General features: G+C 73.3%; 49 protein-coding genes and 1 pseudogene. 29 read left to right on the top strand and 21 right to left on the bottom strand.

All coding sequences use genetic code 11. The features are described 5' to 3' along the window. Positions 1–118: 118 nt before the first annotated feature. From ACGFZP_RS38235 to ACGFZP_RS38190, 10 genes are all read right to left on the bottom strand, one after another. Positions 119–1,972: a 1-deoxy-D-xylulose-5-phosphate synthase gene (locus tag ACGFZP_RS38235; RefSeq protein WP_392941715.1), complete on the bottom strand. Its 1,854-nt coding sequence runs from the start codon at positions 1,970–1,972 to the stop codon at positions 119–121. Then, entirely contained in the window at positions 1,972–2,991 is a 1,020-nt protein-coding gene (locus tag ACGFZP_RS38230) for a 4-hydroxy-3-methylbut-2-enyl diphosphate reductase (RefSeq protein ID WP_392941712.1), read from the bottom strand. The genes ACGFZP_RS38235 and ACGFZP_RS38230 overlap by 1 nt, the downstream gene beginning before the upstream one ends. A 64-nt stretch (positions 2,992–3,055) precedes the next feature. Then, a complete protein-coding gene (locus ACGFZP_RS38225) occupies positions 3,056–3,310 on the bottom strand; it encodes a DUF6059 family protein (protein ID WP_392941710.1) in 255 nt (84 codons plus the stop codon). Between the two features lie 35 nt (positions 3,311–3,345). Then, positions 3,346–4,917, bottom strand: coding sequence for a tryptophan halogenase family protein (locus ACGFZP_RS38220; protein ID WP_392941707.1), 1,572 nt, complete (start codon positions 4,915–4,917; stop codon positions 3,346–3,348). Between the two features lie 38 nt (positions 4,918–4,955). Further along, positions 4,956–5,672: a tryptophan 2,3-dioxygenase family protein gene (locus ACGFZP_RS38215; RefSeq protein ID WP_392941705.1), complete on the bottom strand. Its 717-nt coding sequence runs from the start codon at positions 5,670–5,672 to the stop codon at positions 4,956–4,958. A gap of 44 nt (positions 5,673–5,716) precedes the next feature. Then, positions 5,717–6,568, bottom strand: a complete 852-nt coding sequence (locus tag ACGFZP_RS38210) for an alpha/beta fold hydrolase (protein WP_392941702.1) — start codon at positions 6,566–6,568, stop codon at positions 5,717–5,719. Between the two features lie 126 nt (positions 6,569–6,694). Next, on the bottom strand, positions 6,695–7,903 hold the full coding sequence (locus ACGFZP_RS38205; RefSeq protein ID WP_392941700.1) for a cytochrome P450: 1,209 nt from the start codon (positions 7,901–7,903) through the stop codon (positions 6,695–6,697). Between the two features lie 120 nt (positions 7,904–8,023). Then, positions 8,024–8,584, bottom strand: coding sequence for a flavin reductase family protein (locus ACGFZP_RS38200; protein ID WP_392941698.1), 561 nt, complete (start codon positions 8,582–8,584; stop codon positions 8,024–8,026). A gap of 85 nt (positions 8,585–8,669) precedes the next feature. Next, positions 8,670–8,945 (bottom strand): acyl carrier protein, encoded by a 276-nt coding sequence (locus tag ACGFZP_RS38195; RefSeq protein ID WP_392941695.1) that lies wholly within the window; start codon positions 8,943–8,945, stop codon positions 8,670–8,672. Positions 8,946–8,949: 4 nt separating this feature from the next. Further along, positions 8,950–10,488 (bottom strand): class I adenylate-forming enzyme family protein, encoded by a 1,539-nt coding sequence (locus ACGFZP_RS38190; RefSeq protein WP_392941692.1) that lies wholly within the window; start codon positions 10,486–10,488, stop codon positions 8,950–8,952. A 754-nt stretch (positions 10,489–11,242) separates the two neighbouring features. On the opposite strand from ACGFZP_RS38190, the gene ACGFZP_RS38185 reads away from it, so the two are divergent. The 8 genes from ACGFZP_RS38185 to ACGFZP_RS38150 all read left to right on the top strand — a co-directional run bounded on the left by ACGFZP_RS38185 (position 11,243) and on the right by ACGFZP_RS38150 (position 19,530). Continuing rightward, complete coding sequence (locus ACGFZP_RS38185; RefSeq protein WP_392941689.1) at positions 11,243–12,310, top strand: cytochrome P450; 1,068 nt, start codon at positions 11,243–11,245, stop codon at positions 12,308–12,310. A 67-nt stretch (positions 12,311–12,377) separates the two neighbouring features. Then, on the top strand, positions 12,378–13,226 hold the full coding sequence (locus ACGFZP_RS38180) for a fumarylacetoacetate hydrolase family protein (protein WP_392941687.1): 849 nt from the start codon (positions 12,378–12,380) through the stop codon (positions 13,224–13,226). Then, positions 13,223–14,248, top strand: coding sequence for a polyprenyl synthetase family protein (locus tag ACGFZP_RS38175; protein WP_392941684.1), 1,026 nt, complete (start codon positions 13,223–13,225; stop codon positions 14,246–14,248). The genes ACGFZP_RS38180 and ACGFZP_RS38175 overlap by 4 nt, the downstream gene beginning before the upstream one ends. 1 nt (position 14,249) lies before the next feature. Beyond that, positions 14,250–15,236, top strand: coding sequence for a UbiA family prenyltransferase (locus ACGFZP_RS38170; protein WP_392941681.1), 987 nt, complete (start codon positions 14,250–14,252; stop codon positions 15,234–15,236). Between the two features lie 43 nt (positions 15,237–15,279). Beyond that, the gene (locus tag ACGFZP_RS38165; RefSeq protein ID WP_392941678.1) at positions 15,280–16,992 is read left to right on the top strand and encodes a prenyltransferase/squalene oxidase repeat-containing protein; all 1,713 of its coding nucleotides are present in this window, start codon (positions 15,280–15,282) and stop codon (positions 16,990–16,992) included. Then, positions 16,989–18,290 (top strand): FAD-dependent oxidoreductase, encoded by a 1,302-nt coding sequence (locus tag ACGFZP_RS38160; RefSeq protein WP_392941676.1) that lies wholly within the window; start codon positions 16,989–16,991, stop codon positions 18,288–18,290. Before ACGFZP_RS38165 ends, ACGFZP_RS38160 begins: the two co-directional genes overlap by 4 nt. 89 nt (positions 18,291–18,379) lie before the next feature. Then, complete coding sequence (locus ACGFZP_RS38155; RefSeq protein WP_392941673.1) at positions 18,380–19,246, top strand: TauD/TfdA dioxygenase family protein; 867 nt, start codon at positions 18,380–18,382, stop codon at positions 19,244–19,246. A 71-nt stretch (positions 19,247–19,317) separates the two neighbouring features. After that, complete coding sequence (locus ACGFZP_RS38150; protein WP_387952578.1) at positions 19,318–19,530, top strand: LuxR C-terminal-related transcriptional regulator; 213 nt, start codon at positions 19,318–19,320, stop codon at positions 19,528–19,530. 157 nt (positions 19,531–19,687) lie between these two features. On the opposite strand, the gene ACGFZP_RS38145 is transcribed toward ACGFZP_RS38150, so the two are convergent. Both ACGFZP_RS38145 and ACGFZP_RS38140 read right to left on the bottom strand, forming a co-directional pair. Then, positions 19,688–20,947 (bottom strand): cation:proton antiporter, encoded by a 1,260-nt coding sequence (locus ACGFZP_RS38145; protein ID WP_392941670.1) that lies wholly within the window; start codon positions 20,945–20,947, stop codon positions 19,688–19,690. Between the two features lie 510 nt (positions 20,948–21,457). Beyond that, positions 21,458–22,045 carry a TetR/AcrR family transcriptional regulator gene (locus ACGFZP_RS38140; protein ID WP_392941667.1) on the bottom strand — a complete coding sequence of 196 codons (588 nt, stop codon included), beginning with the start codon at positions 22,043–22,045 and terminating at the stop codon, positions 21,458–21,460. A 176-nt stretch (positions 22,046–22,221) separates the two neighbouring features. Here ACGFZP_RS38140 and ACGFZP_RS38135 point away from each other — a divergent pair, with 176 nt between their 5' ends. The 5 genes from ACGFZP_RS38135 to ACGFZP_RS38115 all read left to right on the top strand — a co-directional run bounded on the left by ACGFZP_RS38135 (position 22,222) and on the right by ACGFZP_RS38115 (position 27,430). Continuing rightward, a complete protein-coding gene (locus tag ACGFZP_RS38135) occupies positions 22,222–23,373 on the top strand; it encodes a cytochrome P450 (protein ID WP_392941665.1) in 1,152 nt (383 codons plus the stop codon). Positions 23,374–23,494: 121 nt separating this feature from the next. Then, positions 23,495–24,388, top strand: a complete 894-nt coding sequence (locus ACGFZP_RS38130) for an SAM-dependent methyltransferase (RefSeq protein ID WP_392941662.1) — start codon at positions 23,495–23,497, stop codon at positions 24,386–24,388. Positions 24,389–24,510: 122 nt separating this feature from the next. Then, positions 24,511–25,317, top strand: a complete 807-nt coding sequence (locus ACGFZP_RS38125; protein ID WP_392941659.1) for a class I SAM-dependent methyltransferase — start codon at positions 24,511–24,513, stop codon at positions 25,315–25,317. Positions 25,318–25,466: 149 nt separating this feature from the next. Further along, positions 25,467–26,456 carry an NAD-dependent epimerase/dehydratase family protein gene (locus tag ACGFZP_RS38120; protein WP_392941657.1) on the top strand — a complete coding sequence of 330 codons (990 nt, stop codon included), beginning with the start codon at positions 25,467–25,469 and terminating at the stop codon, positions 26,454–26,456. 122 nt (positions 26,457–26,578) lie between these two features. Then, complete coding sequence (locus ACGFZP_RS38115) at positions 26,579–27,430, top strand: SAM-dependent methyltransferase (protein WP_392941654.1); 852 nt, start codon at positions 26,579–26,581, stop codon at positions 27,428–27,430. A gap of 87 nt (positions 27,431–27,517) precedes the next feature. Here the strand turns inward: ACGFZP_RS38115 and ACGFZP_RS38110 are convergent, their stop codons facing one another. The 4 genes from ACGFZP_RS38110 to ACGFZP_RS38095 form a co-directional block, all read right to left on the bottom strand. Further along, the gene (locus ACGFZP_RS38110) at positions 27,518–28,657 is read right to left on the bottom strand and encodes an alpha/beta hydrolase family protein (RefSeq protein WP_392941652.1); all 1,140 of its coding nucleotides are present in this window, start codon (positions 28,655–28,657) and stop codon (positions 27,518–27,520) included. Between the two features lie 40 nt (positions 28,658–28,697). Then, on the bottom strand, positions 28,698–29,582 hold the full coding sequence (locus ACGFZP_RS38105) for an alpha/beta hydrolase family protein (protein ID WP_392941650.1): 885 nt from the start codon (positions 29,580–29,582) through the stop codon (positions 28,698–28,700). Next, entirely contained in the window at positions 29,582–30,898 is a 1,317-nt protein-coding gene (gene kynU, locus ACGFZP_RS38100; RefSeq protein WP_392941648.1) for a kynureninase, read from the bottom strand. The genes ACGFZP_RS38105 and kynU overlap by 1 nt, the downstream gene beginning before the upstream one ends. 174 nt (positions 30,899–31,072) lie before the next feature. Next, positions 31,073–31,684, bottom strand: a complete 612-nt coding sequence (locus ACGFZP_RS38095; protein ID WP_392941645.1) for a TIGR03086 family metal-binding protein — start codon at positions 31,682–31,684, stop codon at positions 31,073–31,075. 426 nt (positions 31,685–32,110) lie between these two features. Between ACGFZP_RS38095 and ACGFZP_RS38090 the strand changes: the two genes are divergently transcribed. After that, positions 32,111–33,019, top strand: coding sequence for a hypothetical protein (locus tag ACGFZP_RS38090; protein WP_392941643.1), 909 nt, complete (start codon positions 32,111–32,113; stop codon positions 33,017–33,019). Positions 33,020–33,105: 86 nt separating this feature from the next. Here ACGFZP_RS38090 and ACGFZP_RS38085 read toward each other — a convergent pair whose 3' ends face one another. Next, positions 33,106–34,848 carry a serine/threonine-protein kinase gene (locus tag ACGFZP_RS38085; protein WP_392941641.1) on the bottom strand — a complete coding sequence of 581 codons (1,743 nt, stop codon included), beginning with the start codon at positions 34,846–34,848 and terminating at the stop codon, positions 33,106–33,108. 182 nt (positions 34,849–35,030) lie between these two features. Between ACGFZP_RS38085 and ACGFZP_RS38080 the strand changes: the two genes are divergently transcribed. From ACGFZP_RS38080 to ACGFZP_RS38070, 3 genes are all read left to right on the top strand, one after another. Next, positions 35,031–35,609 carry a TetR/AcrR family transcriptional regulator gene (locus ACGFZP_RS38080; protein ID WP_392941638.1) on the top strand — a complete coding sequence of 193 codons (579 nt, stop codon included), beginning with the start codon at positions 35,031–35,033 and terminating at the stop codon, positions 35,607–35,609. Positions 35,610–35,959: 350 nt separating this feature from the next. Further along, entirely contained in the window at positions 35,960–37,132 is a 1,173-nt protein-coding gene (locus ACGFZP_RS38075) for an agmatine/peptidylarginine deiminase (protein ID WP_392941636.1), read from the top strand. A gap of 169 nt (positions 37,133–37,301) precedes the next feature. Beyond that, positions 37,302–38,483 (top strand): agmatine/peptidylarginine deiminase, encoded by a 1,182-nt coding sequence (locus ACGFZP_RS38070; protein ID WP_392941717.1) that lies wholly within the window; start codon positions 37,302–37,304, stop codon positions 38,481–38,483. 217 nt (positions 38,484–38,700) lie between these two features. Here ACGFZP_RS38070 and tatA read toward each other — a convergent pair whose 3' ends face one another. Continuing rightward, entirely contained in the window at positions 38,701–38,961 is a 261-nt protein-coding gene (tatA, locus tag ACGFZP_RS38065) for a Sec-independent protein translocase subunit TatA (protein WP_392941634.1), read from the bottom strand. Positions 38,962–39,035: 74 nt separating this feature from the next. Next, positions 39,036–39,644, bottom strand: coding sequence for a TetR/AcrR family transcriptional regulator (locus ACGFZP_RS38060; RefSeq protein WP_392941632.1), 609 nt, complete (start codon positions 39,642–39,644; stop codon positions 39,036–39,038). A 265-nt stretch (positions 39,645–39,909) separates the two neighbouring features. Between ACGFZP_RS38060 and ACGFZP_RS38055 the strand changes: the two genes are divergently transcribed. The 8 genes from ACGFZP_RS38055 to ACGFZP_RS38020 all read left to right on the top strand — a co-directional run bounded on the left by ACGFZP_RS38055 (position 39,910) and on the right by ACGFZP_RS38020 (position 48,967). After that, a complete protein-coding gene (locus ACGFZP_RS38055; RefSeq protein WP_392941630.1) occupies positions 39,910–41,085 on the top strand; it encodes an agmatine deiminase family protein in 1,176 nt (391 codons plus the stop codon). Positions 41,086–41,170: 85 nt separating this feature from the next. After that, positions 41,171–42,181 carry an agmatine/peptidylarginine deiminase gene (locus ACGFZP_RS38050; protein WP_392941627.1) on the top strand — a complete coding sequence of 337 codons (1,011 nt, stop codon included), beginning with the start codon at positions 41,171–41,173 and terminating at the stop codon, positions 42,179–42,181. Positions 42,182–42,282: 101 nt separating this feature from the next. Then, positions 42,283–43,956 carry an ABC transporter substrate-binding protein gene (locus ACGFZP_RS38045; RefSeq protein ID WP_392941625.1) on the top strand — a complete coding sequence of 558 codons (1,674 nt, stop codon included), beginning with the start codon at positions 42,283–42,285 and terminating at the stop codon, positions 43,954–43,956. Further along, on the top strand, positions 43,953–44,912 hold the full coding sequence (locus tag ACGFZP_RS38040) for an ABC transporter permease (RefSeq protein WP_392941622.1): 960 nt from the start codon (positions 43,953–43,955) through the stop codon (positions 44,910–44,912). The genes ACGFZP_RS38045 and ACGFZP_RS38040 overlap by 4 nt, the downstream gene beginning before the upstream one ends. Further along, entirely contained in the window at positions 44,909–45,763 is an 855-nt protein-coding gene (locus tag ACGFZP_RS38035; RefSeq protein WP_392941620.1) for an ABC transporter permease, read from the top strand. The genes ACGFZP_RS38040 and ACGFZP_RS38035 overlap by 4 nt, the downstream gene beginning before the upstream one ends. After that, the gene (locus tag ACGFZP_RS38030; RefSeq protein WP_392941618.1) at positions 45,760–46,764 is read left to right on the top strand and encodes an ABC transporter ATP-binding protein; all 1,005 of its coding nucleotides are present in this window, start codon (positions 45,760–45,762) and stop codon (positions 46,762–46,764) included. Before ACGFZP_RS38035 ends, ACGFZP_RS38030 begins: the two co-directional genes overlap by 4 nt. Before the next feature lie 43 nt (positions 46,765–46,807). After that, the gene (locus tag ACGFZP_RS38025) at positions 46,808–47,605 is read left to right on the top strand and encodes an ABC transporter ATP-binding protein (RefSeq protein ID WP_392941615.1); all 798 of its coding nucleotides are present in this window, start codon (positions 46,808–46,810) and stop codon (positions 47,603–47,605) included. A 168-nt stretch (positions 47,606–47,773) separates the two neighbouring features. Beyond that, positions 47,774–48,967, top strand: coding sequence for an agmatine deiminase family protein (locus ACGFZP_RS38020; RefSeq protein ID WP_392941613.1), 1,194 nt, complete (start codon positions 47,774–47,776; stop codon positions 48,965–48,967). A gap of 39 nt (positions 48,968–49,006) precedes the next feature. Here the strand turns inward: ACGFZP_RS38020 and ACGFZP_RS38015 are convergent, their stop codons facing one another. Further along, on the bottom strand, positions 49,007–49,258 hold the full coding sequence (locus ACGFZP_RS38015) for a hypothetical protein (protein WP_392941610.1): 252 nt from the start codon (positions 49,256–49,258) through the stop codon (positions 49,007–49,009). A 505-nt stretch (positions 49,259–49,763) separates the two neighbouring features. Here ACGFZP_RS38015 and ACGFZP_RS38010 point away from each other — a divergent pair. Next, positions 49,764–50,021 (top strand): hypothetical protein, encoded by a 258-nt coding sequence (locus ACGFZP_RS38010; RefSeq protein ID WP_392941608.1) that lies wholly within the window; start codon positions 49,764–49,766, stop codon positions 50,019–50,021. A 74-nt stretch (positions 50,022–50,095) separates the two neighbouring features. After that, positions 50,096–50,275: pseudogene (locus tag ACGFZP_RS38005) on the top strand (nitroreductase/quinone reductase family protein); the annotation flags it as partial. A gap of 93 nt (positions 50,276–50,368) precedes the next feature. On the opposite strand, the gene ACGFZP_RS38000 reads toward ACGFZP_RS38005, so the two are convergent. Beyond that, on the bottom strand, positions 50,369–51,106 hold the full coding sequence (locus ACGFZP_RS38000) for a TetR/AcrR family transcriptional regulator (protein ID WP_392941606.1): 738 nt from the start codon (positions 51,104–51,106) through the stop codon (positions 50,369–50,371). Positions 51,107–51,278: 172 nt separating this feature from the next. Here ACGFZP_RS38000 and ACGFZP_RS37995 point away from each other — a divergent pair, with 172 nt between their 5' ends. Further along, positions 51,279–52,508, top strand: a complete 1,230-nt coding sequence (locus ACGFZP_RS37995; protein WP_392941604.1) for an agmatine/peptidylarginine deiminase — start codon at positions 51,279–51,281, stop codon at positions 52,506–52,508. A 163-nt stretch (positions 52,509–52,671) separates the two neighbouring features. Continuing rightward, entirely contained in the window at positions 52,672–54,066 is a 1,395-nt protein-coding gene (locus ACGFZP_RS37990; protein ID WP_392941601.1) for a hypothetical protein, read from the top strand. Positions 54,067–54,187 lie beyond the last annotated feature (121 nt).

Genomic DNA, 54,187 nt, shown 5'->3' with positions numbered 1-54,187 from the left:
CGCGTCGCCGCCGACCGGCACGTTGCCGACCATGATCTGCCGGGAGAAACGGCGCTTGGCGAGCGGCTTGAGCGGCAGGGACGGAATACCGAGCGCTACCGGCATGAGACCTTGCTCCTCACTTCGTTGTCGTCGACTGGTCGGGGGCGGTTCCCGGCCGTGCGCGGCCGGTGTGGAGCAGCTCGCCCAGGGTGTGGGCGATGCCCTGCCCCGAGAGCCCGCAGCGCGCCAGGATGTCGTCCCGAGCGCCGTGCTCCAGGAAGTCCTGCGGCAGCCCGAGGGTGCGGACGGGTGCCGCCGCTCCGGCATCGCCCATCGCCTGGGCGATGGCCTGTCCGGCGCCACCGGTGCGGCCGCCGTCCTCCACCGTGGCGACCAGCGTGTGGCGCAGACCGAGCTCGACCACGGCGGGCGGGACGGGTTTGACCCAGCGGGGGTCCACGACGGTGACCCCGACGCCGTGCCGGGCCAGCCGGTCGGCCGCGTCCAGGCACGCCCCGGCCATCGCGCCCACCGAGACGAGGAGGACGTCCGCTGTCGCGCCGCGGCGCAGGACGTCCACGCCGCCGACGGTCTCGACGGCCGGGACGTCCGGGCCGGTGCGGCCCTTGGGGAAGCGCAGGGCGGTGGGCCCGTCGTGCACGGCGACCGCCTCGCGCAGGGCCCGCCGCAGGGCGGCGGCGTCCCGCGGCGCGGCCACCCGCAGCCCGGGCACCAGCTGGAGCAGCGACAGGTCCCACATCCCGTGGTGGGAGGGGCCGTCGTCGCCGGTCACGCCCGCGCGGTCGAGGACGAAGGTCACCGGCGCCCGGTGCAGGGCGGTGTCGAGCAGGAGTTGGTCGAAGGCCCGGTTGAGGAAGGTCGCGTACACCGCGACCACCGGGTGCAGGCCGCCGAAGGCGAGGCCCGCCGCCGCCGTCGCCGCATGCTGCTCGGCGATGCCGACGTCGATGGTGCGGTCCGGGTATCGGCGGGCGAACTCGTTCAGTCCGGTCGGTTCGAGCATGGCCGCCGTGACGGCCACGAGGTCCGTCCGGGTCGCGCCGAGTTCGGCCAGTTCGCCGCCGAAGACCGACGTCCACGAGGGTGAGTCGTCCCCGTCCGGGCCGGGCTTCGCCCTGGCGCGGACGACGTGGAAGCGGTCCGCCTCGTCCTGCTCGGCCGGGGCGTGGCCACGGCCCTTCTCGGTGACGCAGTGGACCACGACGGGCCGGCCGAGGGCGGCCGCGCGGCGCAGTGCCGCTTCGGTCGCCGCGATGTCGTGCCCGTCGACCGGCCCCAGGTAGGCCAGCCCGAGCTGCTCGAACAGGGCCTGCGGGGCCTCGGGGCCGCGCAGGGCAGCGAGGTGGCCGGCCAGCGCACCGGCGGTGGGGGCGTAGGACCGGGCGTTGTCGTTGAGCACCACGATCACCGGCCGGTCCGGCGCCGCCGCGATGTTGTTGAGGGCCTCCCAGGCCATCCCGCCGGTCATCGCGCCGTCGCCGATCACCGCCACGACGCGGTCCGCGGCGCCGCTCAGGCGGTGCGCCCGGGCCAGCCCGTCCGCCCAGGAGAGCACGGTCGAGGCGTGCGAGTTCTCGATGACGTCGTGCGCGGACTCCTGCCGCGACGGATAGCCGGAGAGGCCGCCCGCCTGCCGGAGGGTGGCGAAGCCGCCGGCGCGGCCGGTGAGGATCTTGTGCACGTAGGCCTGGTGCCCGGTGTCCCAGAGGATCCGGTCGTTGGGGGAGTCGAAGACCCGGTGCAGCGCGATCGACAGCTCGACGACCCCCAGATTGGGCCCGAGGTGCCCACCGGTCCGGGTGACCGCCTCCACCATGAACGTCCGGATGTCCGCCGCCAGTCGGCAGGCCTGGTCGGGGGAGAGGGCCCGGACGCCGGCCGGTCCTCCGAGGTCCTCCAGGGGCGGTACGGCGTGCTCCTCGGCCGCCGGCCGCGAGCCGGCCGGGTGGGCGTGTGCGACGGTCGGCATCAGTGCACCTCGTCTGCCAGGGGAGTGCGCGGCACCCGGCCGGTGACCGGATCCGCCAGGCGCGCCGGGATGGAGAAGACGACATCCTCCACGGCGCCCTGCTGGACCTCGACCCCGCCGTAGCCGAGCTCGGCCAACCGGTCGACCAGCTCGCGGACCAGGATCTCCGGGGCGCTGGCCCCCGAGCTGATCCCGACGGTCGACACGCCCTCCAGCCACCGCTCGTCCAGGTGGGTGAGGTCCGGCACCAGGTGCGCGGCGCAGCCCCGTTCCCGGGCCACCTCCACCATCCGCAGCGAGTTGCTGGAGTTGTGGGACCCGACGACCAGGACCAGGTCCTGCCCGGCGGCCAGCTCCTTGACCGCGGTCTGCCGGTTCTGGCTGGCGTAGCAGATGTCGTCGTCGTGCGGGCCGACCAGGTCGGTGAACCGGTCGCGCAGCGCCTCGACCACACGGGCGGTCTCGTCGAACGACAGGGTGGTCTGGGTGAGGTAGGCCACCGGCGTGTCGTCGGCCAGGTCGAGCCGCTGCACGTCCTCGGCCGTCTCGACCACCAGGGTGCGTTCGGGGGCCTCGCCGAGGACCCCTTCGACCTCCTCGTGGCCCGCGTGGCCGACCAGCAGGATGATCCGGCCGTCGCGGACGAACCGGAGCGCCTCCTGGTGCACCTTGGCGACCAGCGGGCAGGTGGCGTCGATGACCTCCAGGCTGCGCCGCGCGGCGCCGGTCCGCACCGCGGGCGAGACCCCGTGCGCGGAGAACACGCAGATGGCACCCTCGGGCACCTCGTCCTCGCTGTCGACGAAGACCGCGCCCCGCTTCTCCAGTTCGGAGACGATGTGGTGGTTGTGGACGATCTCCTTGCGGACGTAGACCGGTGCACCGTGCAGGTCCAGGGCCCGCTCCACGATGCCGATGGCGCGGCGCACCCCGGCGCAGAAGCCTCGCGGCTGGGCCAGCACGACCCGTCCTTCGGTCTCGGCTCCGGCCGAGGCCGCCGAGCGTAATTGACGTACCATCAGAGTCCTTTTCACGCAGGGGACATGTTTGCCGTCGGGCAACCGGTGCCGGGGGAGCGGGTGGTCAGGGCAGCCGGTCGGCGCGGCCGGGCTCCGGGATTCCGGGGGCGCCGGAGGCGAGCTGGCTCCACAGCGCCATCTCGGCGGGCGAGAGCGGCAGATGGGGGATGAGGCGCTCCGGGTGGCCGGGCCCGGGGAGGGGCCGGGGGCGGGGGCCGCGCCCCGGCGGGTACGGCTCCCCCGCCGTCAGCCACTCGTACGGCGGGTTGAGGCCCCAGAACGCGCCGAAGGTCACCAGCCCCGGTTGCAGCCACCTCATGAATCTGATCGGCCAGCGGCCTTCGTGACGGTCCATCAGGATGCGAACCGCCCGGGGGTGGCGGCGTGCTGGTGCGCCAGGTAGGCGTACTGGCTCGGCATCCGGTCGGTCAGGGACTCCGCCTGCCGGCGCACCAGCTGGAACTCCCTGACCGCCGCGGTCTCGTCGAGCTTGGAGAGCACCGGCAGCGACCGGGTCGGCAGCCCGCCGAGTCCGAGGAGCATGGCGGAGTACGAGTAGGGCTCGAAGCCGTGGAAGTAGGGGTAGACCGAGTCCTGGTCGGGCAGCCGGGTGCGCCACTGCTCGATGCGCTCGGCGAGGCCGTCGGGCAGCGGTCGGCTCTTGGCGTCCCGCCAGTACTGGTTGTCGTTGCGGGCGGCGGCGTAGTAGTGGAGGACGAGGAACTCGCGGACGCCGTCCATCACCCGGCCGACCTGCCGGTTGTAGGCGTCGCGGAGCCGTTCGTCGTCCCGGCCGCCGGGGAGGTGCCGGACCAGCTGCTCGATGCCGTTCTGGATGAAGAAGATGCCGGTCGACTCCAGTGGCTCGACGAACCCGCTGGAGAGGCCGATCGCCACGCAGTTCCTCGCCCAGGACTGGGCGCTGCGCCCGATCCTCATCCGGATGTGGTTGGCGGTGAGGTCCTCCGCCGCCGGGCCGACGAACTCCCGCAGGGTGCGTTCGGCCTCCTCCGGCGAGCAGTAGTCGCTGGCGTAGACGTACCCGGTGCCCAGACGGTCGAGCAGCGGGATCGTCCAGATCCATCCGGCGTCCTGGGCGGTGGCCGTGGTGCACGGGCGCATGCCCCGGGCCGCCACGTCGACCGGTACCCGCAGGGCCACCGCGCTGTCGTTCGGAAGGGTGTCCTGGTACGAGACGAACGGCACGCCCAGCGCCTGGTTCAGCAGCAGGCCGCGGAACCCGGTGCAGTCGACGAACAGGTCGCCGGCCAGCTCGCCGTTCTCCTTGGTGAGGACGTCGCGGATGTTGCCGTCCTCGTCGAGGCGTACGTCGAGCACGTCGTCGCGGACGTGCCGGACCCCGCGCTTCGCACCGAACTCGGCCAGGAACCGGGCCAGCAGGGTGGCGTCGAAGTGGTAGGCGTACGGGAACTGGGTGGCCTGTCCGGGCGGTGCCGCGCGGCGGGGATCGGCCTGGCCCGCCGCGAAGTCCTGCTCGAACATCGTTCCGTCGAGGTGGCGGGGGGAGCTCTTGGCGTCGCACAGCGCGGCCAGCACGGAGGCGTCGTGGTCGAAGCGGTCGCTCGGGCGCAGGTGCAGCCACCAGTCGGCGAGCGAGTAGCCCTCCACGACCCGCGGCCGCTCGAACGGGTGGTAGAAGTAGTGCCCCTTGGCCCGCCAGTCCTCGAAGCGGATGGCGAGCTTGTAGGAGGCGTGGCACTGCGGCATCCACTCGTGCTCGGCCAGCCCCAGGAACTGGAAGAAGTGCCGGACGGTGCTGAAGGTGGCCTCGCCCACGCCGATCGTCGAGACGTTCTTCGACTCGACGAGCGTCACCTCGATCCGGTCGCCGAGCGCCGCCTTGAGGTACGTGGCGGTCATCCACCCCGCGGTACCGCCACCGACGATTACCACACTGGAGATCATTGGTCCTCACCCTGGTTTTCTGTGGACGATGGGAAGGTTCAGCCCGTGCTGCCCGCGAACTCGGCGGCGTGCACCTGCCCCCGGTGGCTGCGCAGTTCGGGGAACGGAAGGACGATCCGGCGGATCAGGTAGTCGATGCCGCTGGTGCCGCCGGTGCCCTGCTCACCGCCGACCATCCTCGACATCAGGCCGAGGTGCGCGACCTTCCAGCGCCACAGCCCGTCGCCGACGTCGAGCAGCGCCTCGGCGACCCGGTGTAGTCCGCCGGCCTCGGGCCCCAGTCGGCACACCTGCGCCACCGAGAGGCCGGAGCGTGCCGCGGCGGCCGTGAACGCCTCGTACAGCGCCCCCGCCCGCCGGTCGGTGCCGACCAGCCGGGCGAGCCCGGCGAACTGCTCGGACTGGGCCCCGCTCGCGGTGCCGAGGAAGGGCCGGAACTCGACGAAGTGCCGCAGCGGCAGGCGTTCCAGCACCAGGACCTGCTCGTGCAGCACCCGGAGCAGGTCGCCGGCCCGCCGCAGCAGCTCCGCGCCCAGTTCGAGGTCCGCTGCACCGGACCCGGACGCGAGCGTGTCGACCACCGCGTCGAGGTCGGCGATCAGCTGCTTGAGCCACAGCTCGCAGGACTGGTGCGCCACGATGAAGAAGTGCTCGGCCAGTACCACCGCGCGGTCGGCCGTGCCCGAGGTCCGTGGCTGCTGGAGCGAGAGCAGGGTGTTCACCTGCAGGTAGTCCGCATAGGTCAGATCGGTCATGAGTCACTCCAGGTGCGGTACTCGGTCGATGACACTGCGTCGGCTCAGGCGGTGCCGGTGAGTACCTGGCGCAGCAGGCGGACGAAGGGCTCGGGCTCGCCCTGGAAGCCCGTGTGGTCCCCGGGGAAGTCGACGAGCGCGGTGCCGAGCTCCCCGGCGAGGGCGGCCGCGGCACGGTGGGACAGCTGCCCCTTGGAGTCGGTGCCGCCCGCCACCACGACGGGGGCGGCCGCGGCCCGCAGCGCGGCCAGGTCGGGGCGGTAGCAGGCGGTGGGGCGCAGGATGTGCAGGAAGAACCGGTCGAGGATGGCCCGGACGTCGTCCGGCGGGGTGAACGACTCCAGGTCGGTCACCTCGTGCCGCCCGCCGCCGGGGGGCCGGGAGAAGCGCTCGACCCCGGTCAGGGCGGCGTACTTCTTCAGCGCCTCGTTGCGGCCCGTGCCGGCGTAGGTGTCGCACACCTCCTCCAGCGCGGCGCGCAACTGCTCGCCGTCCGGGAGCAGTTCGACCAGCGGTGCTTCGTGGGCGACCACCGCCCGGACCCGCCGGGGGTACCGGGTGAGCAGCGCGAGCGCGATGGAGGCCCCGCCGCTGCTGCCGAAGACATAGGCCGGCTCGTCGCCGAGCGCGGCCAGCAGGTGGCCGACGTCGTCCGTCAGCAGGTCGAGCGTCACCTCCGCGTCCTGGTCGTCGACGGTGCTGCGCAGGATGCCGCGCGGGTCGTAGGTGACGACGGTGAAGTGCTCGGCGAGCAGCGGCGTGATGGTCGCGAAGCCCCTGCTGCCCATGGGGGCGCCGACCAGCAGGAGCAGCGGGCCGGTTCCGCTGGTCTCGTAGCACAGCCGCGCGCCCGGCAGGTCCAGCAGGTGGCTGGTCGGGTCGGTGGTCGTCGCCATGTCCGGTTCGTCCTTTCGATCGGTTCGCACGGCGGTGCCGCGCGGTGGAGGGCCGGTGACCGGGCCCGGCTCAGGCCCAGTCCAGGCCCGGGCCCGGCTCAGGCCCAGTCCAGGCCCGGGCCCGGCTCAGGCCCAGTTCAGGTCGAGCGGCAGGTGCTTGGGGCCGAAGATCCCCCGGGCGTCGTGGAACTCGACGCCGGGCGCGGCCGAGAACCCGCTCCAGCGGTCGAGCATCAGCTCCAGGGCGATGCGGGTCTCCAGCCGGGCCAGCGGCGCCCCGATGCAGAAGTGGATCCCGTGTCCGAAGCTCAGGTGGGGGTTGGGCTTGCGGCGGAAGTCGAAGCGGTCCGGGTCGGGGAACACCTGCTCGTCGCGGTTGGCCGAGGACAGCCAGGTGACGATGATCTCGCCCGCCGCGATGGTGCGGCCGCCGATCTCGACCTCCCGGGTGGTGCGGCGCGTCATCGGGGCCAGCGGTGCCCGGTAGCGGAGCACCTCCTCGATCGCGGTGGGCAGGAGGCCGCGGTCGGCGCGCAGGGCCGCGACGGCCTCGGGGTGCTCGCTCAGGCAGAGCACGGAGTTGCCGAGCAGGACGGTCGTGGTGATGTGGCCGGCGAGCAGGAGCAGGCTGACGAAGCCGACCATCTCCTCGTCCGCCAGGCGCTGTCCGTCCACCTCCGCGGCCGCGAGCGCGCTGATCAGGTCGTCCTTCGGCCGGGCCCGCCGGGAGCGGATGTGCTCCAGGCAGTACGGGTTCATCTCGCGCATGACCGCCGCCATGGACTGGACCCGGGCCTCGTTGGGGATGAGGCCGCCGGTCTGCCCCTTCGGCGACACCAGGTCCTCGGCCCACCGGCGGAAGGTCGCGCGGTCCTCGGCGGGGATGCCCAGCAGCTCGGTGATGACGATGACCGGCAGCGGGTAGGCGAGGTCCGAGACCACCTCGATCCGGTCCGAGCCCTTGACCGCGTCCAGCAGCTCCCCGGTGATGGCGGTGATACGGGGCTGGAGCCGGGCCACCACCCGCGGGGTGAACGCCTTGCTCACCAGGGTGCGCAGCTTGCGGTGGTCGGGCGGGTCCTTCCGGATGAGGTTGCCCCGGGAGAAGAGGTCGACGTCCTCCTGGGAGGGGGTGATATCGCTGAAGTCGGAGGAGAAGACGGTCGAGTCGGCCAGGATCTGCTCGGCCTCGGCGTAGCGGAAGACGTGCCAGACGCCGGCCTGCTCGTCGTGGCTGACGGGCTCCTGCGCCCTCATCCGTCGGAACCAGGCCAGGGTCGCCTCGGCATCGCCGGACTGGTCGGCCAGTCCGAGGCCGGGCTCGGTTGCGGTCATCGCGGGGTCCCCCTCGGGTCGGTCAGGTTCGGTCGGCACTCGGTGCGGTCGGCGGCCCGGACCGGAGCAGCCGGGGCCGGGGCCAGGCCGGGGCCAGGTCGGGCCGGGGTCACGTCCGGGTCAGGGCCCGGGCGGCTCGGCGGGTCCGGCCGGCCAGGCCGAGAACCGCCTCATCCCGTAGAGCAGCGGTACGTCCGGTCGGAGCTCCAGGCCAGCCACCTCGCCGAGCACGACGGTGTGGTCGCCGACGGGGTGCAGCCCGGTGACGGCGCACTCCGCGACGGCGAGGGCGTCCTCGTGCAACCACGGCAGCCCCGCCGTCCCGGTCGGCCGCCAGCGGACCTGCGCGAAGCGGTCCGCCACGGGGGAGGAGAACACCTCCGCGGCGGCGCGGGCCCGCGCGTTCAGCAGGTTGACCGCGAACCACCTCCGGGTCCGGATCACCTCCAGGGTGCTGCCGCCGGTCTTCAGGCAGACGAGCAGGGTCGGCGGGTCGAGGGCGACGCTGCTGAGCGAGGAGCAGGTGACGCCCCGGGGCGAGCCGTCCAGGCCGGTGCCCGTCACGACCGCCACCCCGGTGGGGAAGGAGCTCATCAGCGACCGGAACGCGTCCGCGCCGACCGGGTGGTGCTCGCCGTGCAGTGGTCCGGGACGGGCGGCAGCGGTGCGAGTGGCTTCCACGGGAGATCCTCTGCTGGTGTCTGGCGGGTGTCGGGCCCGTCGGGGCGGCGGCCGTCGGCCGCTCCCGGCCCGGGCCACCCGGACGTCATGGCCGTGCGGCGCCGTCCGGCTGTTCCGCGGTCACGGATCCGGCGAGGGACAGCAGCGAACTGAAGGCGGAGGGGGGATGCTCCGGGTCCCATTCGACGCGGAACTCGCCTTCCATCCGGTCGAGCAGGATCGTCAGCGTCAGCGAGTCGACGCCGAGTGCCAGGAGCGAGGCCCCGCGGTCGATCGGCTCGCCCTCCACGTGGTCGTCCCAGACATCCGCCAGGAGTTCCTCCAGGCGGGCGAGGACGCGTTCCGAGCCGGCGTTTCCCATTTCCTCAGTCCTTCCGTCCGGGCCGGGCGGTCCCGGCCGTCGTCCCGGCCGCCGTGGCGCGCAGTGCGCGCCGGTCGATCTTTCCGGCGGCATTGCGCGGCAGCGCCGAAACGGTCCGGAATTCCGCCGGGCGCTTGTACCGGCTCAGGTGCCGGCGAGCCAGGTCCCTTAGCGAGTCCGGAAGTTCGGCGTCCTGTCGGGCTGTCACCACATAGGCGACGGGGGATTCCCCCCATTCGGCATCGGGTATTGCGACCACGCATACTTCGTTGACGTCCGGGTGGCGGAGAATCACCTGTTCGACCTCGGCGGGGTAGACTTTCTGGCCGCCCCGGACGATGACGTCCTTCACCCGCCCGGTGAGGTGGATATAGCCCTGTTCGTCGACCGTGCCGAGGTCCCCGGTGCGCACCCAGCCGTCGCGCAGGACTTCGGCGGTGGCCTCGGGGTCCTTCCAGTACGCACGCATCACGGCGGGGCTGCGCACCCACAGCTCGCCGATCCGCCCGGTGGGGGAGGGGTGTTCCTCGTCGTCCAGGCTGCGGAACACCGTGCCCATGGTCGCCCGGCCGATGGAGGCGGCGCGGCCGCGGGCCTCCCCCGGCGTGTAGTCGTGGTCGGCGGGCGGGAGGGTCACCACCGGGCCGCCCGCCTCGGTCAGGCCGTACAGCTGGCGGAACCCGCAGCCGAACGCCGCGTGCGCCTCCAGGAGCAGCGGGCGCGGCATCGGTGCCGCGCCGTAGACGATCTCCCGGAGGCCGGACGGCACGGCCGACGCGAGCCCGCGGGCCTTCAGCAGGTAGCGGAGCATGTCCGGCACCACGAACAGGTGGGTCACCTGGTGGCGGCGGATCGTGGCGAGGCACTCCTGCGGGCTGAACATCCGCATGAGCGAGACGGTCGCCCCGGCGGCCAGGTAGATGAGGGGGATCACCATCGCCCCGTGGGACAGCGGCCCGCAGTGTAGGAAGACCTGGTCCGGGTCGGGCCGGACGTCGGCCTGGTAGCCGAGGGCCACGGACCGCAGGGAGCGGTGGTCGATGCAGACGCCCTTGGGGTCGCCGGTGGTGGCGGAGGTCTGCAGGATGAACGCCGGCTCGTCGTCGGGGACGTCGCCGCCCGGCAGTCGGGCGGGGGCGCTGGTGACGGCCCGCCGGTACTCCTCGGTGTCGTAGTACAGGACGGGGAGGCCGGCGGCGGGGTCGGCGGTTCCCGGCAGGCCCGCCTCGCCGACGACCGCCGAGACCTCGTACCGCAGGACGGCGGCGGCCACCTCCTCGGCCACGGCGGTGTAGTGGAGGGGGACGGCGGCCGCACCGATCTTGCCCAGGGCGAAGTAGGTCTCGAACACCTCCAGGCGGTTGTGCGAGACCACCGCGACCCGGTGGCCGCGTTCGACGCCCAGTGCCAGGAGGGCCCCGGCCAGGCGGTCGGTCCGGCGGTCCAGCTCCGCGTAGGTGATGTGCCGGTCGCCGTCGCGGACGGCGATCCGCTCGCCGTGGCGCTGCCGGCCTCGCTCCAGAAGCAGAGCCATCCAGGACATCGGCGGACCTCCCCTGTCTCGGCCTTCGTGTCTGTGATCAGCAACAGGCACACTGCCGGGGCGGGTCCGGGGCCAACAACCCCCACTTTGCTGGGGTACCCGTCCGAAGGGTCGTCTGTTAATGTGCGGGCCCCCTTGGGCCAGCCCGTCACAGGTATCCGGACGGAATGGGCGAAAGGGGCGAGTCGCCGATGCGTGCGTATCCGGACGAACCGCGGGCGGATTGTAGCGCATTTCTCGGCGGCCGCATATCCCCGAAAATGAGGGTTGTTGCGGCAGGGGTCGCGGGGCAGTGTTGCCATTGATACGCAAGCGATACAAGCGAAAGAAATCCGGGCCGACCGGATCTTCGGTTCCGGGGCGCGGTGTCGCGACCGACGAGCTCTAGCCACGGGGGTCTGAAATGGCGTTTGACATCACCTTACAGGTCTTTTCCTGTATTTCCGTGGTCGAGGCCGGTGCCCCCGTGGAGTTCCCGGGGCCGAACCATCACCGGCTTTCGGCCATTTCCCTCTGACAGACATCCATCGATATTCCCTGTCTGCCCGTGCCGCGCGGCGCACCCTGCCGCGGGCTGCTTCGGCGCGCGCTCCGCAGCGAGCGTGCGCAGATCGGAATTCATCCTGTGGATCACGTCGCCGACTACCCCAGTGCAGCCGACCACGCGGGTGAGGTCCCGCCCGAACTCGACCGGTTACGCTGCGCGGAACCCGTCTCCCGCGTCCGCCTGCCGGACGGGAGGACCGCCTGGCTGGTGACCCGCCACGACGACGTGCGCACGGTGCTCTCCGGTGCGGGGTTCACCCGGGACCTGGCCTCGGCCGGAGCCGCGGCACCGGCCGCCGCCGCCGGGGCGGCGATGCGCACGGTGAACATGGACGGCCGTCCGCACCTCGAACTCCGCGGCCTGGTCTCCCGGGCGTTCGCCGTCCGACAGATCGACGGAATGCGCGGGCGCGTCGAGGAGTTGACGGAGAGTCTGCTCGACGGCCTGGAGAAGGAGGGGCCGCCCGCGGACCTGGTGCGCCACGTCGCCGCGCCGCTGCCGGCCGTCCTCATCTGCGAGCTGCTGGGATTCCCGACCGGCGACCACGACACGCTCGGCCGCCTGTGCGACCGGATCACCACGGTGGGCGCCGGCGGGCTCGACCAGGCGGCCTGGCGGGATCTCAGCACCCACGTGACCCGGACGGTGGAGGAGAAGCGCGCGGCCCTCCGGCAGGGCGGCCGCGCGGACGCCGACGTGCTGAGCTCCCTGGTCCACGCCCACGACGAGGAGGGCCGGCTCGGCTACCAGGAGCTCGTCTCGCTGGCGATCGTGATCCTCGCGGGCGGCCTGGAGACGACGCAGACCGCGATCAGCGCCGGACTGCTCCGACTCCTGCGCCACGGAGACCAGTTGGCGGCGCTGCGGGAGAACCCCGCCCTCCTGGACGGCGCGGTCGAGGAGATCCTGCGCCACCAGCCGGTCATCGACCTCAACCGCGTCCAGGTGGCGACCGAGGACGTCCTGCTGAGCGGGCAAACGGTGCGCGCGGGCGAGCTGGTCCAGGTCTCCGTCAACGCCGCCAACCGTGACGAGGCCGTCTTCCCCGACGCCGCGCGGTTCGACATCGCGCGGCAGCCGAACCCGCATCTCGCGTTCGGGCACGGCGCCCACCACTGCCTCGGGGCCGCGCTCGCGCGGCTCGAACTGACGACGGTGTTCTCGGCGATCCTCCGGCGCTTTCCGGACCTGCGCCTGGCGGTGCCGGCCGAGAGCCTGCGCTGGCGCGGCGGCCACGTCACCCTGGGCCTGCAGGAGCTGCCCGTCGCCTGGTGAGGACCGCCCGGTTCCCGGATGAGGTCCGCACCACCCCGGTCGACCCGGCCAGGAAGGTTCACTGCGCATGCTCATATGTCGATATATCGATCATGCGGCCGATCGCGGCCGCCCCGGATACGGACGGCTGGAGCAGGGCCCCGGCGGCCACACCGTCGTCCCCGTCACGTACGACCGGACGGCCGGCCGCTGGGTGGACGGCGCCGGTCGGGCGCGCCCGCTCGACGAGGTCACCGTCCTGCCCCCGGCCGAGCCGAGCAAGATCGCCTGCGTCGCGCTCAACCGCGCCTCGGACGGCCACGTGCCGTCCGCCGGCCGGCGTCCCACCGGCGCCGCCTCCTGCGCCGTCGTCCTCAAACCGCCGTCCTCGCTGGCCGCCCACGGTGCGACGGTGCACCACCCGGGCGCAGCCTGGGAGTTGAAGTACGAGGCCGAGCTGGCCGTCGTGATCGGCGTGCGCTGCACCCGGGTGCCACCGGACGATGCCGCCCGGGTCGTGGCCGGGTACACCTGCGCCAACGACCTCACGGCGTACGCGAAACCGCCCGCGGACGGCTCCGGGGGGCCCGCCCCGACGGGCCACCCGCCGGTCTGGGCCAAGCACTTCGACGGCTTCACGCCGCTCGGCCCCTGGCTCGCCACGGACCTCGACCCGGAGGACGCCGAGATCACCTGCACCGTCGACGGGGAGACCGTGCAGCGCGCCCGCACCAGCGGCCTCCTCACCCCGGTGCGGGAGGTGATCGCCGCGGTCAGCGAGCACATGACGCTGCTGCCCGGCGACGTGATCCTCACCGGGACGCCCGCGGGCTCGGGCCCGCTGCCCGTCGGCAGCAGGGTCGAGGTCGCGATCAAGGACATCGGCACCCTCACCACGACCGTCGGCATTCCGCAAGAAGGGCAGTACGAGAGATGACGATCGTCAACAACGTGACGCGCGAAGCCGAACTGTCGGGCCTCGCCTCGTTCCTGGCCGGCGGTGACGCGCTGCAGCGCGACCTGCTCGACATCTGGGGCGGACGCCGCGACCAGCTCGGCAGGATCGCGGAGTACGCGCTGGTCCCGGCCGGAAAGCTGCTGCGCCCGCTCCTGGTGCTCGAATCGGCCCGGTGCGTCGGCGGCAACCCGGAAGGCCTGGCCGAACTGGCCCTCGCCATCGAGTACCTGCACGTCGCCACCCTGATCCACGACGACATCATCGACGAGGACGACGTGCGCCGCGGTCGCCCCTCCGTCAAGGCGGCCTTCGGCGTACCCGCCGCCATCGTCGCCGGGGACGGCCTGATCCTGGAGACCTTCGCCGCCCTGACGGGCTCCCGGCCCGCCGGCGTCTCGGACGCCGACATCGTGGCCGTGACCTCGGTCATGGCCGCGGCCGGGGTGGGCCTGTGCCGCGGCCAGCTGCTGGAGTCCGAGTTCGTCGGCGACCTGGAATGCACCGCGGACCAGTATCTGACGATGGCTCAGCTGAAGACCGGCGTGCTCTTCGAGTCGGCCTGCCGGATCGGGGCCATCCTCGGCACCGACCGGCAGGACTGGATCGACGACCTGGGCACGTTCGGCATGAACCTGGGCACCGCCTTCCAGATCCGGGACGACCTGCTCGCCTTCGACGACACCGCCGCGTTCATCGGCAAGCCCCGGGAGAGCGACCTGCAGAACCGCCGGCCGACCCTGCCGGTCCTGCTGGCCTACCAGCGGGCCACCGACGGCGAGCGCAAGCAGCTGGAGCAGGCGTTCCACGGGGAGTTCCCCGTCGACGAGTCCTTCGCCCTGCTCCGGACGATCGTCGAGACCACCGGCGGCCGGGAGGCGGCCGCCCAGGTCGCCACGGACCTGATCACCGACGCGCAGCGCCGCCTCGCCAACCTTCCGGCGGGCGGGAGCACCGACGTGCTCGCGGAGATCGCGGGTTACGCGTCCCGGCGCGCGTTCTGAGATGGGCGCCACCCGGCTCGTCCGCACGCTGGACGCGCACCTGCGCACCTGGCGCCCCTACACGATCTGGTACCCCGGCCTGGTCGGGCTCGCCGGCGCGACCCTGGCCGCCGACCCGCACGCCGACGCCCGACTGCTCGCCGCCTGGTTCGTGCCCACCGCCATCTGGACGGCCGCCCACTACCTCGGCGACTACCTCGACCGGGACCTCGACGCCATCAGCAAGCCGCAGCGGCCCATCCCGTCGGGCCGGCTGCGGCCCGGGGCGGCGCTCGTCTGCGGCGCCGCCCTGGCCGCCGCGGCCTGCGCCGCCGCGCTGGCCGTCAACTGGCGGACCGTCCTGCTGCTGGCGATCGGCATCGGCGGGGCACTCGCCTACAACGGCCTCTTCAAGGCGCGCGGGATCTGGGGCAACATCGTCCGCGGAGCCCTCACCGGCGCGGCCTTCGCCTTCGGCACGATGATGGCCGTCCCGCTCCCGCCCGCCGAACTGCTGCCGTTCGTCGTGGTGTTCTGGGCGCACGACGCCGCCTCGAACCTCGTCGGCACGCTGCGCGACGTCGCCGGGGACCGCGAGGGCGGCTACGCCACCTTCGCCGTGCGCAGAGGACTTCGGACGGCCGGGCGGACGGCCGCCGCCCTCTACGGCCTGGCCGTCGCGACCGCGGCGGCGGGGGCGGCGCTGGTGCCGCGCGACCGCGCGGCCTACCTCCTCGTGGTGCTCCTGGCCGCGCTGATCGGCTGCGGGGCCTTCCGGGTGGTCCTCGCCCCCGGCCGCACCCTCACCCAGCACGCGGCCCTGCGCGCGCACGAGGTGCTGGTCGCGGAGCGGCTCGTCCTTGCGGACGCCCTGCTGGTCCCCGGCCTCGGGCTGCCCGCGGCGATCGGGATCCTCCTCCCGGTGCTCGTCCTCACCATCACCATCCAGCGCGCGATGCGCTCCGGGCACGAGTTCGTTCCGGAGGACCGCGCGCAACCCGCCCACTGAACCGAGCCGACCCCTGACGAGGGAGCAAGGAGAGACGTTTCCCGTGAGCTCAGCCGTGGACACCCGTGTCGAGGCGTCGATCGCGCACGCCGCCGAGACCCTGTTCGACGCCCAGCGGCCGGAGGGATCCTGGCCCAACCGGCGGCCCACCGCCGTCCTGGGCACGGCCGGCGCGCTGGCCGCCCTGCACATCGCCGACCCGGAGCGCTCCCGCGACCTGATCGACCGCGGGGCCCGGTGGCTGCGCTCCGCCCAGGACCCGGGCGGAGGGTGGGGCGGCGTCGCCGGCGCCACCCCCCAACTGATCCCCACCGTGGTCGCGGCCGCGACCCTGCACCTGCTGGACCCGGACGGACACCGCGAAGCCGTGCGCCGCGCCCTGGACCAGGTGCGCGCGCAGGGCGGGCTGGAGGCGCTCACCGATCCCGGCATGGCCCACATGGCCAGGACCTTCCTCGCCCTCGCGGGCCTGGAGGACCTCACGGGCTCCCGGCGCATCCCCCTCGAACTGCTCCTGCTGCCCCCGCGGTTGTGGCGCGGCCGGCTCTCCTTCCGGGTGGCCCCGTTCGTCGCGATGGCGTTCATCCAGGCCCGCCACAGTCCGCCGACCGGGCTCGGGCGCCTCCTGTGGCGCGCGTCCCGGCAGGCCGGACTGCGCGCGCTCGCCCAGGTGGAACGGGGCGAGAACCAGCGCGGCGGATACGGCGGGGACAACTGGCTGGTGGCGGTGGTCTGCATCGGCCTCAGCTGCGCCGGGGCCCCGCCCGCGGCCGTCGCCGAGGCCGTCGGCTACCTCCGGTCCACCGTGCAGCCCGACGGCTCCTGGCACATCATGCAGGGCCTCGACCTGATCGGCGGCTCCTACGTGGCCCGCGGCCTGGCGGACGCCGGCTACACCGGCGACGAACGCCTCGTCCGGGCCCGGCAGTGGCTGCGCGGATGCCAGCAGGACCAGGCGTTCCCCGTCTTCGACGCCCCGCCCGGCGGCTGGGGCTGGGAGGGGCCGCGCGGCTGGCCGAACTTCCTCGACAGCGCCAACGTGCTGTCCGCGCTCGCCCCCGCCGGCGAGGAGGGCGGCGGAGAACTGCGCCGCGGGCTGCGCTGGCTGGAGTCCCGGCAGGACCGCAAGGGGTCGTGGGGGACCTTCGTACCCGACACCACACTGCCGAACGACGGCCCCTGCCCCTACGTCACCGCCCAGTCCGTCGAGGCCCTGCTGGACGGCGGGGCCTCGCCGGACGACCCCGCGGTCCGCCGCGCCCTGGACTGGCTGCTCACCCACCAGCGGCCGGACGGCGCCTACGAGGCGCTGTGGTACCGGGGCCTCACCGCGGGGACCTCCCTGGCACTGGTCGCCTTCGGCCGGGCCGGACTCGCCGGCCACCCGGTGGCCCGGCGGGCCCGCGAGGCCCTGCTGCGCGGACGGCTCGCGGACGGCTCCTGGGGCCCGGGCGAGACCGGGACACCCGGTGACGACCCCTCGCCGGGGACGGTCGAGGAGACCGCCTGGGCCCTGCGGGCGCTGCTCGCCTCCGGGGTGCCGGCCGACGACCCGCAGGTGCGCGGCGCGGCCGACTGGATCCTGGCGGCGCAGCGGCCGGACGGCCTGTGGCAGGCCGGGCAGGTCTGCATGCACATCCGGAACTTCGCCTACTACGTGGACGGCCTGATCGTCCACGGACTCGCGCTGAAGGCGCTGGGAGCCTACCGGGCCGGCCTGGCGGCCGACCGCCACGAAGGAGGGGGGACACGATGACGACAGGGCAGCAGGCGACCGGGCGGCGGACCGCCGGTCCGGTGGACGCGGACATCGTGATCTGCGGCGCCGGCGTCGCCGGCCTGGCGGCGGCCTGCGCGCTCGGCCGGCTCGGACTCGACGTCCTGCTGGTGGAGAAGCAGCGGTACCAGCCCCCGGTCGCGAAGGGCGAGGTCCTCCAGCCGGGCTCGCTGAACCTCCTGCACGACTGGGGCGTGCTCCGGGGGCTGGAGGCCAGGCGGGCGGTGCGGCTCAACCGCCTGGTCGCCCGGAGGGACGACGGCTCCGAACTGCTCGCCATGGACTTCGGCCAGCTCGACACCGAGCGCTCCTGGATGCTGGCCCACGACTACGCGACGATCCTGGAGTGCCTGGGCGAGTCCCTGGGCCCCACCGTGCGCCGGGAGGGCGGCGTCCTGGTCGACGACCTGCTGAGGGACGGGCACGGCCGCGTCACGGGTGTGCGGGCCGGCGGCGGGCGCGAGATCCGGGCCCGGGTCGTGCTGGCCGCCGACGGCAGGTCCTCGCGCCTGCGCCGGCTGTCCGGGATGACCGCGGACCCGGTGGCGTACGGCCACCGGCTGCTCTGCTTCGAGCTCTCCGGGAAGCCGCCGGTGGCCGACGAGGTGTCCGCCTACGTCACCGACCGGGGGCTGGTGATGGTCTATCCGCTGCCGGACGACCGGATCCGGGTCTACGTCCAGGTGGCGGCGGACGAGCTGCGGAAGGCCGACCGGGCGCGGCTGCGGCAGTGGTGCGAGGTGCTCCTCGCCGACGTACCCGCGCTCGGCCCGCTGGCCGGGGCGCTCCAGGACGGTCTGGACAGCCGGCAGCTGCTGCCGGTGTTCCAGTTCCGCGCACCCTCCCTGGTGCGGCCGGGCATCGCACTGATCGGGGAGGCCGCGCACGGCGTGCATCCGCTCGCGGCGCAGGGGATGAACACGGCCATCGGCGACGCGGCCGCGCTCGCCTCCCGGCTGGCCGGCGCGGACCTCGCGAGCCCGGCGGCGGCCGACGCGGCGCTGCGCGCCTACGAGACGGAACGCCTGGAGCGGATCAAGGGCATCCACACCATGAGCCACAACGCCGCGCGGATGATGACCAGCACCTCGCGCAGCGGGCGGGTGTTCGGTCGGCGCCTGCTCAGCGGGACGGCGCGGAGCGGGCGGCTGCGCTATCTGACGACCTACAACATGTCGGGCCTCGGCATGCGTCCGCTGGGCCCGCTGGACCGGCTCGTCCAGTTCGGGGTGCTGCCCGAGCGCCGGGCGGCGATGCCCCTCCTCGGTACGAGATGACCGGCGTTCCGCAGCACACGGGGACGAGACCGTGCAGGCAGGAACCGTTCAGGGCTGGAACAGCCGCAACGACTGGAAGGGTTGACACGATGTCGGACACACGCAAGGCGGCCTTCGAGGTCCGTCCGCTGACCGCGGCTCTGGGCGCGGAGATCCACGGGCTGCGCCTGGAGGACATCACGGACGGGCAGTTCGCCGAACTGCGCCGGCTGCTGCTGGAGCACCTGGTGCTCTTCGTCCCGGACCAGCAGGGGTGGTCGCCCGAGTCGCGCACCGCCTTCGGACGGCGCTTCGGGGAGCTGGAGGTCCACCCCTACCTTCCCCACCTCGACGGGCACCCCGAGATCCAGATCATCGACTCGGAGCAGGACGGCAAGATCCCCATCTGGCACACCGACATGACCTACTCGCCGAACCCGCCGATCGGGTCCGTCCTGCAGATCGTCCGCAGCCCCGGCGTGGGCGGCGACACCATGTGGTCGAACCAGTACCTGGCCTACGAGGCGCTGTCCGCCCCGCTGCGGGAGCTGCTGGACGGGCTGACCGCCGTCCACGCCATCCGCATTCCGGGGCTGGAGAGCCGGGCGGAGCACCCCGTCGTCCGGGTCCACCCGGAGACCGGGCGCCGGGCCCTGTTCGTGAACCGGGCCCACACCTCGCACATCGCCCAGCTCAGCCGCAACGAGAGCGACGCGCTCCTGCAGTACCTCGCCGAGTTCGCCACCTCGCCGCAGTTCACCTGCCGCTACCAGTGGCGGCCGGGCGACGTGGCGATCTGGGACAACCGCGTCACCCAGCACTACGCCGTCGACGACTACACGGAGCGCCGTACGGGCTACCGCGTCGTCGTCCTCGGCGACACGCCCACCGGGAACGAGGCCCGCTGGGAGCAGTACCAGCCCAAGCCGGGGGAGCGCTACGCCCCGGGCCGGATGAACGCGAAGGAGTCCTACTGACGACCCTCCCCGCGACGGATCCGACGGACGGCCCGTTCTCATGTGCACGCAAGTGAGAGGTGTTGAGTGTCATGCTAGGAGCAACCCAACTACTCACCCCCAGGCAGACCGAAGTGGTCCGGCTCGCAGTTCTCGGCCTGACCGCGAAGGAGACCGCTCGCCGGCTGGGCATCTCGAAGAACACCGTCGACGAGCACCTGCGGGACGCCCGGCTGCGGGTCGGGGCGGCCAGCAAGTCCCGCCTGATCGGCTGGGCGGTCGCGTCCGGGATCGTCCAGTTCTGACGGTCCGTTCCTGAGCGGACCCGCATCGCACGAGGGGGCGGCCGCCCGGCTGTTGAAGCCGGGCGGCCGCCCCCCTCGTCCTGCTCCACGTCCCGTTCTATGGCTTGTCTGACAGTTCCCGCCGCGCGCTGACGCGACGCGAACTGTCAGACAAGCCCTAGTCCCGGAGGGCTGCGGGTGCGTCCGCGGAGACCGACTCCCTGGAGGCCTCCGCCTCGACGAGCCGCCTGGGCAGGATCCACCGCAGCAGGGGACCGGCCATCGCCGTGGTGACCACGGCCATCACCACCATCAGCGAGTACAGTTCGCGGTCGATGATCCCCAGGCTCAACCCCACGCTCAGGGCGATGAGTTCGGTGAGGCCGCGGGTGTTCATCAGGGTGGCCAGGGCCGCGGACTGGCGGGCCGGCATCCCCTTCCCCCGGGCCGAGAGGTACGCCCCCGCGAACTTGCCGCCGATGGCCACCAGGAGGATCAGGGCGAGGTCCCGGAGGCCGCCCAGGCCGATTCCGGACAGGTCGACGTTGAGACCGGCGGTGAGGAAGAAGACCGGCAGCAGCATGGTCTGGCCCAACTGCCCCAGCTGGTCGTGGATCTGGGCGCGCAGCCGCGCGGTCTGCTCGCGCGGGATGACGGCGCCGAACAGGAAGGCCCCGAAGATGAAGTGCAGGCCGACCCACTCCGTCGCCCCCGCGGAGAGCAGCAGCCCCGCGAGGATGCCGGCGAACCCGGCGGGGCCGAGGGTGCCGGAACGGGCCAGGAGGCGTCGTAGCAGCGGGCGCACCACGAACAGCATCCCCAGCAGGTAGGGCACCAGGAGCAGGACGCGCCACTGCTCGGCGCCGGCCGCACCGCTGAGCGCGGTCACCGCGGCGAGGACCGACCAGGCCAGGACGTCGTCGATGGAGGCGCAGGCGAGCGCCAGGACGCCCAGGGTGGTGCGGGCCAGGCCGCGTTCGGTGAGGATCCGGGCCAGCACCGGGAACGCGGTGATCGACATGGCGATGCCGAGGAAGAGGACGAACGCGGTGTGGTTCGGACTCTGATGCCCCCTCAGGAGGTAGAGGCCCAGCAGGGATCCGAGGCCGAAGGGGAGCAGGATGGAGCTGAGCGAGACGGTGACGGCGAAGCCGCCGGAGCCCCGGGCCTGGGCGACGTCCCACTCCAGGCCGACGGTGAACATGAAGACGGCCACCCCGATGGTGGCCAGTGCGCTGAGCTGCGGCCGGATGTCGGCCGGGAAGAGGTGGCCGGAGATCGCGTCGCCCGCGAGCGTCGGCCCCAGCAGGATGCCGGCCAGGACTTCGCCGATCACCGCGGGCTGGTCAAGTCGTCGGGCCAGCGCTCCGAGCAGCCGTGCCAGGAGGACGACGGCGGCGAGTCCGACGAGCAGTTCCGTGATGTGCTGGGCTTTCATGGGCCCCCGTTTCGGTCGGACGGGCAGGACAGGGGCGCGCTGAGCCGGGAGCGGGACCGGAGACGGGGCGGCCGGCGGGGCGGCGCGCTCGATGCCCAGGGCCGAGGGACCCGTCGCGGGTCGGTGGCATCCTCCGGGGCGGGGCGGTGGTCCGAGCGGTTCTCGGTAACGGATCGCCTGGGGGGGGGGAGTTCGGCCGCTGCCCTGGGGTCGCGTATCCGGCCCCGGGAGTCGGGTGCGGCGGGAGCAGGCCCGGTGCGGATTCCCGCCAGGCCCGCGGCCCGCGGCCGGCGGCTGGTGCCGGCCCCGGCGGCACGCCCGCGGGCGTCAGCGCGCAAGTGGACACGCCGCACAATAGTGGGCGATCGCCCACTCGTCAAGGGCTGATCGTCAAGACCCGTCCACCGGCGGCCACTTGGCCAACCCTGATCGCCGGGTCCCGCCCGCGAAGCGCCCGTACCGCCCGGCCGCGGGTGTGCGGACGGGCGGCGCGGGCGGAACGGGTCGGAGCTACCGTGCGGCGCCGGCGACGACCGACGTCACGACCTTGCGCACCTCGTCGGCCTCCGGGGCGACGCCCTGCCGGCCGGCGAACAGCAGATGGCCGGTTCCGATCAGGGTGAGCGCGAGCATGTCGACGTCGGCGCCGGACGGGATCCGGCCCTGGGCGCGCTCGGCGGTGAGGTACGACGCGATCATGGCGGTCGCCTCGGTCAGGACCGGGACGCCCGAGGAGCCGGCCTGGTGCAGCCGGGCGCGCAGTTCGTCGCGGGCGGTGACGAGGCCGACGATGGCCACCGCGACCGACCCGAACAGGTCCATCAGCGCCGCGGTGAGGTTGTCGGCGACGGTGTTCGTCCCGGCCGCGGCGTGCAGGGCGTGCCCCTGGGCCCGGATCCTGCCGATGCGGTCCAGGACGAGCGCGGCGAGGAAGGCGTCGAAGTCGTCGAAGTGCCGGTGCAGGACGCCCTTGGCGCAACCCGCCTCGGTGGTGACGGCGCGGCTGGTCAGCGCGTTCGGCCCGCCCTGGAGCAGGACTCGCTCGGCGGCGTCGAACAGCTGCTGGGAGACGTCACGGATCGCTGTCCCGGTCGGCATCGGGTCTCCCTTCCTTCCTTTCGGGCCCCGTTTCCGCGGCGGAACGGGTGATGGTGTTTGACGAGTGGGCACGTGCCCACTAGTGTGGGCGCATGCCCACTATACCCCCAAACGCATCAACGGGTATGCCTTCGGGATGCCCCCGATCGGCGGCTTCGGGGCGCGACACCTACACGGTGCCGGCGCCGGTCCGCGAGGCGTGGCGGCAGGCGCCGGTACGGGAGGTCACCACCGAGTCCGGTCAGAAGGGCTGGCTGGTCACCGGGATGGCCGAAGTCCGGACCGTGCTGTCCGACCCGCGTTTCAGCCGGGCCGAGGCGCGGCGGATCGGCGCGGTCGTCATCCCGTCGGCGGTCCTGGCGAAGCCCGGCATCAACGATCTCGACGGGCCCGAGCACGTGCGGATGCGCCGTCTGGTGGCCGGAGCGTTCAGCGCCCACCGGATCCGCGCCCTGCGGCCGCGCATCCAGCAGATCGTCGACGGGCTGATCGCGGACCTCCTCGACGCGGGCCCGCAGGGCGACCTGGTCGCCGGCCTGTGCCGCCCGCTGCCGCTCACCGTCATCTTCGAGGTCCTCGGCGTCCCGCAGGAGGACCGGGAGCGCTTCAGCGGCTGGGCCGACCGCGTGATGGCCACCACGGCCTACCCTCCGGGGGAGTCGCTGAAGGCGCTCGAGTCGGTCGTCACCTACATGGCCGACCTGGTCGCGGCCAAGCGCCGCACCCCGGACGACAGCCTGCTCCAGGAGCTGATCACGGCCCGCGACGAGGAGGACCGGCTGAGCGAGGTGGAACTGGTCCACCTCGGCTGCGGCCTGCTGATGGCCGGCAACGAGTCCACCGCGACCGAGCTCGGCAAGGGCCTGGCCGCCCTGCTCGACAACCCGGAGCAGCTCGCCCTGCTGCGCGCCGACCCCTCGCTGGTGCCCGCCGCGGTGGAGGAGGTGCTCCGGTACGCGCCGCTGAGCGCCCGTGAGAACGGGGGCCAGGTGCGGGCCACCACGTGCGACGTCGAGCTCGGCGGCGTGGTGATCCCCGCGCAGAGCGTGGTCTTCGCCAGCCTGCCGGGCGCCAACTTCGACCCGGAGGCGTTCCCCGGGCCCGAGCGGTTCGACATCACCCGCGAGGGCGCCGGCGGCCACGTGACCTTCGGGTACGGCGCGCACCGCTGCCTGGGTGCCCAACTCGCCCGGATGGAGCTGGAGGTGGCGTTCGCTAGCGTGCTCGCCGCCTTCCCCGGGCTGCGGTTGGCCGTGCCCGCCGAGGAACTGGCCAACGCCCAGGGCCGGTTGATCAGCGGGATGCAGGCGCTGCCCGTCACCTGGTGACCCCGCGGCCGCCCTGCCCGCCGCGCCCACCCCCTCCCGTCGCACCCGCCCTCGGCACCGGACTCCCCACCGGACTCCGCGCATACCCCCCGTCGGTCCCATCGCGAAAGAAGACGAGTTGATGACTGATCAGACGACCACTCCCGACGGGCCGGCACCGGTGGGGGAGGCCCCTCCGTCCAAGGAGGTGGCCGGCTTCTACAACGACCTCAGCGGCCTGCTGACCGAGCTGTTCGGCGGGAGCCTGCACGAGGGCTACTGGAAGTCCCCGGACGATCCGGCGACGATGGCGGAGGCCTCCCAACAGCTCACCGACCTGCTGGCGGAGAAGCTCGGGGTGAGCCCGGCCAGCCGGGTGCTCGACCTCGGGTGCGGCTCGGGCGCGCCGTCCATCCGGCTCGCCCGGTCGACGGGTGCGCGGGTCGTCGGCATCACCAACAGCGCCGTGCAGATCGAGGCCGCCCGGCGCAACGCCGAGGGTGCGGGAGTGGGCGACCAGGTGACCTTCACCTGCGCGGACGCGACGGTCCTGGACTTCGAGGCGGATTCGTTCGACGGTGTCCTGATGATCGAGTCGATCTTCCACCTGCCGGACCGGCTCGGCGCGCTGCGGGAGGTGGCCCGGGTGCTCAGGCCGGGCGGCCGGGTGGCCCTGACCGACCTGCTGGACCTGGATCCGGCGCCGGCTCCGATGGAGGAGGCGGTGGGGGACCTGGCCGAGCACTCGCGGGAGCACGGACACGCCCCGCTGGTGGCCAGGCCGATCCGCCTGGAGGACTACTCCGCGCTCCTGGTGCAGGCCGGCCTGGTGCCGGTCGAGCGGGCCGACATCACCGACCACACGGTGGCCCGCACGCTCGACTGCCTGCGGCAGAGGCTCACCGACGACCACGAGGAGCTCGTGCGCACGTACGGGATCCAGGTCGTCCGGCAGTACGAGTCCGTCCTCCCCCTCCTGGAGAAGGCCGGCTTCGGCTACGGCGTGGTGGTCGCGGCCGCCCCCGAACGGCCGTGACGCACCCGCGGGCCGACAGCCGGGGCCGGTCGTCGGTGCCGACTGCCGGGGCTGACTGCGAGTCAGGCCGCAGCGTCCACGTCGAGTTGACGAGTGGGCGCGCGCCCACCTAAAATGGGCACATGCCCACTAACTCAGACAGTGAAGTCCACCGGCAGCGACAGGTGGCGGAGTCGTTCGGGGCGGACGCCGAACGCTACGACCGGGCCCGACCCCGCTACCCCGAGCCGATGGTGGAGCAGATCGTCGCCGGCGGCCCCGGCCTCGACATCCTCGACGTCGGTACCGGTACCGGCATCGTGGCCCGGCAGTTCCAGAAGATCGGCGGCAACGTTCTCGGGGTCGAGCCCGACGTCCGACTGGCCGATCTGGCACGCCAGTTCGGCCTGAAGGTCGACGTGGCGACCTTCGAGGACTGGGACCCGGCCGCCCGGCAGTTCGACGCGGTGGTCGCCGCCCAGGCCTGGCACTGGGTCGACCCGGTCGCGGGTGCGGCCAAGGCCGCGCAGATCCTGCGCCCCGGCGGCCGCCTGGCCGCCTTCTGGAACGTCTTCCAGTTCCCGCCCGAGGTGGCGGACGCGATCGCCGACGTCTGCCAGCGGGTCATGCCCAACGCGCCCTTCGACTTCGGGGCGATGCTCCGGGGCGCCATGGACGGGTACCAGGCGTTCTTCGCCAAGACCTCCGACGGGATCCGCGAGGTGGGCGGCTTCGGCGAGCCGGAGCAGTGGCGCTTCGACTGGGAGTGGGTCTACAGCCGTGAGGCCTGGCTGGACCAGATGCCCACGCTCGGTGCCTTCACCCGGCTCCCGCCGGACAAGATGGCGGAGGTGCTGGAGGGCGCCGGGGCCGCGATCGACGGCCTGGGCGGCAGCTTCACGATGAACTACGCGACGGTGGCGGTCACCGCGGTGCGCTCCGGCGCCTGAGGCGGCCCGCCCGGTACGTCCGTCGCCGGAGGGGACGCCGGCGGCGGAGCCGGATCCCGCGGTGGTCCGCCACCGCGGGATCCGGCACCCCCGCGGCCCCTCGGGCCCTCGGCCTCGATCGGATTCCCGGATTCCTTGGAAAGGGCGTCATGAAAGTTCTGGTGCTGGGCGGAACGCACTTCGTGGGACGCAGCATCGTCGATGCCGCACTTGAGCGCGGCGACGAGGTCAGTACCCTCAACCGGGGCAGTCGCCCGGCCGCCGGGAGCGTCGAGTCGCTGATCGCCGACCGGACCGATCCGCAGGCGCTGGACCGCGTCCTGCGCGACCGCAAGTGGGACGCGGTGATCGACACCTGGACGGGCGCCCCCCGGGTCCTCGGCGACACCTGCGCACTGCTGGCCGACCGAACCGGGCACTACGCGTACGTCTCCAGCTGGGTGGTGTACCGGCCGCCGGTGCCGATCGGGGCCGACGAGAGCGCCGCCACGATCGACGGCGATCCGGACGACGAGGCCGACGGCTTCTACCCGGTCGCCAAGCGCGGCTGTGAGCTCGCCGTCCAACGCGGCTTCGGCGACCGCGCGTTGATCACCCGCCCCGGTCCGATGCTGGGCCCGTACGAGGACGTCGGCTCGCTGACCTGGTGGCTGCGCCGCATCCACCGCGGCGGGCGGGTCCTGGCGCCCGGTCGTGCGGAGGACCCCTTCCAGTACGTCGACGTCCGCGACCACGCGCCCTGGCTGCTGGACGCCGCGGAGCGCGGCACCGGCGGCGTGTTCAACACGGTGACCGCCCGCGGCCGATTCACGATGGGCGCGCTCCTGGAGACGATGCGCGAGGTGACCGGCTCCGACGCGGAGCTGGTCTGGGTCGGCGACGACGAGCTCCTGGCCGCCGGCGTCCGCCCCTACGTCGACATCCCCCTGTGGCTCCCCGCCGCGATGCGCGGCGGTATCAACGACGTCGACGTCTCGGCGGCCCACGCCGCCGGGCTCGACACCAGCCGCCCGCTCCGGGACACCCTGGCCGACAGCTGGGCCTGGCTGGAGCGCGAGGGCGAGCCGCCGTGGCAGGGCGCCACCGCCCGAGGACTGGACCCGGCCGTCGAGCAGCGCGTCCTCGACCAGACCGGCTGAACGCCGCCGCGCGGCCGCCGGGAGCGGACGACGGCGGGACCACCAACGACGAAGGGGCCGGCCGCGGCACACCGGCGGCGTCCGACCGGGCGGTGGCCGCGGCCGGCCCCGAAGGAGGGCACATGGCAAGCGGTGCAGGGGTGTCGGCGGGGCGTCTCTCCCAGCGGGAGGCCGAGGACGGCTTCTACAACGACACGAGCGAGTTCCTCGCCGAACTGTCGGGCGGAAGCCTGCACATGGGCTACTGGGAGTCCCCGTCGGACGGCGCGACGATGGCCGAGGCGTCCCGCAGGCTCACCGGTCTGATGGCGGAGCGGATCAGGATCGGCCCGGGGGACCGGGTCCTCGACATCGGCTGCGGGACGGGTGCGCCGGCGATCCAGCTCGCGCGGTCGACGGGCGCCACGGTCGTCGGCATCACCAACAGCCCGGTGCAGGCCCGGCTCGCCACCGAGAAGGCCGAGGCGGCCGGGGTCGCCGACCGGGTGGAGTTCCGGTGCGAGGACGCGGTCGGCCTCGGCTTCCCCGCGGAGTCCTTCGACGCGGTCTGGCTGGTCGAGTCGATCATGGCGATGCCGGACCGGCTCGCGGTGCTCCGGCAGGCGGCGGCCGTCCTCAAACCCGGTGGGCGGCTGGCCCTCACCGACTTCCTGGAGCGGACCGCACCCGCCGCCGGCACCGCGGGGAGCGCCGCGCCGCAGTACGCCGTGCTGCTGGGCAAACTGATGCCGCTCCAGGACTATCCGCCGCTGCTCGACGAGGCCGGCCTGGTCCCCGTCGAGATCACCGATGTCAGCGACCGGACGGTCGCCCGGACGCTGGACTGCATGCGCCGGAAGCTGGAGGACGACCGCGAGTCGCTCACCCTGCGGTTCGGCGCCCAGGTCGTGGAGCAGTTCGACAGCATCGTCCTGCGCCTGCAGGCGGTCGGCTTCGGCTACGGCGTCGTGGTCGCCGAGCGGCCCGGACGGTAGGAAACGCGACGGGCCGGCCCGCCTGCGCCCGAGGGGTGCAGGCGGACCGGCCCGCTGTGGTGGATGCCGGGGCGGACCCGCGGGCCGCTACGGCTGGACGAACCCGACCTCGGGGAAGGCTGCGGAGGGACCGTCGAGCAGCGCGCCCGGGATGCCGCGCAGCTGCTGGTCGAGGAAGGCGCCCACGTAGGCGCGGGTGATCGCGGTCGCGCGCTCACCCGAGACGGTCCCGAACAGGGCGGGCTTGAGGACGGGCGGGATCACCTGGGTCAGGTCGAAGTGCTCGTACAGCCAGTGGGCGTCGCTGAAGGACATGTGGCCGGCGGTGGGGACGCTGAGCCAGCGCTTCCAGCCGGCGAGGACGCTCCAGCGGTCGGCCCAGTTGGCCGCCGGCGTACCCCCGGCGGTCGGCCACTGGGCGCCGACCAGGAGCACCGGCCGCCCCAGCGGCTGTGCGGGCGGCGGCGTGAGGAAGGTGCCCTCCAGGTTGACGGCGGCGGCGACGCGCGGGTCCTCGCCCGCGGTCTCGACGGCGCTCGTCCCGCCGACGGCGTGGCCGATGACGGCGATCCGGGAGCAGTCGACCTGGAGCCCGGAGCGGGGGGAGGTCAGCTGGTCGAGGAGGAAGCGGATGTCCTTCACCCGGCTGCGGACGACCTCGGGGCCGCCCTGGCCGGTGCAGTTCAGACAGGGCTCCAGCCGGCCGCCCGGGAACTCGACGACCGCCTCGTAGGTGTGGTCCAGTGCGGCCACCAGGTAGCCCTTGGAGGCGAGGTCCTCGGCCAGCGCCGTCAGCGAGACGCGGCTCATGCCGAAGCCGGGGGAGAGCACCGCCAGCGGCCGCCGCCCGGGCAGCGGGACGGCGTTGACGGTGGCGTGGGTGCGCACGGTGCCGAGCGCGTCCGTGCCGAAGGCCGCCGCGGACAGCTGCGGGGACATGAACGCGGCCTCGCGGCCCGAGGGGAACAGGGCCGGGTACCAGAGGGTGGCCATCAGCTCCCGGAAGCCGGTGTCCGGCTTCCACGGATCGGGGCGGGAGGTGTCCTTCAGGTACAGCGTCCTGGTGCCGACCAGGTGGCCTCCCGTCGGCGCCGGCAGCTCGGGGCCGGTGGGGGCGGTCCGCGGGACGGGCCGGGCGGGTGCGGCGGCCGCGAACGGCGCGCCCACCAGCAGCAGCCCGAGCAGCGCGACCAACGGAGCGAAAAGGCGTACGAATCGTTGGGACATGAGTCCATGCTACGGAGAAATGGGCGATCGCCCACCCTGATTATTCGTCAAAACCTGTGACGGGTGGGGCGATCCCCCGGCGCGGGGACCTGGTGCCGGACACGGCCTGGCGCTGCGCCGATGCCGGACCGCGGGCGGGCAGCAGCCGGGAGAGCTCCCGGGCGATGCGCGCCCAGGCCGCGCTGCCGGGGTCGATGACGTCGAAGTGATCGGCGCCGGGCAGGCCGAGGAAGGCCGCCGCCGGGCCGGCCGCCGCGGCGTACCGCCGGCTCAGCTCGTACGGCACGTGCGGGTCGGCGGTGCCGTGCACCACCAACTGCGGTACGCCGAGCGGTGCCAGGGCCATGGGATCGGCCAGCCGGTACACCTCCGGCCGGTCGGCCGGACCGCCGCCCAGCAGCTGCGCCACCGCGCCGTCGCTCAGGCGCAGCCGTGCGGCCAGGGCCAGGTCGCAGACACCGGCCAGCGACACCGCCACGGCCGGTGGCGTCCCGCTCCGCCGGTGGGCCGCCCACAGCGCCAGCTGCCCTCCGGCCGAGTGCCCGACCAGTCCGACCCGGGCGGGATCGACCGTCCCGCCGCCTAGGCCGGGGACGGCGTCCAGCGCGGCGGCCACGTCGTGGAAGGTGCCGGGCCAGCCGCCGCCCGCCATGTCCATCCGCCGGTACTCGACGTTCCACACCGCGTACCCCCGGGCCCGGAGGTCGGCGGCGAGCAGGTGCATGAGGTCCAGCCGGTAGCGCTCGCGCCAGTAGCCGCCGTGCAGCAGCACGACCGCCGCCCCGTCGCCGCCCGGCCAGTACTCGCCGAACTGCTCCGGCGACGGCCCGTAGCGGACGATCCGGTAGGCCTCGGGCGGGCTCGCGGTCAGCCTCTCCAGCTCCGGCGGGTAGTCCTTCAGCCGCCTGTCGTCCGTCGCGGTCATCAGGTCGGTCCGTCCGCGGTCTCCGGGAACTCCAGGTGCCGGCCGGCCGCCACCGCGTCGCGCAGCCGCGACAGTCCGGTGTGGAGGTCGACGTAGCGCGTGTACAGGGGCGGGAAGCCCAGTCGGAGGCGTTGCGGCGTACGGAAGTCGGGGATCACCCCGACCGACTTCGCCGCCTGGCACACCTGCCAGGCGGCGGGGTGGTGCAGGGCGAGGTGCGCTCCGCGCCGCTCCAGCGAGGCCGGCGACGCCACCCGGAAGCCGAGCGGGACGAGCCACGCGTCGGCCAGCTGCTGCGCGTAGGCGGTCAGGCCTCGGGCCTTGGCCGCGATGGCCCCGATGCCGGCGGCGGCGGTCAGCCGGATCCCCTCCTGCGCCGCGTAGGCCGCGAGTACCGGGGGAGTGCCGACCAGGAAGCGCTCGATCGCCGGTACGGGTCGGTAGGCCGGACCCATGGCGAACTGGTCGGACTGTCCGAACCAGCCCCAGATCGGTTGCCGCAGCCGGGCCTGCAACTCCCGCCGCACGTACAGGAAGGCGGGTGAACCCGGGCCGCCGTTGAGGTACTTGTAGGTGCATCCGACGGCCAGGTCCACGCCCGCCGAGGACAGTTCGACCGGCACCGCCCCGGCCGAGTGGCACAGGTCCCACAGGACCAGCGCGCCGTGCCGGTGCGCCGCCGCCGTCACCTGGGCCAGGTCGGTCACCGCGCCGGACCGGTACGCGACGTGCGAGAGGCAGACCAGGGCCACCCGCTCGTCCAGCGCCGCCGCCACGTCGGACGTCCGCAGGCCCTCGTCGGGGTCGACGGTAATCTGATGGACCGTCAGTCCGCGGGCGGCCGCGATGCCGTCCAGGATGTAGCGGTCGGTGGGGAAGTTGTCGTCGTCGGTGACGATCACGTCGCGGCCGGGCCGGGCGTCCAGGGCGGCGACCGCCAGCTTGTAGAGGTTGACGCCGGTCGAGTCGGACAGCACCACCTCACCCGGTTCGGCGCCGACGATCCCGGCCACCAGGTCGCCGATCTCCCGGCTGAGCGGCAGCCACCGCCGCCAGCCGTCGATCAGGTCCCCGCCCCACGCGTCGACGGCCTCGTGCAGCCGGTCCCTGGTCGTGCGGGGCAGCCGGCCCAGCGAGTTGCCGTCCAGGTAGACCGCGGCCGGGTCGGCGATGACGAACTCGTCGCGGAAGCCCGCGAGCGGGTCGGCCGCGTCCGCGCGCCGGGCCTGTTCCAGGAACGGGTCCTCCGCGGGACCGCCGGGCGGGCCGCCCGGCGGAGCGGTGGATCCCGCCTGCTGCGTGCCAGATTTGACCACCCCTGCAAAACCAGTCACCCGAGCACCATAATGGGCACTTGCCCACTCGTCAACGGTCGGGCCGGCGCCGCGCTGCGGGTCACGAACGCGCCACCCCGGGCGGCGCGTTGGCGATTCGGCCCCGCACGTCGGCCCCGCGCGCGGTGGCCCCCGCGCGTGGCCCGGCCCGCCCGGTCAGATCCGCTCGGCGGACCAGTGCGGATCGCGGCCGGTCAGGGCCAGCAGCAGGTCCTGGGCGTCGGCGCCCGGCGCCGTGGTCAGCGGCGGGTCGAACAGGCCGGTGCCGGCCAGGTCGCGATATCCGCGGAACTCGGCGAGCGCGTACCGGACGGAGCCCTGCGGCATCCGACCCGTCTCGCCCAGCGCCCGGGCGAGGTCCCAGCCGTGTACGACGGTCTCGGCCGTCAACTCGCGGGCGTACCCGCCGAGATCGCGCACCCCGTAGGGCACGTGCACCAGGACGTCGAGGGCGCCAGGCTGGTTGAGCGCACGGATGCCGCTGTCGACGGCCATCTCCCACACGCCGACGGGGTTGCGGCCCAGGACGTCACCCTGGAACCGGTGGCCGATCTGCTCCGGGGTGTAGCCGGCGGCCGCCTGGCAGACCCACAGGTGCTGAGCGGCAAGGTGGTTCACCAGCGCGCGCACGTCCCAGTCGCGGCAGGGGGTGGACGCCGCCCACCCGTCCTCGGGAGCGGCTCGTAACAGCCGGTCCACCTCAGCCCCGGCGGCGGCGTAGCACCGGCGGACCTCGGTGTGGAACTCGGATGGGTGGGGACATTCCATGGCCGGACCTCCCTCTCCCGCCCTCCTCTCTCCCAGTAAACCGCTACCGGCTGTGACAATCCAGGGTTCGCCGACCGGTTTCGACAACGAGCCCGGACGGGAGGCGGGCTGGTGACACCGGGTGTTCGACCGTGGCGGGGTGGGGGAAGTCCGCTGCCTTGCAGGCACCTTGGCGTCCCAGCTCCGTCACCGTCCGTGCCCGGCAGCGCCGAGGGGCCTACCGGAGGCTCCGCCGGAGCGGATCGTGCGGTGACAGGGCGTTCGCGGCGGCGAGGGGGTCGTCGGTGGCAGGGCCGGCGGGCCGGTGCGTGCGGGGCGGACTTTCGGTTATCCCGGCCTCCCGTTCCGGTCTCCTCTGCCGTGGGCCGGGTGCCGGCCGGCCCACGCCGCACCCGGCCGGGTGCCCTCACAAGGTGAAGACTGCCGATGTTCGCTTCCCGCCGTTCGACCTCCCGTACCTGGGCGCTGGCGTCCTGCGTGCCCGTCCTGCTCCTCCTCGGGCTCTTCGCGGGCGGCGCGTCCTCGGCCGACGGGCGGCCGGGCACCGCGGGCGAGCTCGGCGGGACGGCGCTGCCCGGGTCGGCCACCGCGGGCACCCTCGGGCTGCCGGACCTGCCCCTCACCTCGCTGGGCCTCGCCGCCGAGCGGGACGGCTACCGCCTGGACGGCGCCGACGCGGACCTGCCCGCCGGCCGGGCGGTGGGCTACTCGTTCACCGTCACCGGCCCGGACGGCCGGCCGGTGACCGACTTCGCCGTCCACCAGGCGAAGCAGCTGCACTTCTACGCGATCCGCGCCGATCTCACCGGCTTCCGGCACCTGCACCCGACGATGGCCGCCGACGGCACCTGGACCGCCGACCTGGCGGCGCTCGCCCCGGGGCACTGGCGGCTGTACACCTCCTTCGTGCCGAACAGCGGTGCCCGCAAGGGCAGCGAGATCGTGGTCAGCCGGGAGCTGACGGTGCCGGGCGAGGCCGCGGCCGTGCCACTGCCCGCCCCGGCCGGCACCACCACGGTGGACGGCTACACCGTCGTCCTGCGGAGCGAGCCGAAGGCCGGCGCCCTCCGGCTCACCGCCACCATCGGCAGGGACGGCCGACCGGTCACCGACCTCCAGCCGTACCTGGACAGCTACGCCCACCTCACCGCCTTCCACGAGGGCGACCAGGCGCTGGCCCACCTGCACCCGATGGACCAGGTCGGCCCCGGCGGCGGCGGGCCGGCCCTGGAGTTCTACGCCCTGCTCGGCCGACCCGGGAACTGGCGGCTCTTCCTGCAGTTCCAGACCGCCGGGCAGCTGCACACCGCGGAACTCACGCTGCACGTCGCCTGAGACGGCAGACGGGCAGACGGCAGACACCGGACGGCAGACGGCGGGCACTGGGCGTCGAGGGAGCGGCTGCGGCGGTCCGGGCGTGCTCAGGCCGAGCGGCGGTAGTAGGTGACGGCGACCCTGACCGGGCCGTCGTCCGGACCGGTGGCGAGTGCGCGGACGACGGCGAGGTCGCGGCCGCCCCGGGCGCGGACGCAGAAGCTCCGGTCGGGGCCCAGGGCGGTGAACGGCAGGGCGGACGCGGGCCGGGTCTCGACGCCCTTGATGCAGTCCGGGAGGGTGAGGCCGCCGGCCGGCGAGACGTAGGCGTCACTGTCCTCCGGGATGTAGAACTCGCCCGCGTGGCGGCCCAGGTACCAGGCGGAGGCGTCCTGGGGTGCCACCTTCCCGGTCTTGAGGTCGAACTCGTAGGAGTGGTCGGGCGAGGCGAGTTCGAGGTCCGTGTAGACCGCGGTGTAGCCGGGGGCCGGGGCGACGGGCGTGGTCGGAGCGGCCGGGGCGGTGGTGGACGCGGAGGGCGACGGGGTGGCGGTGGCACCGGCGGACGGGCTGAGGCTGCCGGCCGCGGCGACGTTCTGGTCGTCGAGGTCGTCGAGGTCGTCGAGGTAGTCCGGATCGAGCAGCAGGAACGCCCCGGCGGCACCGACGAGGAGCGCGGCTGTCGTCAGGAGGGCGGTACGGGCGCCGCGCCGCGCGGTGGCGGCCCGGCGTCCACCGGGGGCGGCCCGCTCAGGCCGGCCCTCCGACGGGCCGGTGCTCGACGCGCCGGTGGCCGACGGCTGGGCCGGGGCGAGCGCGGCCGGGGCGAGCACCGTCGGGGTGAGCAGGGGCGCGACGAGCGCGGTCGGCGCGTCGGCCGCGGCCCGGCCGTGGTCCAGGGCGGTGGCGGGCGGCGGAGGCGTGGCCGGCAGGTCGGTGTGGCGGCGGATCTCGGTGCTGACCTGCTGCGGCAGCCAGTCCTCGGAGAAGCGCAGTTCGCCGCCGGTGGCCGGGTGGCTGCGGGCGGCCTCGATCAGCCGGGCGGTGTCCGGCCGGTGCTCGGGGTCCTTGGCCAGGCATTGCCGGACCAGCCCGTGCAGTCCGGGCGGCAGACCGGCGAGGTCGGGCTCCTCGTGCACCGCCCTGTAGAGCGAGGCCGGCTCGGGGCCGTCGCCGAACGGCTGCGTGCCGGAGCCGACGTGGGCGATCAGGACGCCCAGCGCGAAGACGTCGGTGGCCGGGGTGGCGGGCAGCCCGAGGACCTGCTCGGGGGCCATGAAGCCCGGCGAGCCGATGCGCAGACCGGTACCGGTGAGCGGGCTGGCGTCGGCGGCGCGGGCGATGCCGAAGTCGATGACCCGGGGGCCGTCGGCGGCGAGCAGCACGTTGCCGGGCTTGAGGTCGCGGTGGACGACGCCGGCGGCGTGGATCGCCTGCAGGGCCTCCGCGATGCCGGCCAGGAGCAGCAGGACGGTCCGCTCGGGCAGCGGGCCGTAGCGGTGGACGACCTGCTGGAGGGAGGGGCCGGGGACGAAGGCGGTGGCCAGCCAGGGGGTGGCGGCGTCGGTGCCCGCATCGACCACCTGGGCGGTGTAGAGGCCGTGGATGCGCCGGGCGCTGGCGACCTCCTGGGTGAAGCGGTGCCGGAACTCCGGGTCCTCGGCGAGCTCGGGCCGGACGACCTTGAGCGCGACCGGGCGGCCCCCCGGGGTGTGGGCGAGGTAGACGCGGCCCATGCCGCCCGCGCCCAGCCGGGCCCGGAGGCGGTAGCCGCCGACCTCGCGGGGGTCGTCCGGGGTCAGCGCCTGGAACGCCGTGGGCGACGGGGCGCCGAAGGGCTCTGCGGTCATGCTGGCTCCCAGCGGGGTCGAGCGGGCGTGGTGAACGGTGGGGCAGGCGGTACGGCGGGCACGGTGGGCCCTGCGGACGCCGGGTGTTCCGAATCGGACCGGAGCATACCCCGGACTGTAATTTTAGTCAGGATCGGCTGCATGCTCCCCGGTGGCCGATCCTGCGGGTAGGGTGATCGCTTGTGGCTGACCGTCGAACCCTGATCATGGAAGCGGCCGCGCGGGTGATTGCCCGGCGCGGCGTCCGCGGGCTGCGCGTGGAGGAGCTCGCGACCGAGGCGGGCGTGTCCACCGCGCTGATCTACTACCACTTCAAGGACCGCACCGGGATCCTCCGGGCGACCCTGGAGTTCATCAACGACCGGGCCGAGCGGTACACGACCGAGCGGGCCGAGGAGGCGCCTCCCCTGGACGCCAGGGGTGAGCTGGAGCAGACCCTGCTGCTGGAGTTCCAGGACACCCCGCAGGTGCGGGAGAACAGCACGGCCTGGGGGGAGCTGCGGGCGAGTGCGGTGTTCGACCCAGACCTCCGGGAGGACCTGGCCCGCGCCACGCTGGTCTGGGTCCAGGAGGTCGCCGAGCTGCTCGGCAGGGTCCGGCCGATGAGCGGGGCGGCGGCGCTGGCCGCCTCCGCCGAGCGGCTGACCGCGCTGCTGGAGGGGTTGAGCGTGCGGTGGCTGAGCGGCAGTGTGCCGCTGGCCCACGCGCGCGAGCTGATGGCCGGCGCGATCGACAGCGAGCTGGAGCACCTGCGCGGGTAGCGCGCGCGGGACGGACGACGGCGGGCCCCGGGGTTTCCCGGGGCCCGTTTCCTTATGTGCGCCTGTGGGGCGCCCGCCACAACCCTGCCGATGCCTTGACTGAATTTTCAGTCAGTGCGAGAGTGTGAGCACGGCACCGAACGACGCCTCGGCGGCACTGGGTTCCGCCCGTCGCCCTGCCGACTCCGACCGGGCCGCGGGTGACGCGCCGCCCGCCCCGCGGGCACCGCCCCTCCCCGGACGACCGCCCCCGTGAGGGCACCCCGCCCCGTGAGGGCGCCCGTCCCCGGGGCCGGCGTCCGCCCCGCGCCCGGCACCGCCCGGTGGGCATACTTGACTTGGAGATCCGCATGAGTGACCCGTACCGCGACGACCGCTCCCTGTTCGACCGGCTCCTCGGCGCCGAGCCGTCCCGCAGGTCGGTGCTCGGTGCCGCCGCAGGACTGGGGGCGGCGGGGATCGTCGCAGGTGCGGCGCCCGCCTCCGCCCGCTCCGGGAGCCCGGCCGACAGTGCGCTCCCGCGCTGGTGGGTGGACCGCGACGACGTGCCGCACGCCCGGACCTGGATGTCCTGGCCCTCCCGGAAGTCCGTCTGGGGCCGGCAGCTGGCGGGTGTCCAGCAGGACATCGCGCTGATCGCCCGGACGATCGCCCGCTACGAGCCGGTGGTCATGCTCGCCCCGGACGACTACAGCGTCCGGGAGGCCCGTCCGCTCTGCGGGCCCGCCGTCGAGGTGATCGGCTCGATCGGCACCGACGACCTCTGGATGCGCGACATCGCCCCCGTGTTCCGCCGCGACGGCCGGGGCGGCCTCGACGCCGTCGGGCTCAACTTCAACGGCTGGGGGAACAAGCAGACCCACCGGTGGGACGCCGAGGTCGCGCGGCACGTCGCCGACCGCTCCGGGCTGCGGTTCAGCCGGGCGGACTTCGTCGGCGAGGGCGGATCGGTCGAGACGGACGGCGACGGCACCGTGATGGCCACCGAGAGCAGCCTGGTCAACAAGAACCGCAACCGGGGCATGAGCCGCGACGAGATCGAGGCGGAGGTGCTGCACGTCTACGGCGCGGACCGGATGATCTGGGTCCCCGGCATCAAGGGCAAGGACATCACGGACGACCACATCGACGTCACCTCCCGGTTCGTCCGGCCGGGCGTGGTGATGGTGCAGCTGCCGCCCGAGGACCGCGACGACGTCTGGGCCCGTGACGCCCGCCAGCAGTTCGACATCCTGTCCCGGGCCACCGACGCCCGGGGGCGCCGGCTCCAGGTGATCCGGGTGGACGGCCCCGACACCGTGCGGTCGAGGGACCCGAAGTTCGTCGACTCCTACCTCAACTTCCATGTGGTCAACGGGGCCGTGATCGCGACCCAGTTCGGCGACCGGGTGAAGGACGAGGCCGCCCGGCGCACCCTCGCGGCGGCCTTCCCCGGCCGGGAGGTGGTCCAGCTCGACGTCGACCGGCTGATGGCCGGGGGCGGCGGCATCCACTGCTCCACGATGCAGGAACCGCTGCCGTAGGCGCACGAGGTCCGCGCAGGCCGCAGTCCGCAGTCCGCAGTCCGCGGGCCGTAGCGCAGGACGCACCGGGGCCGTGCCCCGCACCAATCCACCCACCCTCTTCCTCCTTCCCTCCGGAGTGCCCGTGTCGGATCGCACCCCCACCCCTCCCTCCCCGTCCCGCCGGACGATGCTGCGCGCCGCGGCCGGCGCCGGTCTGCTGGCCCTGGGGGCCGGCGCCTGCGCCGGGCCCGGCGAGGAGGAGGGCGCGGCCCCGCCCGACGCCTCCTCCCGGCCGCCGGAGCCAGGGGCGACGGGTGCGCCCGGCGGGCCGCCCGCCCCGGGGGCGACGCCCGGGCGCAGGTTCGGCGCCGAGTGGGAGAGCCACGCCCGGACCTTCATGTCCTGGCCGGCCTCCACCGGGATCTGGGCGGACCAACTGCCCGACGTCCGCGCGGACATCGCCCGGCTGGCCCGGGCCGTCGGGGGCTACGAGCCGGTGGTGATGTTCGCCCGCCCCGCCCAGGCGGACGCGGCGCAGAACGCGTGCGGCAAGGACGTCGAGGTCGTCCCGCTGCCCGTCGACGACCTGTGGGCCCGGGACACCGTCCCGGTCTTCGTGGAGGACGGCAGCACCCTCAAGGGCGTCGACTTCAACTTCAGCGGCTGGGGCAACAAGCAGAAGGAGCACGCCAACGACACCGCGCTGGCCGCCGCGGCCCTCGGCAGGTACGGGATCGAGCGGATCCGTACGCCCGTGGTGGCGGAGGGCGGCTCCTTCGAGACCGACGGCCAGGGGACGCTGCTGGTCACCGAGAGCTCGGTGGTCAACGAGCGCCGCAACCCGGGAAAGAGCCGGGACGAGATCGAGGCCGAGCTCGGGAAGGCCCTCGGCGTGACCAAGGTGATCTGGTTCGCCGGCGTGCGCGACCAGGACATCACCGACGCGCACGTGGACTGCCTGGTGCGGTTCGCGGCCCCCGGGGTCGTCCTGCTGGACCAGCCGTTCCCGGGTGCGCCCGCCGACGTCTGGTCGCGCTCCGCAGCCCAGGCGCGCGAGGTGCTCAGGAGCGCCACCGACGCGCACGGCAAACCGCTGCAGGTGATCGACCTGCCGCAGCCCGACCCGGACCGGATCACCGGGCGCGGCGACGCGTTCGTCTCCTCGTACATCAACTTCTACGTCGCCAACAAGGCGCTGTTCCTGCCGCGTTTCGGGGACGCCAAGGCCGACGACCGGGCCCAGCAGATCCTGCGCGACCACTTCCCCGGCCGGGACATCGTGCCGGTGAAGATCGACAACATCGCCTCCGGCGGCGGCGGGATCCACTGCTCCACCCACGACCAGCCCGGTAAGCCGGACGCGGGCTGACCCTGGCCCCACTGGACGGCGAACCGCCCGCCGGCGCCCGTTCCGCTCGACCGCCTCCGAGCCCCTCCAGGGCTCGGAGGCCTCGGTGCTGTCCGGCCGCCCCTGCCGGGGCCGGACGTCGGTGCAGAGCCGCCGTCGCCGGACAGCGGAAAGCCGCCGGGCGGGGCGACACGGCAGCGTCGCCCCGCCCGGCGGCGGTGGCTGGTGGCAGGTGGTCTCAGCTGGCCCGGTCGGGCCGGTCGGGCCGAACGGAGGCGGCCACGCCGCTGCCCGAGGCGGGGCCGGCCGAGGCAGCGGTGGCATCGGCGGGATCCGGTGAAGCGGCGTCCTCCCGCATGGCCGCGGTCTCGGCCTTCAGGATGCGCATGGACCTGCCGAGTCCGCGGGCCATGTCGGGCAGCTTCTTCGAGCCGAACAGCAGCACGACCACGGCCACCACGACCAGCAGGTGCCAGGGCTCCAGACCATTGCGGAGCATTGCGTCTCACCGGGCCTTTCACAGTGGGGGAGGGGGCTCGGCCGAGCATGGACAGTCTCGCATTGACTGAAATGTCAGTCAATGCCACCGGCGGTCGCAGGGCAGGGCTCCGGTCGGAGGCCGTCGAGCTCCGCGTCCAGCGCCTCCGCGAGCAGTCGACGGGCGTGCTCCAGCGGGAGCGAGCCGCTGAGCCAGCGGACGCTGAGCCCCTCCAGCAGCGCCGTGAGGCGTTCGGCGGACGCGGCGTGGGCCGGGGCGGTCCCGGCGGGGTGGGCGCGGCCGAGCAGTTCGGCGATCTCGTGGACCCAGGTGTGGGTGGCCTTGGCCAGGTCCGTGCGCAGGTCCGCGTCGAAGACCGCGCTGGCTCTCAACTCGCCCCAGGCGGTGCTGTTCTCCCGGACCTCCGCGGTGTCCTGCAGCTCCAGCAGCAGGACCTGTGCCAGCTCGGCCCGGGCGTCGTCCGCGGTGTCGGGGCTCCACTGCGCGGTGTAGCGGTCGGCCCGCTCGCTGATGAACCCGAGGGTCTCGCGCAGGATCCCGGCCCGGTCGGCGAAGTGGTAGTAGATCAGCGAGGTCGACACGCCGGCCTCGGCCGCCAGTTCGGCCACGCGCAGTCCCCGCACGCCGCGCCGGGTGATGACGCGTGTGGCGGCTCTGAGTATCTCTGTTCGACGGTCTGACACGGGTGTTCACTCTACTCGCACATGAGGCGTCGAGGAGTGGTTTCCTGATCATATTTTCAGGACCTTCTCGCGCGGGACTGATTCAGGACATCCCTGCTCATCGGGGTTTTGGGCACCCCAGGGCCATCCTGCCGGGCCGCGCCAGGGTTGTGGGACCCCGAGACCGGACCGGTGGGGATTGGGTCGCTCCTTCATCTTGACTGAATTTTCAGTTCAGAGCAGGATGTGGGTCACCCCACACCTCCCGATCCCTCCAGGGAGTCCCATGGACACGCCCGTTCCCACCCGGCGCAGCCTGCTCAAGTTCGGGGCTTCGGCCCTTCCGTTGGCCGCCCTCGGCGCGGCCCTTCCGGCGATCGCCCTCCCCGCGGGTGCCCACGCCGCCACGGCGCCGTCCGGCGCCACCCTGACCCTCCCGGCGGAGACCGACCGGCACGCGCGGACCTTCATGGCCTGGCCGGCCCTCCGGTCGGTCTGGCAGGACCAGCTCGCGGCGGTGCGCCGGGACATCGCCAACCTCGCCCACGAGATCTCACGGTACGAGCCGGTGGTCCTGCTGGCCCGCCCCGAGCAGGCCGCCGACGCCCGCTACACCTGCGGGTTTGGCGCCTACCACCCGATCGTGGTCGAGGAGGTCGCCAACGACGACCTGTGGATCCGCGACTTCGGGCCCACCTTCGTCGTCGCCCCGGGTGCGGTGGCCGGCGTCGACACCAACTTCAACGGCTGGGGTAAGGCGGGCACGTCCTACCAGCAGCCGTTCGGCAACGACGCCACCGCCGCCGCCAAACTGCTGGACCGCTACGGCGTCGACCGGATCCAGGCCTCCTTCGTCGGCGAGGGCGGTTCGCTGGAGACCGACGGCCAGGGCACCCTGCTGGCCACCGTCAGCTCGCTGGTCAACCCCAACCGCAACCCGGGGATGACCCAGGGGCAGGTGGAGCGGTCGCTCAAGGCGTCGCTCGGCATCGACAAGGTGATCTGGATCCCGGGGCTGGCCGGGCAGGACATCACCGACTGCCACATCGACTGCCTCGCCCGCTTCACCGCTCCGGGCCGGGTCCTGCTGGACCAGCCGGGCCCCGGCACCGACGCCAGGTGGGTCGCGGTCTACGAGGAGGCGAAGCAGGTGCTGCGCGACGCCACCGACTCCCGGGGCCGCCGCCTGGAGATCATCGAACTGCCCGGACCGGACCGCCGCCTGATCCGCGGGCGCGGCAAGGACTTCCTGTCCAGCTACACCAACTACTACACCGTCAACGGCGCCGTCATCGCACCGCAGTTCGGCGACGGCTACGCGGACGGCGTCGCCTACGCGATCCTCCAGGCCGAGTACCCGGACCGCAGGATCGTCCAGCTCGACATCGACGCCGTCGCGAGCGGTGGCGGCGGCATCCACTGCGCCACGCAGTCCCAGCCGGCCGTACCCCCCGCGGGCTGAGCCCGCTCCCGGCCTTCCGGCGGGACGGTCCGGCGGGCCCGTCCCCCTTGTACTGACCGAATTTTCGAACAGGAGAAGTGGCATCATGACTTTCCGTATGCCGGCCGAGTGGACCGAGCACGAGGGCTGCCTGATGGCCTGGCCGACCAGGGCCGAGCTGTGGGGCGAGGAGCTCGACGGGGCGCGGCAGGAGTACGCCCAGGTCGCCCGGGCGATCTCCGAGTTCGAGCCGGTGACGATGGTCGCCTGTCCCGGGCAGGGCGAGGAGGCCCGCGCGCTGTGCGGGGACGGCGTCGAGGTGGTGGAACTGCCCATCGACGACTCGTGGTTCCGCGACTCCGGCCCGATCTTCGTGCTCGGCCCGGAGGGTGAGCGCGCCGGGGTGGACTTCCGCTTCAACGCCTGGGGTCGCAAGCACCACCCGTACGACACCGACGACAGGATCGCCGCGCTGCTGCTGGAGCGGCTGGACGTCGAGCGCATCGACTCCCGGATGATCCTGGAGGGCGGCGCGATCACCGTCGACGGCGAGGGCACGCTGATCACCACCGAGCAGTGCCTGCTCCACCCCAACCGCAACCCGGGGATGAGCAAGGAGGAGATCGAGGCCGAGCTGGTCGCCCGACTCGGCGTCAGCACGGTCGTCTGGCTGCCCTACGGCGGCCTGCTGGACACCGAGACCGACGGCCACGTCGACGGCGTCTGCGCGTTCGTGGCCCCCGGGAAGGTGGTGGTCCAGCTCCCGAGCGACCCGAACCACCCGGACTACGACCGGATGCGCGCCAACCGCGCCGTGCTGGAGTCCGCGGTCGACGCCCGGGGCCGGAAGCTGGAGATCATCGACCTGCCGCAGAGCGCCTTCGTCCAGGTCGACGGCAAGGAGACCGAGGTCGGCTACCTCAACTTCTACATCGCCAACGGCGGCGTCGTCGTCCCGACGGCCGGCATCCCCGAGGACGAGGGGGCGCTCGCGGTGATCGCGGCCGCGCTGCCCGGCCGCAAGGTCGTGGGCGTGCGCTCCCGGGTGATCGCCTACGGCGGCGGCGGAGTCCACTGCATCACCCAGCAGGTGCCGGCGGCCCGCCCCACCGCGTGACCCGCACCTCCCAGCCGCACCGGCGGGCCCGCCCCACGTACGGGCCCGCCGGTCCGGTCCCACTCGCCACCCCCGTCACGCACGGAAGAGAGCCCACCCTCATGACAGACCCGCGGAACAGGTCGAGAACCCGTAGATCCCCGCACCGGCGACCCGCTCTCCAGGCCGCGGCCCTGGCCGCCGCCACCTTCGCCACCTTCACGCTCGCGACCGCCTGCTCCGGACCGCCGAAGGACGGCGGCGGTGGCGGGACGGCCTACCGGCTCTCCGCCGACACCCCGCCCGCCAAGGGCGGCCTGGAGTCCTTCACCTGGGCCGTCTACGCCGAACCGCCCACCCTGGACTACATCTCGGCGTTCGACTACCCGCAGAACACCATCCTCTCCAACGTCTGCGAGAGCCTGATGCGGTGGACCCCGCAGCTCACGCTCGCGCCGGGACTGGCGGAGAAGGCCTCCAACCCCGACCCGACCACCTGGGTCTACGACCTGCGCCCGAACGTGCACTTCCACGACGGCGGCGTCATGACCGCCGACGACGTGGTGTACAGCCTCGGCCGGCAGATGAACCCCGACAACGCGGCCGCCTGGGCCCAGCAGTTCCAGAACGTCGCCGGCATCACCAAGACCGGCCCGCTCCAGGTCACCGTCAAACTCACCCAGCCCGACTCGCAGTTCAACCAGTACCTCGCCACCGCGGCAGGCGTGGTCGCCTCGAAGGCCGGGGTGGAGGCGGCCGGCAAGGACTACGGCACCGGCGGCAGCCTCGACTGCACCGGACCGTTCAGGCTCGGCACCTGGACCAAGGGCCAGTCGATCGAGCTCCAGCGCTTCGACGACTACTGGGGCACCAAGGCCAAGTCGGCCAAGGCCGTCTTCCGCTTCCTCACCGACCCCTCGGCCCGCGTCAACGCCCTGCTCAGCGGCGAGGCCGACGGCGGCTACCTGATCCCCACCGAGAGCTACGAGCGGCTGAGGAGCGGCGGCGCGGGCACGCTCTACTTCGGCGAGGGCCTCAGCACCGTCAACGTCAACGTCACCAACATGGAGGGCGTGCTCGGCGACGTCCGGGTCCGCAAGGCGCTCTCCCTCGCCCTCGACCGCTCCGGCTTCGTCCGGACCGGCCTCGGCGGGGCCGGCACCGTCACCGGCTCACTGACCACCCGCGCCGCCTGGGCCGCCGCCCCCGAGCACATCCGCACCGAGGCGTTCGAGGGGCTGACCCCCACCAGCCCCGACCTCGACCGGGCCAAGGCCCTGATCAAGGAGGCCGGCGCCACCGGGAAGAGCATCACCGTCGCCACCAGCCCGATCGGCCAGGACGTCTCCCTGCTCGCGACCGCCGTCCAGGCCGCGGGCGCGAAGATCGGCCTCGACGTCCAGCTGAAGACCATCGCCCCCAACGCCTTCACCTCGCTGTTCACCGACCCGAAGGCACGCGAGGGCATCGACCTGTTCCCCGAGACGTACTACGACTCCATCACCGACCCGCTGGACCTGCTGGCCAACTTCCGGACCGGCGCCTACCAGAACTTCGGCTCGTACAGCGACCCGGCCTACGACGACCTGGTCAAGAAGGCCGCCGCCGCCACCGACTCCGCCGAGCGGTTCACCCTGGAAGCCCAGCTCCAGAAGACCGCCTCCGAGCAACTGCTCTGGATCCCCGTCGCCGAGTGGCCCACCGCGGTCTTCCTCAACAAGCGGATCACCGGCGCCCCGACCACCATCTCCTACCTCTACTACCCGTGGGCGGCCGATGTGGGGGCGGCCCGGTGAGTTTCCTGAGATTCGCCGCCCGGCGGCTGGCCGAGATGGCCGCCACCCTGGTCGGCGCCTCGTTCGTGATCTTCGGTGCGATGTACCTCGCCCCCGGCAGCCCGGCGAGCTTCCTGCTCGCCGGCCGCTCGGCCTCCCCGGAGGCGCTCAGGGCGGTCAACGCCCAGTACCACCTGGACGACCCGTTCCTCCTGCAGTACCTGCGCTGGGCCGGCCAGATCGCGCACGGCGACTTCGGCCGCTCGATCACCTACCGCACCGACGTCTCCCGGCTCCTCGCCGACCGGCTGCCCGCCACCCTGCTGCTGGTCGTGATGGCGCTCGTCCTCGTCCTCGCGCTCGGCCTGCTGCTCGGCTGGATCGGCGCCGTCCGCGGCGGACGCGCCGACTCCGGCATCCTCGTCACCACCGCCGTCGCCGTAGGCACCCCCTCCTTCGTCGCCGCCGTCCTGCTGCAGGGCCTGTTCGCGGTGAACCTGGGCTGGTTCCCCACCGGCGGTACCGGCGACGGCCTCGGCCAGATGCTCTGGCACCTCACCCTCCCCGCCGTCGCCCTGGCCCTCTACCTGATCGGCATGCTCGCCCGGGTCACCCGCGCCGCGATGCTCGACGTCCTCGGCCACGAGCACGTCACCGTCGCCCGCAGCCGGGGCGTCACCGAGCACCAGGTGATCCGCCGGCACGTCTTCCGCAACGCCCTGGGCACCGTCCTGACCACCGGCGGGCTCATCATCTCCACCCTGCTGGTCTGCACCGTCCTGGTGGAGACCGCGTTCAGCGTCGGCGGCATCGGACAGCTCCTCGAACTGTCCACCACCACCAAGGACTTCCCCACCGTGCAGGCCATCTCCCTGATCATGGTCGGGCTGTTCATGGCGGTGAACCTGGTCGTCGACCTGCTCCACCCACTGGTCGACCCCAGGGTCACCCTCGGAGCGAGGAAAGCCGCCGGATGACCGCCACCCTGCTGCGCCGCCCCGGCCTCGGCCGGCTCCGCACCGCCCGCGCACCGCTCCACCTGCTCTGCCTCGGCTTCGTCGCCCTGGTCGTCCTGGCCGCCGTCCTCGCCCCGTGGATCGTGCCCGCGGACCCGAACGCCGTCGACCTGGGCAACGCGCTCGCCGGGCCCTCCGCCGACCACCTGCTCGGCGTCGACGCCTCCGGGCGAGACACCCTCTCCCGCCTGGTCACCGGCGCCCGGACCTCCCTGCTCGGACCGCTCGGCGTGGTCGCGTTCTCCACCCTGGCCGGCGTCGCGGTCGGCGTCACCGCCGCCTGGCGGGGCGGCTGGCTGGACTCCGTCCTCTCCCGCAGCACGGAACTGGTCTTCGCCTTCCCCGGCATGCTGCTGGCGATCCTGATCGTCTCCGTCTACGGCGAGGGACTGCTGGCCCCGGTGATCGCCCTCGCCATCGCCTACCTGCCCTACGTCAGCCGGCTCACCCGCTCGCTCGTCCTCGCCGAACGCGCCCGCCCCTACGTCGAGGCCTACCAGGTCCAGGGCCACTCCGGCCTGCAGATCTGCCTGCGCCACGTCATCCCCGGCATCGCGCCGGTGGTCCTGGCGCAGTCCACCATCAACTTCGGCTACGCCCTGATCGACCTGGCCGGCCTCTCCTTCCTCGGGCTCGGCGTCCCCGCGCTCACCCCCGACTGGGGCCGGATGGTCTTCGACGGCCAGGCCGCCGTCCAGCACGGCTACCCGCTCTCGGCGGTCCTGCCCTGCGCCGCGATCGTGCTGACCGTCGTCGCCTTCAACGTCGTCGGCGAGCGCTGGGCCGACCAGGTCGCCAGGAGGGACCGATGACCACCCTCGACATCCAGGCCTACCGCCTGCGCCTGCCGAACACCGCCCGGCCCGTCCTCGCCGGCGTCGACCTCACCGTCGACGCCCGCGAAACGGTCGCCCTCGTCGGGGAGTCCGGCTCCGGGAAGAGCCTCACCTCCCGCAGCGTCCTCGGCCTGCTCCCCACCGGGGCCGCCACCGAGGGCACCGTGCGGGTCAACGGCGACGACGTCCTCACCATGGCGCCCGAACAGCTGCGCCGCCTGCGCACCGGCACCGCCGCGATGATCTTCCAGGACCCCCGGGCCGCCATCAACCCGCTGCGCCGCATCGGGGACTTCCTCACCGAGGGGGTGCGGCTCAACAACGACCTCCCCGCCGGGGCCGCGGCCGACCGGGCCGCGGAGATGCTGGACGCGGTCGGCCTGCCCCCGTCCGTCCTGGGCCGCTACCCGGGACAGGTGTCCGGCGGCATGCTCCAACGGGTCATGATCGCGGCCGCCCTGATGGGCGATCCCGCGCTGATCCTCGCCGACGAGCCCACCACCGCCCTGGACGTCACCTCGCAGGCCGAGGTGGTCGCGCTCCTGGGCGACCTCCAGGAACGCTTCGGCACCGGCCTGCTCTTCGTCACCCACGACCTGGGCCTCGCCGCCGCCATCAGCGACCGCGTGTACGTGATGTACGCCGGCCGGATCGTCGAGACCGGTCCCGCCGAGGCCCTGTTCGAACGGCCGCGCCACCCCTACACGGCCGCGCTGCTCGCCTCGACGCCGCGTCTGGACGCCCCCCGGGGCAGGCTCGCCGCCATCGAGGGCCGGCCGCCGAGCCTGCGCGACGAGCTGACGGGCTGCCCGTTCGCGCCGCGCTGTCCGCTCGCGACCTTCCTGTGCACCCAGCAGGTGCCCGCGCTGCTGCCGGTCCAGGGCGAGCCGGCCCGCCGCACCGCCTGCCACCACAGTGACGACACCGGCCTCGGCGACCACGGCAGTGCCACGGGGGAGGGGAACGCCGATGCGTAGCCCGGACCTGGGAGCCACGGCCCGTACGAAGGGAGTGCCGCCGATGCGCAGGACCGTGCTGGAGGCGGTCGGTCTGCACCGTGCCTACGGAGGCGTGCAGGCCGTCGACAACGTCTCCTTCACCCTGGCCGAGGGCCGCTCGCTGGGCATCGTCGGCGAGTCCGGCTCGGGCAAGACCACCACCGCCCGGATCGTCGTCGGACTGGAACGCGCGGACTCCGGCCGGGTCCTGGTGCACCAGCGGGACCGCACCGAGCACCGGCGCGGCCGGGCCCACCGGCTCGCGCGGGCCCGCGAGGTCCAGATGGTCTTCCAGGACCCGTACCTGTCCCTGGACCCGCGCACCACCGTCGGTGCGGTGCTGCGCGAGACCCTCCGACTGCACTTCCCCGAGGCTGACCACCCCCGCCGGATCGCCGAACTCCTGGAGCAGGTCGGGCTCGGCGAGCGGGAGGCCGGCGCCCTGCCCCGGCAGCTGTCCGGCGGCCAGCGCCAACGCGTCGCGATCGCCCGGGCGCTGGCGGTCGAACCGTCGGTCCTGGTCCTCGACGAGGCGGTGGCGGCCCTCGACGTCTCCGTCCAGGCGCAGATCCTCAACCTGCTCGCCGACATCCGCGAGGAGACCGGCATCGGCTACCTGTTCATCACCCACGACCTCGGCGTGGTCCGGTCCGTCACCGACGACGTCATCGTGATGCGGCACGGGCGGATCGTGGAGTCCGGCCCGACCGCCGAGGTCCTCGCCCGCCCGCGCCACCCCTACACCCGGCTGCTGCTCGACTCCGTGCCCAGGCCGGGCTGGGACCCGCGGTCCATCGCGGCCGCGCGGCGCGCTCTGTAGAAGCCCCCGTACCCGGGTCCGGACCGTCGACGCCCCCACGGCGGCGGTCCGGACCCGCTTCGATTCCCCCGATCGGCGGCGCCCGGTGTCACCGGCCCGTCCCTCGGCGGCCTCTACTGTCGGATATCGCCCGTTCAGGGGTGAATCCGCATGAACGAGGGGACTGTCGTGAAAGACCTCTTCCCGTCCCGCCGGGCGGTGCTGCGCTCGGGGGCGGCCGCCGCCGCGCTCGCGCTGCTGGAGGGCTGCGGCTCCGACGCCGCCCCCGCCGACGGGACCGAACCGACCCCGGCGAGCACGGGCACAGGCACAGGCACAGCCGCGAGCCCGGCGGCAGGGACCGCCACGGCGGCCCCGGCCGCGTACGCGATGCCGGCCGAATGGCGCCCCCACACCAGGACGTTCATGGCCTGGCCGGCCCTCGAATCGGTGTGGGGCGACCAACTGCCCGCCGTACGCGCGGACATCGCGCACGTGGCGCAGGCCGTCGCCGGGTTCGAGCCGGTGGTGCTGATGGCCCGCCCGGAGCAGGCTGCCGAGGCCCGGCAGCTGTGCGGCGCGGACGTGGAGGTCATCGACCTCCCGGTGGACGACCTGTGGGCCCGCGACACCGGCCCGACCTTCGTGACCGGCCCGGGCGGACTCGCCGGGGTCGACCTCAACTTCAACGGCTGGGGGAACAAGCAGACCCACACCGAGGACGGCCAGGTCGCCCGCAGACTCCTCGACCGGTACGGCATCCGGCGCATCCAGGCGCCGATCACCGGGGAGGGCGGCGGGATCGAGGTCGACGGCGAGGGCACCCTGATGGCCACCGAGAGCTCCTGGGACAACGAGAACCGCAACCCGGGCAGGAGCCGCGACCAGATCGAGGCCGCCTTCAAGGAGCTGTTCGGCGTCCGGAAGGTCATCTGGTTCACCGGCGTGGCCGGGCAGGACATCACCGACTGTCACATCGACGCGCTGGCCAGGTTCGCCGAGCCCGGGGTGGTCCTCATCCACCGGCCCGGACCGGACACCCCGCCGGACATCTGGTCCCGCGCCTCCGACCAGGCGCTGGAGGTGCTCCGCGGGGCCACCGACGCCGCGGGCCGCCCGCTGCGGGTCGTGGACCTCGTCGAGCCCGACCTCAGCGCCGTCCCGGATCAGGGCAAGGACTTCCTGGCGACCTACCTCAACTACTACGTGGTCAACGGGGCCGTCATCATGCCCCGCTTCGGTGACAAGGCGTCCGACGACCGGGCGGCGGGCATCCTGGCCGAGCTCCACCCGGGGCGCGAGGTCGTACCGGTGGGCATCAACGCCATCGCCGCGGGCGGCGGCGGCATCCACTGCTCCACCCAGCAGCAGCCGACTCAGTGACGCCCATGGGCGTTCCGCCCCGAGCCGGCGAAGCCGGATTCACTTCTGCTCGGACGCTTCGCGCCGAGGCTCGGTGATGTACGGCGGGTCCTCGTCGCTTGGTGTGTGCACCACTGCCCTGGCCGTGTGCGGCGGAGTGAACTGGGCGTTGTGTTCGCCGGCGCCCCTGGTGGCGTCCTTCTTGCTGTCGAACAGCATGACGACGGCGAGGTCCTCCTCCGGGCAGTACACATCCCATCTGGTCCTGGAGTGTGGCCCCGCCAAGGCCTGCTGCTCACTGGGTTTCGTCATCACGGAAGCACCTCCGTACAGAGCCATTCCGGACTGAATTGAACAAAGGAGGTACCGGACTCTGCCCGGACCGAAGGGTGAATCGCGGAAACGAGTGATGGGCAACCGAGCACAGCCGTATGCCCTCATCTGCGCTGAGCGCAACTCCATTGTCCCACTGGCGAAACGGGCCCGCCAGGCCCGGCAGGCCCGCCAGTCGAGGCTGCCCGGAGGCCTGCCAGAAGATCTCCGACCCAGATCACCACTGCTGCTGTCGCCTTCGGATCGCCCCGCCGCCCGCCTCCCGGGATTCAGCCGGGCCGGGCGTATGCGGAGAGTGTCGAACAGGACTGCCGTACCGCCGGTGGCGGGCCCACGTCAGCAGTCGGACAATGGAGTTGCGCTCCTGTCGCTGGGCCGATCTGCCCGCCACTCGTTTCCGTGATTCACCCTTCAGTCCGGGCGCAGTCTGCTTCTTCCGCTCGGCCCAGTACCCGGGGGCATTCCGAGTGGAGGTGTTTCCACCATGACGCAACCCAGCGACCATGCAGGCCAAGCGGGGCCAACGTTCGAAACCATATGGGATGTGTGGTGCCCACAGGACGAGTTCGTCCTCATCTCGGGATTCCACAACAAGCCTGAAGCCCAGCAGGCAGCGGCCGAACACAACGTCAAGTTCACTCCGCGGCACAAGGCTCGGGCGGTGGTGGGCCACAAGGAGTTCGATGATCCGCCGCCGCACCACCACCCGCACCACCTGCCGGCAGCTCAGCGCGAAGGGTAGCGCGAAGGGTGGACGGTTCGGGCAACGCTCCGGGGGCGCAGCGCACTTCATGACGTGACGATGGGGTGAATGCGATGCCTCTTGAGGGCGGGTACGAGCCGAGTCCGGCACAGTGGGTGCGCGATCAGGTCGAGCTGTACGAGAGTTCGGGCGGCACGCGGGGATTGACGCCCTGGGACACGGGCCTGCCCGTCGTCATTCGCACGACGCGCGGCGTGAAGAGCGGCAAGATCCGCAGGATCCCGTTGAGGCGATGATTCGCCGACGCCGGTGGCGGGGTGTGGTCCACCCCGTCCACCCCGTCCGCCCCGTGGCCGGTGCGGGGCCGACTCGGCGGACCCGGCCGGTCAGGCCCGGGCCGCTCCGGCCGCGTTGCCCACGTCGCCCGCTCCGGCCGCGAGCCCGAGGACGAGCGCCCGCATCACCGGTGCGGAGTCGATCTGCGCGCCGAGCGACTGGATCGCGGCGAGCCCGTCCGTCCCGGCCGCCGCGGCCTCGCCCAGCGGTCGGGGGTCGAACCCGCCACCGCGTTCGTCCGCCAGGACCTGGAACAGCGCGACGAAGCACTCCCGCCACCGCCGGTACTCCGCCTCCAGGCTCTCCCGCACCCGCTCGTCGCCGACGGCGAACCAGTGCAGGGCGGAGTGCAGCCGCGACAGGTCGCCGGCCTCCGGCTGCGCCAGCATCGCGACGACCCGCTCGGCCCGTTCGGCGAAGGTCCCCGGCCCGGCGACCGCCTCCTCCAGGGGGGTGATCCACTCCGGCCTGATGTTCTCCACCACCGCGACGATCAGGTCGGTGCGGTTCTGGAAGTGGTAGTGGCACATCCCGTGGGTCACCCCGCCCAGGGCCGCCACGTTGCGGGTGGTGAAGGGCACCGAGCCGTCCCCGGCGAGCAGTTCGCGCGCGGCGGCAAGCAGCCGTGCCCGCGTCTGCTCGCCCTTCGCCGAGGCGCGCGGTCGCCTGGCACCGACGGCGGCCCCGCTGCCGCTGCCGGTGCCGGCTGAGGTGCCGGAACCGCTGCCGCCTGAGGGCCCCTGGGCCGCCGGGTCGATGGGGCGAGGGTCCTCAGCGCGCGTAGCCATCCGGAAACTCTAGCGAGCCCGCGCCGGCGGCGGGGCGGCGGCGGCGACGCGGCAGCGGTGACGGCCGGATCGAACGGGTTCTGCGCAATGTATTGACCGAGCGCTTGGTCAGTTTTACCGTCATGGCCATCACGTGGAAGGACCACGGATGGACAGAACGGGAGACCGAGAGATGAACGGTCACAACGAACCGCACGTCTCGTCCGGCAGAACGCCGGTCGCGCTGGGCCGGAGGAACTTCCTGGTCGCGGCCGGGCTGGTCACGGCGGGCACCGCCTGGGCGGCGAGCGGCGCCACCGTCGCGGCGTCCGCGGCCGGACGCGGCGCCGTCCCGGCCGGGGCCGCGGCCGCCGGCACCTTCGCCGTCCCGATCGACACGGTGGCCCACACCCGGACCTGGATGGCCTGGCCGGACGACCCCGCCATCTGGACCGGCCGCCGCGGCGGCCGCCGAGGCGGGACGACGCCCTCGGTGGCGCAGATCCAGGCCAACATCGCGCTGGTCGCCAACACCATCGCCAAGTACGAGCCCGTCTACCTGTGCGCCAACCCGGCCGCCGCCGCGGCCGCCAGACGGGCCTGCCCGGGCGCCAACGTCACGGTGATCACCTCGATCCCCGTCAACGACTGCTGGATGCGCGACTCCGGCCCGGTCTTCCGCACCAACGGGCTGGGCGGGCTGGACGCGATCGGCCTCAACTTCAACGGCTGGGGCGGCAACCAGGTCTTCACCAACGACGGCAAGGTGGCCGGCCGGGTCGCCGCCCTCGCGGGCGTGCCGTTCACGGCGGCCGGCCTGGTCGGCGAGGGCGGCGCCATCGAGACCGACGGCGCGGGCACGCTGATGGCCACCCGGAGCAGCATCCTCGTCTCCGACCGCAACCCGGGCATGACGCAGACGCAGGCCGAGAACGCGATGAAGGCCGCGTACGGCGCCACCACGGTCATCTGGTTCGCCGGCGTCGCGGGCCAGGACATCACCGGCGACCACGTGGACGCGACCTCGCGCTTCCTGGCCCCCGGCAAGGGCCTGGTCCAGCAGCCGAACGCCACGGACGACCCCTCGGACGTCTGGACCAAGGACGAGATCAACCAGTACAACGTGCTGTCCGCGGCGACCGACGCCCGCGGCGTCCGGATCCAGGCCACCAAGCTCGGCGGCCCGGACTACTACCGGATCCGGCAGAGCGACCCCGCGTTCGTCGGCTCCTACGCCAACTACTACGTCTGCAACGGCGCGGTGATCGCCGCCCAGTTCGGGGACTCCCGGGCGGACGCCGCGGCGAAGGCGAAGCTCCAGTCGCTCTTCCCCGGCCGCGTCGTCGAGCAGTTGAACATCGACTACATCGGCCTCGGCGGCGGCGGGATCCACTGCGTCACCCAGCCGCAGCCGGTCCCCTAGCGGCCGCGGCCCCGGCCCCGGCCCGGCGCGGGTGCGTGCCGGGTCGGGAGCGGGGGTCCGGTCTCTTGTGCCGGCAGGCGACATGACAGATGATCATGCCGTTCGGCCGTGATCACGTCATCGACCACGGCTCAGATGCGGTGCTCCACAACGGGGGTTGGCCATGTCCACGGATTCCACACAGGGTGCGCAGCCCACGCCGTCCGCGCAGACGGGCGGTCCCGGCGGCGGCGACGGGACGCGCCGACCGGGCCGGCGGACCCTGCTCGCCGGGCTGACCGGAGCGGGCGCCCTGGCCGGCGGCCTCGCGCTGGGCGGCCGCAGCGCCGTCGCCGCGCCGGTGGCCGTGGCCGCAGCCACCGGCGGGTACGTGGTCGACGTCGTCGCCAAGGGCGCCGACCCGACCGGGGTGACGCCGAGCGACACCGCGTTCCGGGACGCCGTGGCCGAGGTGCTCGGGGGCGCCCCCGAAACCGGGGTCACCCCGAAGAAGGTGCTGGTGATCCCGCCGGGTACCTACCTGCTCACCCAGCCCGACAGCCTGCTGCCGGGCACCCAGAACACCGACACCCACACGCAGAGCGTCATCGACGGCATCTCGATCAGCGGGTTCGGCAAGCGGGTCTCCCGGATCGTGTACGCCCCGACGGTTCGCGACACCGTGTTCTGGCGGAACATGGACCGCTACAAGAACATCCGGATCAGCGGCCTGACCTTCGAGAGCCGGGACGCCACCGCCACGTTCAACTACTCCTACTCCTCCAGGGCGTTCGGTGTGCAGGACACCTGGTACACCGACGTCGACTGGCGCGGCACCTGGAAGGCCGGCATCGTCCTCGACGGCCCGACGGCCACCTCCAACCTGAACAGCGAGATGGGCTGGGACCACTGCCAGATCAGTGGCTCCTACGCCGACGCGTTCCTGGTGATGGGCGGCAAGCCCGGCGAGAAGCAGCAGGACCAGTTCCTCAACTACTGGTTCCGTGAGTGCAAGGTGGAGTTCCAGTCGGGCGTCTTCGTACGCAACGAGCGAGGCGGCTCGATGAACTTCATCGGCGGGTCGTACATCCTCACCGACCCCGAGTCGACCGGCACCTTCTTCAAGCTGGGCGCCAACCCGCAGCGCAACGACTCGCTGATGCGGCTGTACGCCCAGGGCATCCGCTTCGAGGTGCGCGGCGCGGGCCACAAGGTGATCGACTCCGCCTGGTACAAGGGGACCATCACCTTCGTGTCCTGCGACGACACGGCCAACGCGTACCAGTCCTGGGCCTCCGGCGACACCGCCGTCCCCCACGTGTACCGCTTCGACGCCGTCAACCCCTCGCGCGGGCCGATGATCCGCTACCAGGACTGCGCCCTGCTCGGCGCGCACCAGGTGACGGCGGCCACCGCCACGACGGCGGGCAAGCTGCTGTACGACGGCTGCCGGTTCGCCAACGCGTCCGGCGGCACGGGCGCCACCGGCTTCCTGCGGTGGACGGGCACCGCGCCCTGGTACGAGTTCCGCGACTGCCTGGTGAAGAGCGACCGCCTCCCGGACGCCCGCGTCTCCTAGGCAACTCGCGCGTGGTCCAACCGGCTCTGACATGCCGCGACGCCGCTGCTCCCTGCCCGGGTGTTCGGGTGGGTGCAGCGGCGTTGTCGTGTGGCGTGGGGTGGTGCGGGGTGTTACTTGG

Origin of the sequence: Kitasatospora sp. NPDC048239 (assembly GCF_043202015.1) — a bacterium.
GTDB lineage: Bacteria > Actinomycetota > Actinomycetes > Streptomycetales > Streptomycetaceae > Kitasatospora.
This window is presented reverse-complemented; position numbering and strand designations above follow the sequence as displayed.

Bases quoted from the DNA above. Each gene is read 5' to 3' on its own strand.
- ACGFZP_RS38115 (WP_392941654.1), top strand. From the start codon at position 26,579: ATGGCAAGCGGTGCAGGGGTGTCGGCGGGGCGTCTCTCCCAGCGGGAG.
- ACGFZP_RS38160 (WP_392941676.1), top strand. From the start codon at position 16,989: ATGACGACAGGGCAGCAGGCGACCGGGCGGCGGACCGCCGGTCCGGTG.
- ACGFZP_RS38225 (WP_392941710.1), bottom strand. From the start codon at position 3,310: ATGAGGTGGCTGCAACCGGGGCTGGTGACCTTCGGCGCGTTCTGGGGC.
- ACGFZP_RS38055 (WP_392941630.1), top strand. From the start codon at position 39,910: ATGGACACGCCCGTTCCCACCCGGCGCAGCCTGCTCAAGTTCGGGGCT.
- ACGFZP_RS38045 (WP_392941625.1), top strand. From the start codon at position 42,283: ATGACAGACCCGCGGAACAGGTCGAGAACCCGTAGATCCCCGCACCGG.
- ACGFZP_RS38220 (WP_392941707.1), bottom strand. From the start codon at position 4,917: ATGATCTCCAGTGTGGTAATCGTCGGTGGCGGTACCGCGGGGTGGATG.
- ACGFZP_RS38140 (WP_392941667.1), bottom strand. From the start codon at position 22,045: ATGCCGACCGGGACAGCGATCCGTGACGTCTCCCAGCAGCTGTTCGAC.
- ACGFZP_RS38010 (WP_392941608.1), top strand. From the start codon at position 49,764: ATGACGCAACCCAGCGACCATGCAGGCCAAGCGGGGCCAACGTTCGAA.
- ACGFZP_RS37995 (WP_392941604.1), top strand. From the start codon at position 51,279: ATGAACGGTCACAACGAACCGCACGTCTCGTCCGGCAGAACGCCGGTC.
- ACGFZP_RS38070 (WP_392941717.1), top strand. From the start codon at position 37,302: ATGCTGCGCGCCGCGGCCGGCGCCGGTCTGCTGGCCCTGGGGGCCGGC.
- ACGFZP_RS38050 (WP_392941627.1), top strand. From the start codon at position 41,171: ATGACTTTCCGTATGCCGGCCGAGTGGACCGAGCACGAGGGCTGCCTG.
- ACGFZP_RS38235 (WP_392941715.1), bottom strand. From the start codon at position 1,972: ATGCCGACCGTCGCACACGCCCACCCGGCCGGCTCGCGGCCGGCGGCC.
- ACGFZP_RS38210 (WP_392941702.1), bottom strand. From the start codon at position 6,568: ATGGCGACGACCACCGACCCGACCAGCCACCTGCTGGACCTGCCGGGC.
- ACGFZP_RS38130 (WP_392941662.1), top strand. From the start codon at position 23,495: ATGACTGATCAGACGACCACTCCCGACGGGCCGGCACCGGTGGGGGAG.
- ACGFZP_RS38090 (WP_392941643.1), top strand. From the start codon at position 32,111: ATGTTCGCTTCCCGCCGTTCGACCTCCCGTACCTGGGCGCTGGCGTCC.
- ACGFZP_RS38150 (WP_387952578.1), top strand. From the start codon at position 19,318: ATGCTAGGAGCAACCCAACTACTCACCCCCAGGCAGACCGAAGTGGTC.
- ACGFZP_RS38110 (WP_392941652.1), bottom strand. From the start codon at position 28,657: ATGTCCCAACGATTCGTACGCCTTTTCGCTCCGTTGGTCGCGCTGCTC.
- ACGFZP_RS38075 (WP_392941636.1), top strand. From the start codon at position 35,960: ATGAGTGACCCGTACCGCGACGACCGCTCCCTGTTCGACCGGCTCCTC.
- ACGFZP_RS38035 (WP_392941620.1), top strand. From the start codon at position 44,909: ATGACCGCCACCCTGCTGCGCCGCCCCGGCCTCGGCCGGCTCCGCACC.
- ACGFZP_RS38085 (WP_392941641.1), bottom strand. From the start codon at position 34,848: ATGACCGCAGAGCCCTTCGGCGCCCCGTCGCCCACGGCGTTCCAGGCG.
- ACGFZP_RS38025 (WP_392941615.1), top strand. From the start codon at position 46,808: ATGCGCAGGACCGTGCTGGAGGCGGTCGGTCTGCACCGTGCCTACGGA.
- ACGFZP_RS38145 (WP_392941670.1), bottom strand. From the start codon at position 20,947: ATGAAAGCCCAGCACATCACGGAACTGCTCGTCGGACTCGCCGCCGTC.
- ACGFZP_RS38105 (WP_392941650.1), bottom strand. From the start codon at position 29,582: ATGACCGCGACGGACGACAGGCGGCTGAAGGACTACCCGCCGGAGCTG.
- ACGFZP_RS38000 (WP_392941606.1), bottom strand. From the start codon at position 51,106: ATGGCTACGCGCGCTGAGGACCCTCGCCCCATCGACCCGGCGGCCCAG.
- ACGFZP_RS38195 (WP_392941695.1), bottom strand. From the start codon at position 8,945: ATGGGAAACGCCGGCTCGGAACGCGTCCTCGCCCGCCTGGAGGAACTC.
- ACGFZP_RS38015 (WP_392941610.1), bottom strand. From the start codon at position 49,258: ATGACGAAACCCAGTGAGCAGCAGGCCTTGGCGGGGCCACACTCCAGG.
- ACGFZP_RS38125 (WP_392941659.1), top strand. From the start codon at position 24,511: ATGCCCACTAACTCAGACAGTGAAGTCCACCGGCAGCGACAGGTGGCG.
- tatA (WP_392941634.1), bottom strand. From the start codon at position 38,961: ATGCTCCGCAATGGTCTGGAGCCCTGGCACCTGCTGGTCGTGGTGGCC.
- ACGFZP_RS38215 (WP_392941705.1), bottom strand. From the start codon at position 5,672: ATGACCGATCTGACCTATGCGGACTACCTGCAGGTGAACACCCTGCTC.
- ACGFZP_RS38180 (WP_392941687.1), top strand. From the start codon at position 12,378: ATGCTCATATGTCGATATATCGATCATGCGGCCGATCGCGGCCGCCCC.
- ACGFZP_RS37990 (WP_392941601.1), top strand. From the start codon at position 52,672: ATGTCCACGGATTCCACACAGGGTGCGCAGCCCACGCCGTCCGCGCAG.
- ACGFZP_RS38190 (WP_392941692.1), bottom strand. From the start codon at position 10,488: ATGTCCTGGATGGCTCTGCTTCTGGAGCGAGGCCGGCAGCGCCACGGC.
- ACGFZP_RS38120 (WP_392941657.1), top strand. From the start codon at position 25,467: ATGAAAGTTCTGGTGCTGGGCGGAACGCACTTCGTGGGACGCAGCATC.
- ACGFZP_RS38230 (WP_392941712.1), bottom strand. From the start codon at position 2,991: ATGGTACGTCAATTACGCTCGGCGGCCTCGGCCGGAGCCGAGACCGAA.
- ACGFZP_RS38095 (WP_392941645.1), bottom strand. From the start codon at position 31,684: ATGGAATGTCCCCACCCATCCGAGTTCCACACCGAGGTCCGCCGGTGC.
- ACGFZP_RS38205 (WP_392941700.1), bottom strand. From the start codon at position 7,903: ATGACCGCAACCGAGCCCGGCCTCGGACTGGCCGACCAGTCCGGCGAT.
- ACGFZP_RS38170 (WP_392941681.1), top strand. From the start codon at position 14,250: ATGGGCGCCACCCGGCTCGTCCGCACGCTGGACGCGCACCTGCGCACC.
- ACGFZP_RS38030 (WP_392941618.1), top strand. From the start codon at position 45,760: ATGACCACCCTCGACATCCAGGCCTACCGCCTGCGCCTGCCGAACACC.
- ACGFZP_RS38175 (WP_392941684.1), top strand. From the start codon at position 13,223: ATGACGATCGTCAACAACGTGACGCGCGAAGCCGAACTGTCGGGCCTC.
- ACGFZP_RS38155 (WP_392941673.1), top strand. From the start codon at position 18,380: ATGTCGGACACACGCAAGGCGGCCTTCGAGGTCCGTCCGCTGACCGCG.